General features: G+C 71.3%; 51 protein-coding genes and 10 pseudogenes (1 of these 61 running past the window's edge). 36 read left to right on the top strand and 25 right to left on the bottom strand.

Features of this window, described 5'->3' with window-relative positions; translation table 11 throughout:
* The 4 genes from ACIRBY_RS32080 to ACIRBY_RS32065 form a co-directional block, all read left to right on the top strand.
* Window positions 1-1,028 carry the 3' portion of a prenyltransferase/squalene oxidase repeat-containing protein gene (locus tag ACIRBY_RS32080; protein WP_403907301.1) on the top strand. 490 nt of this gene lie to the left of the window's left edge, so 1,028 of the gene's 1,518 nt are visible here — the last part of the coding sequence; its start codon lies off the left edge, out of view; the stop codon is at window positions 1,026-1,028.
* Window positions 1,025-1,816: an HAD family hydrolase gene (locus ACIRBY_RS32075; protein ID WP_403907298.1), complete on the top strand. Its 792-nt coding sequence runs from the start codon at window positions 1,025-1,027 to the stop codon at window positions 1,814-1,816. Before ACIRBY_RS32080 ends, ACIRBY_RS32075 begins: the two co-directional genes overlap by 4 nt.
* Entirely contained in the window at window positions 1,788-3,368 is a 1,581-nt protein-coding gene (locus ACIRBY_RS32070; RefSeq protein WP_403907295.1) for an SDR family NAD(P)-dependent oxidoreductase, read from the top strand. The genes ACIRBY_RS32075 and ACIRBY_RS32070 overlap by 29 nt, the downstream gene beginning before the upstream one ends.
* A 455-nt stretch (window positions 3,369-3,823) precedes the next feature.
* Window positions 3,824-4,819 carry a hypothetical protein gene (locus ACIRBY_RS32065; protein WP_403907293.1) on the top strand — a complete coding sequence of 332 codons (996 nt, stop codon included), beginning with the start codon at window positions 3,824-3,826 and terminating at the stop codon, window positions 4,817-4,819.
* A 455-nt stretch (window positions 4,820-5,274) separates the two neighbouring features.
* On the opposite strand, the gene ACIRBY_RS32060 is transcribed toward ACIRBY_RS32065, so the two are convergent.
* From ACIRBY_RS32060 to ACIRBY_RS32050, 3 genes are all read right to left on the bottom strand, one after another.
* Complete coding sequence (locus ACIRBY_RS32060) at window positions 5,275-5,982, bottom strand: family 16 glycosylhydrolase (RefSeq protein WP_403907291.1); 708 nt, start codon at window positions 5,980-5,982, stop codon at window positions 5,275-5,277.
* 599 nt (window positions 5,983-6,581) lie between these two features.
* Entirely contained in the window at window positions 6,582-7,583 is a 1,002-nt protein-coding gene (gene denD, locus ACIRBY_RS32055) for a D-erythronate dehydrogenase (protein WP_403907289.1), read from the bottom strand.
* A 79-nt stretch (window positions 7,584-7,662) separates the two neighbouring features.
* A complete protein-coding gene (locus ACIRBY_RS32050) occupies window positions 7,663-8,520 on the bottom strand; it encodes a 4-phosphopantoate--beta-alanine ligase (RefSeq protein WP_403907287.1) in 858 nt (285 codons plus the stop codon).
* Window positions 8,521-8,602: 82 nt separating this feature from the next.
* Here ACIRBY_RS32050 and ACIRBY_RS32045 point away from each other — a divergent pair, with 82 nt between their 5' ends.
* Window positions 8,603-8,854, top strand: coding sequence for a hypothetical protein (locus tag ACIRBY_RS32045; RefSeq protein ID WP_403907284.1), 252 nt, complete (start codon window positions 8,603-8,605; stop codon window positions 8,852-8,854).
* Between the two features lie 250 nt (window positions 8,855-9,104).
* Here ACIRBY_RS32045 and ACIRBY_RS32040 read toward each other — a convergent pair whose 3' ends face one another.
* From ACIRBY_RS32040 to ACIRBY_RS32025, 4 genes and pseudogenes are all read right to left on the bottom strand, one after another.
* On the bottom strand, window positions 9,105-9,497 hold the full coding sequence (locus tag ACIRBY_RS32040) for a hypothetical protein (RefSeq protein ID WP_403907282.1): 393 nt from the start codon (window positions 9,495-9,497) through the stop codon (window positions 9,105-9,107).
* 645 nt (window positions 9,498-10,142) lie between these two features.
* Window positions 10,143-10,621, bottom strand: a pseudogene (locus ACIRBY_RS32035) (helicase); the annotation flags it as partial.
* 171 nt (window positions 10,622-10,792) lie between these two features.
* A complete protein-coding gene (locus tag ACIRBY_RS32030; RefSeq protein WP_403907280.1) occupies window positions 10,793-12,895 on the bottom strand; it encodes a bifunctional polysaccharide deacetylase/glycosyltransferase family 2 protein in 2,103 nt (700 codons plus the stop codon).
* A complete protein-coding gene (locus ACIRBY_RS32025) occupies window positions 12,892-13,110 on the bottom strand; it encodes a hypothetical protein (RefSeq protein ID WP_403907277.1) in 219 nt (72 codons plus the stop codon). Before ACIRBY_RS32025 ends, ACIRBY_RS32030 begins: the two co-directional genes overlap by 4 nt.
* A 232-nt stretch (window positions 13,111-13,342) precedes the next feature.
* Between ACIRBY_RS32025 and ACIRBY_RS32020 the strand changes: the two genes are divergently transcribed.
* Window positions 13,343-14,056, top strand: a complete 714-nt coding sequence (locus tag ACIRBY_RS32020; RefSeq protein ID WP_403907275.1) for a hypothetical protein — start codon at window positions 13,343-13,345, stop codon at window positions 14,054-14,056.
* A gap of 144 nt (window positions 14,057-14,200) precedes the next feature.
* Window positions 14,201-14,659, top strand: a complete 459-nt coding sequence (locus ACIRBY_RS32015; protein ID WP_403907272.1) for a hypothetical protein — start codon at window positions 14,201-14,203, stop codon at window positions 14,657-14,659.
* Between the two features lie 120 nt (window positions 14,660-14,779).
* Here ACIRBY_RS32015 and ACIRBY_RS32010 read toward each other — a convergent pair whose 3' ends face one another.
* Window positions 14,780-16,321, bottom strand: a complete 1,542-nt coding sequence (locus ACIRBY_RS32010; protein WP_403907269.1) for an acyltransferase family protein — start codon at window positions 16,319-16,321, stop codon at window positions 14,780-14,782.
* 395 nt (window positions 16,322-16,716) lie between these two features.
* On the opposite strand from ACIRBY_RS32010, the gene ACIRBY_RS32005 reads away from it, so the two are divergent.
* Window positions 16,717-17,103, top strand: a complete 387-nt coding sequence (locus ACIRBY_RS32005; RefSeq protein WP_403907266.1) for a hypothetical protein — start codon at window positions 16,717-16,719, stop codon at window positions 17,101-17,103.
* 314 nt (window positions 17,104-17,417) lie between these two features.
* On the top strand, window positions 17,418-17,648 hold the full coding sequence (locus ACIRBY_RS32000; RefSeq protein ID WP_403907467.1) for a Tn3 family transposase: 231 nt from the start codon (window positions 17,418-17,420) through the stop codon (window positions 17,646-17,648).
* Between the two features lie 170 nt (window positions 17,649-17,818).
* On the opposite strand, the gene ACIRBY_RS31995 is transcribed toward ACIRBY_RS32000, so the two are convergent.
* Window positions 17,819-18,214 carry a cupin gene (locus ACIRBY_RS31995; RefSeq protein WP_403907465.1) on the bottom strand — a complete coding sequence of 132 codons (396 nt, stop codon included), beginning with the start codon at window positions 18,212-18,214 and terminating at the stop codon, window positions 17,819-17,821.
* On the bottom strand, window positions 18,214-19,662 hold the full coding sequence (locus tag ACIRBY_RS31990) for an MFS transporter (protein WP_403907263.1): 1,449 nt from the start codon (window positions 19,660-19,662) through the stop codon (window positions 18,214-18,216). Before ACIRBY_RS31990 ends, ACIRBY_RS31995 begins: the two co-directional genes overlap by 1 nt.
* 57 nt (window positions 19,663-19,719) lie before the next feature.
* Between ACIRBY_RS31990 and ACIRBY_RS31985 the strand changes: the two genes are divergently transcribed.
* Window positions 19,720-20,388: a TetR/AcrR family transcriptional regulator gene (locus ACIRBY_RS31985; RefSeq protein ID WP_403907260.1), complete on the top strand. Its 669-nt coding sequence runs from the start codon at window positions 19,720-19,722 to the stop codon at window positions 20,386-20,388.
* A 266-nt stretch (window positions 20,389-20,654) separates the two neighbouring features.
* Here ACIRBY_RS31985 and ACIRBY_RS31980 read toward each other — a convergent pair whose 3' ends face one another.
* Complete coding sequence (locus tag ACIRBY_RS31980; protein ID WP_403907258.1) at window positions 20,655-21,161, bottom strand: hypothetical protein; 507 nt, start codon at window positions 21,159-21,161, stop codon at window positions 20,655-20,657.
* 235 nt (window positions 21,162-21,396) lie between these two features.
* Window positions 21,397-21,528 (bottom strand): annotated as a pseudogene (locus tag ACIRBY_RS31975) (IS481 family transposase); the annotation flags it as partial.
* 20 nt (window positions 21,529-21,548) lie between these two features.
* Here ACIRBY_RS31975 and ACIRBY_RS31970 point away from each other — a divergent pair.
* Window positions 21,549-21,665: pseudogene (locus ACIRBY_RS31970) on the top strand (XRE family transcriptional regulator); the annotation flags it as partial.
* 67 nt (window positions 21,666-21,732) lie between these two features.
* On the opposite strand, the gene ACIRBY_RS31965 reads toward ACIRBY_RS31970, so the two are convergent.
* Complete coding sequence (locus ACIRBY_RS31965; RefSeq protein WP_403907255.1) at window positions 21,733-22,026, bottom strand: hypothetical protein; 294 nt, start codon at window positions 22,024-22,026, stop codon at window positions 21,733-21,735.
* Window positions 22,027-22,181: 155 nt separating this feature from the next.
* On the opposite strand from ACIRBY_RS31965, the pseudogene ACIRBY_RS31960 reads away from it, so the two are divergent.
* Window positions 22,182-22,427 (top strand): annotated as a pseudogene (locus ACIRBY_RS31960) (TOBE domain-containing protein); the annotation flags it as partial.
* A gap of 16 nt (window positions 22,428-22,443) precedes the next feature.
* On the opposite strand, the pseudogene ACIRBY_RS31955 reads toward ACIRBY_RS31960, so the two are convergent.
* Window positions 22,444-22,899: pseudogene (locus ACIRBY_RS31955) on the bottom strand (reductase); the annotation flags it as partial.
* Here ACIRBY_RS31955 and ACIRBY_RS31950 point away from each other — a divergent pair.
* On the top strand, window positions 22,841-23,419 hold the full coding sequence (locus ACIRBY_RS31950; protein WP_403907253.1) for a M24 family metallopeptidase: 579 nt from the start codon (window positions 22,841-22,843) through the stop codon (window positions 23,417-23,419). The pseudogene ACIRBY_RS31955 and the gene ACIRBY_RS31950 sit on opposite strands and share 59 nt — an antisense overlap.
* A gap of 96 nt (window positions 23,420-23,515) precedes the next feature.
* Here ACIRBY_RS31950 and ACIRBY_RS31945 read toward each other — a convergent pair whose 3' ends face one another.
* Together ACIRBY_RS31945 and ACIRBY_RS31940 are read right to left on the bottom strand one after the other, a co-directional pair.
* Entirely contained in the window at window positions 23,516-24,124 is a 609-nt protein-coding gene (locus ACIRBY_RS31945) for a molybdopterin-dependent oxidoreductase (protein ID WP_403907250.1), read from the bottom strand.
* 620 nt (window positions 24,125-24,744) lie between these two features.
* On the bottom strand, window positions 24,745-25,287 hold the full coding sequence (locus ACIRBY_RS31940; protein WP_403907248.1) for a hypothetical protein: 543 nt from the start codon (window positions 25,285-25,287) through the stop codon (window positions 24,745-24,747).
* Window positions 25,288-25,501: 214 nt separating this feature from the next.
* Between ACIRBY_RS31940 and ACIRBY_RS31935 the strand changes: the two genes are divergently transcribed.
* The 10 genes and pseudogenes from ACIRBY_RS31935 to ACIRBY_RS31890 all read left to right on the top strand — a co-directional run.
* The gene (locus tag ACIRBY_RS31935) at window positions 25,502-25,780 is read left to right on the top strand and encodes a hypothetical protein (protein WP_403907245.1); all 279 of its coding nucleotides are present in this window, start codon (window positions 25,502-25,504) and stop codon (window positions 25,778-25,780) included.
* Between the two features lie 312 nt (window positions 25,781-26,092).
* A complete protein-coding gene (locus tag ACIRBY_RS31930) occupies window positions 26,093-28,024 on the top strand; it encodes an ATP-binding cassette domain-containing protein (protein ID WP_403907464.1) in 1,932 nt (643 codons plus the stop codon).
* A 73-nt stretch (window positions 28,025-28,097) separates the two neighbouring features.
* Window positions 28,098-29,324 carry an NUDIX domain-containing protein gene (locus ACIRBY_RS31925; protein WP_403907242.1) on the top strand — a complete coding sequence of 409 codons (1,227 nt, stop codon included), beginning with the start codon at window positions 28,098-28,100 and terminating at the stop codon, window positions 29,322-29,324.
* On the top strand, window positions 29,315-30,616 hold the full coding sequence (locus ACIRBY_RS31920; protein WP_403907239.1) for a protein-L-isoaspartate O-methyltransferase: 1,302 nt from the start codon (window positions 29,315-29,317) through the stop codon (window positions 30,614-30,616). Before ACIRBY_RS31925 ends, ACIRBY_RS31920 begins: the two co-directional genes overlap by 10 nt.
* Before the next feature lie 134 nt (window positions 30,617-30,750).
* A complete protein-coding gene (locus ACIRBY_RS31915; protein WP_403907237.1) occupies window positions 30,751-31,308 on the top strand; it encodes a hypothetical protein in 558 nt (185 codons plus the stop codon).
* On the top strand, window positions 31,305-31,535 hold the full coding sequence (locus ACIRBY_RS31910; RefSeq protein WP_403907234.1) for a hypothetical protein: 231 nt from the start codon (window positions 31,305-31,307) through the stop codon (window positions 31,533-31,535). Before ACIRBY_RS31915 ends, ACIRBY_RS31910 begins: the two co-directional genes overlap by 4 nt.
* A gap of 32 nt (window positions 31,536-31,567) precedes the next feature.
* Window positions 31,568-32,380 carry a class I SAM-dependent methyltransferase gene (locus ACIRBY_RS31905; RefSeq protein ID WP_403907231.1) on the top strand — a complete coding sequence of 271 codons (813 nt, stop codon included), beginning with the start codon at window positions 31,568-31,570 and terminating at the stop codon, window positions 32,378-32,380.
* Complete coding sequence (locus tag ACIRBY_RS31900) at window positions 32,320-32,895, top strand: hypothetical protein (RefSeq protein WP_403907228.1); 576 nt, start codon at window positions 32,320-32,322, stop codon at window positions 32,893-32,895. Before ACIRBY_RS31905 ends, ACIRBY_RS31900 begins: the two co-directional genes overlap by 61 nt.
* Window positions 32,896-34,368: 1,473 nt before the next feature.
* Window positions 34,369-35,148, top strand: a complete 780-nt coding sequence (locus ACIRBY_RS31895) for a PIG-L deacetylase family protein (RefSeq protein WP_403907225.1) — start codon at window positions 34,369-34,371, stop codon at window positions 35,146-35,148.
* Window positions 35,149-35,201: 53 nt separating this feature from the next.
* A pseudogene (locus ACIRBY_RS31890) lies at window positions 35,202-35,396 on the top strand (transcriptional regulator); the annotation flags it as partial.
* Here ACIRBY_RS31890 and ACIRBY_RS31885 read toward each other — a convergent pair.
* Window positions 35,318-35,566: a hypothetical protein gene (locus tag ACIRBY_RS31885; RefSeq protein WP_403907462.1), complete on the bottom strand. Its 249-nt coding sequence runs from the start codon at window positions 35,564-35,566 to the stop codon at window positions 35,318-35,320. The pseudogene ACIRBY_RS31890 and the gene ACIRBY_RS31885 overlap by 79 nt on opposite strands.
* Before the next feature lie 154 nt (window positions 35,567-35,720).
* On the opposite strand from ACIRBY_RS31885, the gene ACIRBY_RS31880 reads away from it, so the two are divergent.
* From ACIRBY_RS31880 to ACIRBY_RS31865, 4 genes are all read left to right on the top strand, one after another.
* Window positions 35,721-36,716: a magnesium and cobalt transport protein CorA gene (locus tag ACIRBY_RS31880; protein WP_403907222.1), complete on the top strand. Its 996-nt coding sequence runs from the start codon at window positions 35,721-35,723 to the stop codon at window positions 36,714-36,716.
* A gap of 157 nt (window positions 36,717-36,873) precedes the next feature.
* Window positions 36,874-37,917: a YihY/virulence factor BrkB family protein gene (locus tag ACIRBY_RS31875; protein WP_403907220.1), complete on the top strand. Its 1,044-nt coding sequence runs from the start codon at window positions 36,874-36,876 to the stop codon at window positions 37,915-37,917.
* A 274-nt stretch (window positions 37,918-38,191) separates the two neighbouring features.
* Window positions 38,192-39,187, top strand: a complete 996-nt coding sequence (ppk2, locus tag ACIRBY_RS31870; protein ID WP_403907218.1) for a polyphosphate kinase 2 — start codon at window positions 38,192-38,194, stop codon at window positions 39,185-39,187.
* A gap of 295 nt (window positions 39,188-39,482) precedes the next feature.
* The gene (locus ACIRBY_RS31865; RefSeq protein ID WP_403907215.1) at window positions 39,483-39,890 is read left to right on the top strand and encodes an STAS domain-containing protein; all 408 of its coding nucleotides are present in this window, start codon (window positions 39,483-39,485) and stop codon (window positions 39,888-39,890) included.
* A gap of 23 nt (window positions 39,891-39,913) precedes the next feature.
* On the opposite strand, the gene ACIRBY_RS31860 is transcribed toward ACIRBY_RS31865, so the two are convergent.
* Together ACIRBY_RS31860 and ACIRBY_RS31855 are read right to left on the bottom strand one after the other, a co-directional pair.
* Window positions 39,914-40,108: a hypothetical protein gene (locus tag ACIRBY_RS31860; protein ID WP_403907213.1), complete on the bottom strand. Its 195-nt coding sequence runs from the start codon at window positions 40,106-40,108 to the stop codon at window positions 39,914-39,916.
* Between the two features lie 529 nt (window positions 40,109-40,637).
* A pseudogene (locus tag ACIRBY_RS31855) lies at window positions 40,638-41,025 on the bottom strand (cation diffusion facilitator family transporter); the annotation flags it as partial.
* 158 nt (window positions 41,026-41,183) lie between these two features.
* Here ACIRBY_RS31855 and ACIRBY_RS31850 point away from each other — a divergent pair.
* Both ACIRBY_RS31850 and ACIRBY_RS31845 read left to right on the top strand, forming a co-directional pair.
* On the top strand, window positions 41,184-41,633 hold the full coding sequence (locus ACIRBY_RS31850; RefSeq protein ID WP_403907210.1) for a hypothetical protein: 450 nt from the start codon (window positions 41,184-41,186) through the stop codon (window positions 41,631-41,633).
* Window positions 41,634-42,469: 836 nt separating this feature from the next.
* Window positions 42,470-42,673 (top strand): hypothetical protein, encoded by a 204-nt coding sequence (locus ACIRBY_RS31845; protein ID WP_403907208.1) that lies wholly within the window; start codon window positions 42,470-42,472, stop codon window positions 42,671-42,673.
* A 445-nt stretch (window positions 42,674-43,118) separates the two neighbouring features.
* On the opposite strand, the pseudogene ACIRBY_RS31840 reads toward ACIRBY_RS31845, so the two are convergent.
* Window positions 43,119-43,300 (bottom strand): annotated as a pseudogene (locus tag ACIRBY_RS31840) (ATP-binding protein); the annotation flags it as partial.
* Between the two features lie 84 nt (window positions 43,301-43,384).
* Complete coding sequence (locus ACIRBY_RS31835; RefSeq protein ID WP_403907206.1) at window positions 43,385-43,687, bottom strand: hypothetical protein; 303 nt, start codon at window positions 43,685-43,687, stop codon at window positions 43,385-43,387.
* Between the two features lie 444 nt (window positions 43,688-44,131).
* On the opposite strand from ACIRBY_RS31835, the pseudogene ACIRBY_RS31830 reads away from it, so the two are divergent.
* The 3 genes and pseudogenes from ACIRBY_RS31830 to ACIRBY_RS31820 form a co-directional block, all read left to right on the top strand.
* Window positions 44,132-44,518 (top strand): annotated as a pseudogene (locus ACIRBY_RS31830) (IS5/IS1182 family transposase); the annotation flags it as partial.
* A gap of 1,151 nt (window positions 44,519-45,669) precedes the next feature.
* Window positions 45,670-46,941, top strand: a complete 1,272-nt coding sequence (locus tag ACIRBY_RS31825; protein ID WP_403907204.1) for a helix-turn-helix domain-containing protein — start codon at window positions 45,670-45,672, stop codon at window positions 46,939-46,941.
* An 82-nt stretch (window positions 46,942-47,023) separates the two neighbouring features.
* Complete coding sequence (locus tag ACIRBY_RS31820) at window positions 47,024-47,389, top strand: hypothetical protein (protein WP_403907201.1); 366 nt, start codon at window positions 47,024-47,026, stop codon at window positions 47,387-47,389.
* 193 nt (window positions 47,390-47,582) lie between these two features.
* Here the strand turns inward: ACIRBY_RS31820 and ACIRBY_RS31815 are convergent, their stop codons facing one another.
* Window positions 47,583-48,551, bottom strand: a complete 969-nt coding sequence (locus tag ACIRBY_RS31815) for a TIGR03620 family F420-dependent LLM class oxidoreductase (protein ID WP_403907199.1) — start codon at window positions 48,549-48,551, stop codon at window positions 47,583-47,585.
* 104 nt (window positions 48,552-48,655) lie between these two features.
* Between ACIRBY_RS31815 and ACIRBY_RS31810 the strand changes: the two genes are divergently transcribed.
* On the top strand, window positions 48,656-49,279 hold the full coding sequence (locus tag ACIRBY_RS31810; protein WP_403907196.1) for a TetR/AcrR family transcriptional regulator: 624 nt from the start codon (window positions 48,656-48,658) through the stop codon (window positions 49,277-49,279).
* Window positions 49,280-49,565: 286 nt separating this feature from the next.
* Here ACIRBY_RS31810 and ACIRBY_RS31805 read toward each other — a convergent pair whose 3' ends face one another.
* On the bottom strand, window positions 49,566-50,711 hold the full coding sequence (locus ACIRBY_RS31805) for an MFS transporter (protein WP_403907193.1): 1,146 nt from the start codon (window positions 50,709-50,711) through the stop codon (window positions 49,566-49,568).
* Between ACIRBY_RS31805 and ACIRBY_RS31800 the strand changes: the two genes are divergently transcribed.
* Window positions 50,710-51,570, top strand: coding sequence for a DUF5937 family protein (locus ACIRBY_RS31800; RefSeq protein ID WP_403907190.1), 861 nt, complete (start codon window positions 50,710-50,712; stop codon window positions 51,568-51,570). The genes ACIRBY_RS31805 and ACIRBY_RS31800 overlap by 2 nt on opposite strands.
* 124 nt (window positions 51,571-51,694) lie before the next feature.
* Here the strand turns inward: ACIRBY_RS31800 and ACIRBY_RS31795 are convergent, their stop codons facing one another.
* Entirely contained in the window at window positions 51,695-52,618 is a 924-nt protein-coding gene (locus ACIRBY_RS31795; RefSeq protein ID WP_403907187.1) for an aldo/keto reductase, read from the bottom strand.
* A gap of 339 nt (window positions 52,619-52,957) precedes the next feature.
* On the opposite strand from ACIRBY_RS31795, the pseudogene ACIRBY_RS31790 reads away from it, so the two are divergent.
* Together ACIRBY_RS31790 and ACIRBY_RS31785 are read left to right on the top strand one after the other, a co-directional pair.
* Window positions 52,958-53,146: pseudogene (locus tag ACIRBY_RS31790) on the top strand (Tn3 family transposase); the annotation flags it as partial.
* A 573-nt stretch (window positions 53,147-53,719) separates the two neighbouring features.
* Window positions 53,720-53,974: a hypothetical protein gene (locus ACIRBY_RS31785; RefSeq protein WP_403907186.1), complete on the top strand. Its 255-nt coding sequence runs from the start codon at window positions 53,720-53,722 to the stop codon at window positions 53,972-53,974.
* Between the two features lie 92 nt (window positions 53,975-54,066).
* Here the strand turns inward: ACIRBY_RS31785 and ACIRBY_RS31780 are convergent, their stop codons facing one another.
* Window positions 54,067-54,747, bottom strand: coding sequence for a hypothetical protein (locus ACIRBY_RS31780; protein ID WP_403907183.1), 681 nt, complete (start codon window positions 54,745-54,747; stop codon window positions 54,067-54,069).
* Between the last annotated feature and the right edge of the window lie 1,415 nt (window positions 54,748-56,162).

Raw genomic sequence — 56,162 nt, 5'->3', positions numbered from 1 at the left:
CCGCGCGCGTGTGGGAAGGCAATGTGCTGATCCACCTGTTCGTCCTGCACGCCCTGGCCCGCCTGCCCGGTTCCGGCCCCGTGGTCGCGGCGGGAGTGCGCAAAGCCTTGATGGTCCAGCGGCCGGATGGTGGGTGGCCGTTCGTGACCGATACCGACACCTGGTGCACCGTCACCGCTGGCGTCGCCCTGGCCGCCAACCGGGCCCCGCAGGAGGTGGTGCACCGGGTCGCTGGGCATCTCGAGCGCTGTCAGCAGCCCGCAGGGGGCTGGTCGTACACCGATTGGGCCTGCCAGACCGATGTCGACGACACCTCCGTCGCCGTGCAGTTCCTGCACCAGGCCGGCGCTGTCCGCTATCAGGCGGCCATCCACCGCGGTCTGCGGTCGCTGCGGTCCGTGGTCGGGCCCGACGGCGGCTTCCCCACCTACCTGGCCGGTGGCCCCTCCGAGGCCTGCATGACCGCTGCCGCCGTCGACGCACTCAACCTGCAGCCTGAACGCGACGAGCGGCTCATAGCCGACGCACTGCGCTACCTGGCCGCTCAGCAGGCCGCCGACGGCTCGTTCCCGCCCGACTGGAGCACCAGCCGCCTGCACACCCTCTTCCGCGCCCTGCTGGCAGCCGGCCGCTATCCGGCCCCGCATCCCCCGCACCTGGAGCGCCTGGTCGCACACGGCCGTCGCCTGCTGCGCGAAACGCAGAATGCCGACGGCGGGTTCGGGCAGCAGCCCGCCCACGGCAGCGACCCGATCAGCACGGCCTACGGCTTGACAGCACTGTGCGCCACGGACGACGGCGACCCCGCCGCAGCCGCCCGTGCCGCCGCCTACCTGACGACCGCCGTCCGCGACGACGGCTCCGTCCTCTCGGAACCCGACTCCATAGGCCCGCGCCCGTTCACCTTCACGGTCCCCGCACTCGCGGAAACGTTCACCCTCCTGGCCTTCGGACACCTCACCGAACGTCTCACGACAGCCCCGGCGTACCCGCAGTCACCCCTCCCCGCGCCAGGCGGCCGCCGGTGAGCGCCAACGCGACGACGCCCAACGCGACCAAGCCCTCGGCGGCCGGTGTGCGGATCGCCGCGCTGGACGTCGACGGCACCCTCGTCGACGGCACCCTGGGATGGGCACTGCCCCACAACCTCGTCGCCGACAAGGTGGTCACCACCGACCGCCTCCGGCCCTTCCTCACCTACCTCGACCGCGTCGGCCGGGAAAACCTGGAGCACCCGCCGGTCGCGGCACGTGCCTGGCAGATCTACGCCACCGTCATGACCGGTGTCAGTGCGTCAGCCGCCACGGCGGTCGCCCACCGCACCTGGCTCGAGAAGCGAGCCGACATCCATCCCTTCGCCCCCGCCCTCGTCTCACTGCTGCGCCAGAGTGGATTCGAACCCGTCCTCGTCTCGGTCGGCCCCCACGACCTGGTGGGCCACATCGCCCGTCACCTGGGCATCTCCCGCTACACCGGCACCGTCATGGCCCAGCACCAGGGCACCTATACCGGCACCCTGGCCAGCGCGCCCCTGCGCGACAAGCCCGCCGCCGTGACCGCCACGGCCCTCCCCCACCGCATCGACTGGACGGGCTCCCTGGCCCTGGGCAACTCGCTGCTCGACCTCGAACTCCTCCAGCACGCCGGCACACCCCTCGCCTTCGAACCCAGCCCCGCCCTCCACACCCACGCAGCCCGGCACACCTGGACCATCACGGACCGCCACACCATCCTCGACGTCATCGACCGCTACCTGACACCCGCCGCCCGGAAGCAACACGGCCACGGTGAAGGGCAGATCAGCCGGCCCGAGTGAGTACCGGCGCCCACGGGCCCCAACTCTTGACCGGCCCCGCGCCAAGCAGCGGCACCGGGACCAGAAACTCCAAGACCTCCAAGACCTCGAGGACCTCCAGGACCTCCAGGACCTCCAGGACCTCCAGGACCTCCAGGACCTCCAGGACCTCCAGGACCTCCAGGACCTCCAGAAAGGATGCATCTCCATGGCCTCAGCAGGTTCCCGCCCACGGTCACAGCGTCTTGCCGGGCGCGTCTGCCTCGTCACCGGCGGAGCCGGCGGCATCGGCTGGGCCATCACCCACGCCCTCGCCCGCTCCGGCGCCCACGTCCACGCCTGCGACCTCTCCCCCGCACACCTGGAACGGGCCCGCACCGAACTCGAGACCGCCCGCCTGAGCAGCGACGTCACCCTGACCCAGCTCGACGTCACCGACCACGACGCCCTACGCCACTGGATCAGCAACGCGTACACCACGCACGGCCGGATCGACGTGCTGATCCACAACGCGGCCTTCATCCGCTGGACCGACGTCGAACAGATGACGCCCCAAGAAGCCGAACTGACCATGCGCACCGGCTACGACGCCCTGGTCCACGCCGTCAACGCCGTACTGCCCCTGATGCGCGCCACCGGCGGCGGCCACATCGTCGCCCTCGGATCCGCCGCCGGACGGATCTTCGTCAAAGGCCCCTCAGCCGCCTACGCCGCCACCAAGGCCGCGATCGAGGGATACACCGAGATGCTGGGCCTCGAACTGGCCGGCACCACCATCGGCGTCACCCTCGTACGCCCGGGCGCCGTCAGCGGCACCGACTTCTTCCGCCACCACGTCCCGCCCTCCCGCATGCCGCGCCTAGCCGACTTCCTCCCCAGCACCACCCCCGAACAGGTCGCCCAAGCCATCGCCGACACCCTCGGCACCCGGCGCCGGCACCTCGACATCCCCCGCTACCTCCCGGCGATGTACCGCCTCTACGCCATGGCACCCGGCCTCATGCAGAACCTCACCGCCAAAGGCGGCAACGGCCGCCGCACCTACGCCGGACCCGGAACCGCCACGCCAGCGCAAGACACGCGCGCCCCCCGGCTCCTGCACCGACTAGGCCCCCGCCTCATCGGCCCTCGCCTCTTCGCCTCCCGCCCCGTACGCGTACCGATGACCCGCCTCGACACCCTCCTCCAGCACCACAGCCACGGCCGGATCAGCCTCGGCCGCTACCTCGGCTTCGGATCCCTCCTCCTGACCACTACAGGACACAAAACCGGCCTGCCCCGCGTCACACCGCTGTTCTACTTCCCCCACCAGCAGGGCTACGCGATCGTCGCAACCAACTTCGGCCAGGCCCACCACCCCGCCTGGTCAGCCAACCTCCTCACCCACCCCCAAGCCACCATCACCATCGACGCGGACACCTTCCCCGTCACCGCACGCCTGCTCCACGGCGAGGAACGCACCGAAGCCTGGAAGGCCTTCACCCACGCCGCCCCCGGCTACCAGACCTACGCCGACCGCAGCAACCGCCACATCCGCATCTTCGCCCTCGACAACCCCACCCCATCACCCTGAGAACAAACCCCTCACACCCGGCCGTCGATCGACCTGATGCGTAGCGAGATCGTCTATGGGCAGTACCTGGACGTGATGGCCACCGGACAGCCCACCGCCAGCGTGGAGCCGGCACTGCGCGATGACCTGGCAGGAGCCTTCGGCGACCCGGCCCGGACCGCGAGACCGGTCCGTGGACGACCTGCGCGAGGGCAAGGGCACCGTGCCGGTCGGGTGCCCCAGACCGGCTGCGGGCCCGGGCTTCGCAGAGGGCGTGCAGAACAGTAAGAGCGGCCAGCGTGATCGACGAACGGCAGGCCAGCACGGAGCGACCCCGGCGACCGAGCCGGTTGCCACCCGATGCCGACTGAAGGCGGCCCATGATGGGTTCTGCGACATCGCACGACCACGGCTACGACACCTACCTCAGCCCGGAGGCTTCGCCACGCCTGTGGGATGGCACACTGCTGAGCCGGTTGAAGACTCCGTGGCACGACCTCTCCGAACGAACGAGGCCCTTCCCGGTCCAGTGCAACTACTTCCACTCCGCGGCCAGTGAGGAGAGCGGCCGGTGGCTGCGGCAGGCGGTGGCGCTGGAGCCCGAGGTGTACGACCGGCTCCTGCGCGAGGACATCGGGGGCTTCTCCTCCTGGGTCTATCCCGACGCCACCGCAGGACAGGTCCGGGCCGTGAGCGACTTCCACCAGTGGGTGGTCGGGTTGGACGACCTGATGGACCGCCGCTCCACCCTCGACACCAGCCTGTCGGCCTGCACGACGCTGGAATCCCTCGGCACCGTCGAACTGGCCCCCTTCGACGACATCTTCACCCGGATGCGCGCCCTGGACATGACCGACCGCTGCGCCGAACAGTTCCTCAAGGCGATGCACCTGTACGGGGAGTCGTCACGCCACGAGGTCAAGGCATACGCGGGCCAGACCGGGTTCGCCTCGCTACGCGACTACGTGGACAACCGCCGCTCATCGGCAGCGATGCCCGTCTACTTCGCCCTGATCAAGTGGATCTCCCGGATCGACCTGCCCGACGACGTCTACCAGCACCCCGTCGTAAAAAGGCTGGAGAATGCCTGCAGCGACTACGCGATGCTCTACAACGACGCCGGATCCTTCATCAAGGAATACCTGGCCGGCCGCAGCGAGGGAACGTTCGTGCGATTGCTGTCCGAGCAGCACGGCCTCTCCGTGCAGGACACCTTGTACGAGATCGCCGACATGGCCGCGGCCGCGGCCGACGACCTCGAAGCGGCCAGCGACCGGATCGAAGCCTGTGATCTGCCCGCACACCAGCGCGAGCACATCCACCGCTACGCCGACGGGCTGCGCAAGTACACCGGCGGCGTCAACCATTGGAGCAACCACACCTGCCGCTACCTCGTCGGACAGCCCCTGGCCAAAATGCCCCCCACCTCCGACAAGGGCGACATTCACCACCTGCGGGACCATGCCGGGTAAGGCCAACACTCTGCTTCCGGCACGGCTGCTCCAAGCTCATGCCTGTCCCAGCCGCTCGCGCACTCACGGCGCCGTGGACGGTGTCCGTCGTCGAGCAGCGGCCTGGCAGCACCCTCGAAGGAGGTCGAGCGGCGCTCTCACCAGGAGCGGGCCGGCTGGAGGCTGCCCCGACGCGAGGTCGAGCCCGTCGTAGCCGCCCTCGGCCGGTCGCGCACGGCAACACCAGCGCGACAACCTGCGCACCACCGCACGTACCCGCACCACCCGCCTACCCGGCCCATGACACCCCCGCATCCAAGCAGGGCCCGCGGCACCGACCGAGAAGAGTGCGCGTCCCCCTGGTCCGTGGGCACGTCGGGGAACTCGACGCCGCCGCTGAGGTGGACCAGTGGGCCGGCCTTCCCCACATGGCCGCCGGGCGCAGGCGGTCACCCGCGCCCGGCGGCTCCCCGGAACTACGAAGTGGGGGTGTATCTGACCGATTTGACGTAGGTGATGAAGGGTCCGCGCGCGGGATCCGGGTCGCCGCCAGCCCACTCCAGGCTGGCCCTGTCATGGCCGCACCAGGATCCGATCCTCACGCGGAACGGACCGCTCGGAAACCTGTCACCACGAACGGACTTCTTCTCGATACGGATCGGGTTCCCGTCCACCTGCCACATGATTTCCTGCTCGGTGACGCTGATCGAGTAGGTGTGATATCCGGCGCTCGCGGCGTGATCCGTCGGACAATAGGCACCTGAATTGTATTCGATTTCACCCCTGTTGCAGAATTCTGTGAAAACGCTGCGGTCATTCTTGCCGACAAGGTGGAAGTCGATCTCACTCCTGTCTTCCGAATACAGGACGAAGGAGTTGACGATGCCGGGCTCCCAGGTTGCCGTCTTCATGACCACATCGACGCGGCCGTACATTTGGCAGTGCTTGCCCTTGGAATCCACCAAAGCGCCCAGCATGGCCGAACCGCCAGCGGGATTGCCGGACCCTCCGGGCGTGGGAGTCAGCGTGAGGACCCCGCCGCTGATCTCTGCGTTCCCCTGCACCTCCGCGAAGTGCGGGGAAGCAGTGAACGGTCCGTCGGGCAGGGTCGAGAAGTCTTCGGTCCACGCCGACGCGCCGGGCGTCTTGATGGTCGCGCTGGTCGTGTCTGGGGACGAACTCATCAGGCTCTGACCTCACATCGATGGGAAGATACAGGCCGCTCCTGGCGCAGGCCCGCCAAGGTGCGCAGACTCAGGCAACGGTGCAGCCACCTCGGCCCACTGCGATTCCGACGAACCGGCACCGCTCACCCGGAACGATAGAAAACGACTGCCGAGTCAGGCCGCACACCAACCCGTGCGGCACAAACACAGTGGCGCACCACGCACAGTTGTAACCACACCACTCATCCAGAGCGAAGCCGGCATGACCACCGCTCACCCGATCGAGAGCAGGTTTCACCAGGAAGAACGATCAACCCCACAACCTGACCGCCCACACGTGGCGGACGCGGCGGGCACACCGGCAGGGCACGGTCGCGGTGACCCGCGTAGTAGGCGTCGGTCGCGGCGGCCAGAGCGTCGATATCGTCGTCGCTGAACATCCGCCCTGTCAGATACCAGCCGTGTTCGGCGTACCCGTCCGCTTCAGCGTCGGAGGGCAGCGCTGCCCGCTCACCATCGTTCAGTGAAACGACTGGAATCCCACGGCTCCTCGCCTTCTGCACATCCGAACTGCATCACGGCCACAGAGTCCCAAGCCTCGCCCGGTCGAGCGATACTCAAACATCTGCCGATGGTTGACCTGCAAGGTAGTCCTGCAGGACCGCCAGGAAGTCCGGATCGGGCCGCAGGCCCAGTGCGGCGGCCCGATGGTTGTCGAACGCGGCGGGCCAGGACGCCACGATCGACTCGATGGCCGGGTCGGGTGCGATGGCCACCAGGTCGGCAGCGTCGCCGGCCACCTGGCGCAGCGTGCGGAGCATGTCGGCCACCGACACGGTGAGCGCGGGAAGGTTGACGGGCAACAGCCCGTCAAGGCGTCCCGGTGCGCTGCCTCGTTCGGCTTCGGCGACGCGGAGAATGCCCTGGACGGTACGCCGTGGGGATGCCAGGGCCACGCGCTGGCCGGGGCGCACCGGGCAGGTGGCGGGGAGTCCCGCGAGGGGTTCACGGATGATGGAGGACACGAAGGCGGAGGCGGCGGCGTTCGGTGTGCCCGGCCGTACCGCGACGGTCATCAGGCGGGCAATGCGGCCGTCGAGGAAGCCGCGGCGGGTGTAGTCGCCGATCAGGTGTTCGCAGATGAGTTTCTGTGTCCCGTAACTCGACCGCGGTTGCGGCGGCGTCGAATCGCTGACGACCGGCGGCAGTGGCACGGGCGGGGTCGCGCCGTAGACGGCGAGGCTGCTGGAGAACAACACCCGGCAGACCACCCCCCGGGTGGCCGCCTGTGTGCGGGCGGATTCCAGGAGAGCGCGGGTGGCGTCCACGTTGTCACGCATGCCGAGGTCGAAGTCCGCCTCGCATGCGGCGGAGACCGCGGCCGCGAGATGGAACAGCACATCGACCGGCTGGGCGAAAAGGTCGCAGGCGTCGTCGATGAGATCGCCGTGCACCACATCCACGAGCGGGTCGGCCGCAGCAGGCGAGCCGTGCGCTGCGACGCGGTCGGCGAGCACCAGGCGGGTGATGGGCTGGCCGTTGAAGGTGCGCCTTTGCGTGAGCACTTCGGCCAGGAGCCGGCCCAGGAATCCGGAGGCGCCGGTGATCACGACCCTCATGTGTCTGCTCCTCGCAGCCGTGGGCAGTCGGCGCGTTCTGCGCGGGCGCGCCTGGGGGCGCGGTCCGGTGCCGGGTGTGTCACGGCGCTGCCTGCGAGGGCTCGGCCAAGCGCAGCGGCATTCCGTCGATGAGCCGGGTGGCCCCCACCTGCACCGCGGCCAGCAGCCAGGCCTCCCCCGCCCCGGGTGCCGGTCCCAGGCCGGGGTCGGTCAGTTCCAGATAGAGGGGGTACACGGGCACCTCGCCCTGACCGGCGTCCCGCAGGAGCTTTTCCGCTGCGCCCATGACGTCCGCCGCCTGCCCGCCCAGCGCTGCCGCTTCCGCCCCGGCCGTCAGGGCGCGGGGCAGGGCCAGTGCCGCGGTGCGCTCGGCCGGGGAGAGCCGGGCGTTGCGGCTGGACAGGGCCAGGCCGTCGCGCTCCCGTACCGTGGGTACCCCGACCACCTCCACCGGTACGTCCAGGTCGAACACCATCCGCCTGAACAAAGCCAGTTGCTGGAAGTCCTTCTCCCCCAGGAACACGGCGTCCGGCCGCACAAGATTGGTCATCTTCAGCATCACGGTGAGCACACCGTCGAAGTAGCCCGGCCTGCCGTCCGCCTCCAGCCCCTCGCCCTGTGCTCCCGGCACGACGCGCACCAGGGGGCCTCCGTCGCGGTACACCTCCGCCGTCTCGGGCAGGTACACCACGTCCGCGCCTTCGGCCTGGCACAGCGCGCAGTCGGCTTCCGGGGTCCGGGGATAGACCGCGGGGTCCTCGTACTGCAGCGGATTGACGTACACCGTCACCACCACATGATCGGTGTGCTCCCGTGCCGCACGGATCAAGGCCGCATGTCCCGCGTGCAGTGCCCCCATGGTGATAACCAACCCCACCGACCCGCGCAACCCGGCGCGCGCCTGTGCCAGTCCCGTCCGGTCCGTCGTCACGATCATGCGACTCCCCGCATCCTCACAGCCACCGGCAGGACAGCGAGGGCTGCCTACCCGGACCACGACGCCGCTCAAACCGCTTTGGGTGCGCACCGACGACGACAACGAGGCGTGCCTGGAGGACTTCCCGAAGGACGGCTGCCAGTCATCACCGCCTGGGCATGGCCGAACGAACCCCGCGCCACGTTCACGACCGCGAGCCGCCGCAGCCGAGGAGCACACCCGCGCCAACTACCAGGCCAAGCGGGAACGGCGGTGGCAGCAGCTACGCGACGCCGACCCCGCCTTCGCCACCCGGATCGAGGAAATGGGGCATCTGGGGCGGGCCCTGCCGTAACCGATGGGTGCGCCCCTCGCCGAGTGCGCTGACCGACGCCTGCCGTCACTTTGGTGACGGCAGGCCGGCCTCGATCAGCCGGCCCGCTCGACCTCCGCCTCGGCGCGGGCTGCCCGCACCCCCAGACCGGGCTGTTGACCGTGCCGTATGCCGACACCGGGTCGACGGGGCGCCGCCGACTCCGCGCGCGGTCAGCCAGTGCGGTGACGGGTGCAGCGGCCGAGGCTTCCGCACCCGTCCCCGGGCCCGGTCAGTGGATGACGATGGAGAACCAGGCGTCGGCCGGCTCCCCGTCCGTGTTCGTCACCGACACCGCCGCCGAACGCCGCGCCACACAGCCACCCGACCACGTCCAGCTGACGATCCGGCCCCGCGACAGCGACGACGCCGTCGTCAGCGTCCGCGACACATCGGTCTGCGCGTCCGTGAAGACCACGCAGTACTCGCCCAGACCCGTACGCCGGACCTCGTCGACGCCCTTCGCGTTACGGATCGCCCCCGACGCCTCCACCACCGCCCCCGCCTGCGCGTAGGGGGCCTTGACGTTGTCCGCCACGGCCACGGCCACACCCGCGCCCGCCGCGACGACCGCCAGACCCACCACACCGACCGCCAACGACCGGGACTTCTTGCTCTCGAACACCACGACTCCTCCAGCAACCGGATATCCAACCCGGCGCCCACGCCCCGCTTCGCGGCCGCACAAGAGCAGCAACCGGCCGGAGCAGGCAAGCGAGCACCGCACACACCGATGGTTGCGGCCCCCCACACCCCACCCCAACAGCACCGGGCCAGAAGATCGTTTCCCCCTCACCCGAACAGCCGCACACCCCACCGGCCCGGCCGTCGGGCGAGGCAAGGAGAACAGGCATCGGCCCGGTCGGGCCCGGAAGGAACCCGGCCCGGCCTCAGCACGCCGAACGCCTGCCCTCGCCTCTATCGCCCCGGACCGGAACCCCGCGGCGTCGGGATTGAGGGTGGATGGGTCGACCAGCCGGACAGCACGACTTCGCCCTCGGTATCGCGACATCCGCCGGGCAAGCCCCAGGGAAGCCTGGGCAAGCCACCCCGCGCACCGGCTCGCCCACCCATCGGAGTGGGCCGGGCGGTCGTCGGACACCGTCAGCCCCCGGCTTCCCGGCGAGGCTGCTGGGCCGGTGATCGATAACCGGTCACCGGTGTGGCGGGAGTTGCACGGACCCGTTACGCCTCTGACGCGCTGATCGACCGATCGCAGGATCTGGGCCGGCCACGAGGGGCCCGCTGACCGGTCAAGGGTCCGGACGCCTTCCAAGGTCGCGGCCTGCGGCAGCGGCAGGCGCCGGCCCCGCTGAGCCTCCTCGGACTCGCCGAGGACGGGAGAGGGGTCGCGGATCTCCAGGACGTCGATCTCGAACCCGGCGAGGATCCCCCGCTTGATGCTCTCGCTAAGCCCCAGCTCGGCCAGCCACGCCCCGTAGGTGCCGTCGGGGTCGTCGGCCATGCTCGCAATCTCCGCCTCCTGCCCTTCTACGGGCGGGCCGCGGCGAGGATGCGCGTGGTTGCGGTGAGGTAGAGGCGGGAGTCCGCCGGGATGCGGGTGTTGTCGTGGATGGCGGCCCAGGGGCGGCCGAGGTCGCCTACGGTTCCGTGGGCTTCATCGACGATGGCGAGGTCGAAGCCCGCCATCTGCCGGTGAAACCGGTGCCTGACTGCTCTGGCGAGGTGGAGAGCGGGGCTTACCGTGACATGGCCGTCCTCCGGTGGGCGATCGAACGAGAGCCTGTCGAACGGCAGACCGATATCGCCCCGCGGACGGTCTCCGCCCGCCGTCTCGCCCTTGCGGTCTTCAAACCGCCCCCGCCAAGCCGCGAGTGACTCCCGTTCTCATGCACGAAGCCACACTGCTCGACCGACGGGCCCCGCATCGCCGAGTTCAATCGCGAGGAGGGTAGAACTTCATGCCGTTGCCGGATGCACTGCCGGTGTCTCTGCAGGGGCCGGGGCGGGATGCCGCCATCTGGGGCTGGCGCCGAGTGCTGCGGTGGCGAGGGCGTGGATGGTGACCAGGCACAGTGCCGTGCGGTAGGCGATCTGCTGGAGTGGGAGCAGCCACAGGTGGCGCAGGGTCTCGTCGTCGGTGCGCAGGGCGTAGGCGGCGAGGGCGAGTTGGGCGAGGCTGAAGGCGGTCCAGGTGAGCGCGGGGACGGGCGTGGTGCCGGAGGCGAGGCCGTAGAGGGCGGCGGCGTCCATGAGGGGTGCCGCGAGGGGCAGGGCGAGTTGGAACAGCAGCAGGTAGGGGACGGTGCGGCGGCCGAGGTGGCCGGCGGTGCCGGTTTCCTTGACGGCGTGGCGGTGTTTCCAGAGGGACTGGAGGGTGCCGTAGGCCCAGCGGTGGCGTTGGTGCCACAGGCCGCGGACGGTGGTGGGGACGTGGGTGTGGGCGTGGGCGTCGCCGCGGTAGACGACGCGCCAGCCCCGGCGGCACAGGGCCATGGCGATGTCGGTGTCCTCGGCGAGGGTGTCGGCGCTGATGCCGCCGCAGGAGGCGAGGGCGGAGCGGCGGAAGGCGCCGATGGCTCCGGGGACGGTGGGGCTGGCCCCGGCCAGGTCGAAGAGGCGGCGTTCCAGGCCGAAGCTCATGACGTATTCGAGGTGCTGCCACAGGGGCAGCAAGCCCGCACGATTGGCGACCTTGGTGTTCCCGGCCACGGCGCCGACCGTGGGGTCGGCCATGGCGGCGGCCAGACGTGCCGCTGCTCCCGGGGCGATGACGGTGTCCGCGTCGACCATGAGGATCACGTCGTGCGCGGCGTGCGCGACGCCGGTGTTCAGGGCGGCGGGCTTGCCCCGGTTGGGACGGGTCACCACCCGTACCCTGGGGTCCGCCACGGCGAGGGCCGCTGCCGCGGTGCCGTCGGTGGAGCCGTCGTCGACCACGACCACGTCGATGTTCGGGCAGCCGCCCTCCAGCAGCGCCCGTACGCAGGAGGCGATGGTCGCCTCCTCGTTGTGGGCGGGGACGACGGCAGAGACACGGGGCAAGGGGACGGGTACCGTCTGTGGGCGGGTGCGCCTGCGGTGCGCGGCGGCGGCTGCGGCGAGCAGGAGCAGGCGGGCGGTGGTGAGCAGCGCGACCGCGTACAGCAGCCCCGCGGCAGCGGGCGGCACGGCGACGGCCGCCTGGATCAGGCCGATCAGGGCGGTGCCGAACCAGTAGTCGAACGCGGGGGCCTGGGCGGTCGGGGGCGGTAGTCCGACCGCCTCGCTCAGGGTGGTGAAGCGGTATCCGCGTGCCTTGAGGGTGTCGATGAGCGGGCCCAGGGCGGCGACGGTCCGGGAGCGGTCGCCGCCGCCGTCGTGCAGGAGGACGACGGCTCCACGGCCGTCCTTCGGTGTGGCACCGTCGACGATGTCCTGGGGCGTGTGTGCTTCCCAGTCGAGTCCGTCGTGGGTGGACAGGACCGTGAGGTAGCCGAGCGCCCCGGTGCGCAGGGCCGCGTGCCAGTCGCGGTCGCCGACCGCGTCGGGCATGGACGAGTACGGCGGCCGCAGCAGGGTTGTGTTCTCCCCGGTGGCTCCGGCCAGCACTGCGCGGCTGGCGGCGAGTTCCAGGCGGGTCTGCCAGACCGGCGCGGTGGCCAGGTCGGCGTGGGTGAAGGTGTGCAGGCCCACCTCGTGTCCGGCTGCCGTCTGAGCCCGGACGACCTCGGGGTGCTCGGCCACATGCCGGCCGACGACGAAGAACGTCGCCGGCACCCGCTTTTCGTGCAGGACCCGAAGGATCTGCGGAGTCCAGGCGGGGTCGGGCCCGTCGTCGAAGGTGAGCGCCACCGTACCCGGATGCACGCCCAGGCTGACCGGGGGGCCGCCACGCGTGTCGATCACGGGCCCGCCGCCGGACACCGAACGCGGGACGAGCCCGTCTGGTTCCTGCTCCTGCACCGTGCCGGGGCCACCCGTGCCGCGCAGGACGGAGGTCGCCAGGAACAACGCCGCCATGAACACCACGAGGACGCCGGTCAGGAGCCACCAGTGCCCGCGGGGCGAGACCGCCCTCATCGCCGGGAGGTCGTGTGAACGGCCCCGGCGGGGACCGGTGCCTGCGTCTCGGCGGCGACGTACAGCACTCCGACGCCCATCGCGAGGACGTACAGGCACAGGAGGCCGACCATCACCCCGACGGCGGTCACGATCCTGCGGCGGCGCCCGCGCGGGTCGTCGAACACGGGCGGCGAAGGCCGGGGGCGCGGCGGGGCGAGAAGATCATCGATCACTCACCGAATGCTAGGAAGATCGTCTTTGAATGTTCCCATCGCCGCGCGGGAGTTCCCCCGCAGGAAGGGCCAGTGCACACGCGGCTTGACGGCGGCGACGCACGAACGGGGCGACTTCGGCGACTCGGACGCCTTCGACACCCGAGGCTACGCGCGGCCGTGCCAGGGTGGCGGAGCAGCACGCGCTCCAGCACCTTCACCCCGCACCCCCCGTACGGAGTAGACGCCGTCCATGGCCGCACCCCCGGACACCGCCCCGCCCCCCGCCGCCACGCCCGCTCCGGGCAGACGCCGCCCGCGCGCCGGGACCGCCGCAGGGCTGTTGTGCGGCGTGCTGGTGCTCGCCGCCCTCGGCTACGCCGGCCTGAGGTTGCACCACCGGCTCACCACCATCGACCTGCCCCAGGCCGACACCGCACCCCAGAGCGGCTACACCCTCACCGTCTACTTCACTCCCGGTGAGGCGTATTACCACGGCCCCCGGCGCAGCATTCGAGGCCAGGCCTGCGCCGGCCAGAGCCCGCCGGACACGTTCCCCGCCGACTACCTGGAGCGCGTCGACCTGGAAGGCTTCGGCAAGACGGCGCGCGGGGACTACCTCGGCCGGGACTTCGACCGGAAGTGCTACTTCACGACCGGCACTCCCCCGCTGGGCTCCAACGACAACCCGCTGGTGCCCTGGCGGTCAGTGGCGGCCAACCACCTGTCACCGGGCACCGAGATCCGCGTCACCGACTGCGGTCCGGGGCTGACCGCCGAGATCTGCAAGCGGGTGAAAGCAGCGCACTGGCGCGTCGACGACCTGTGCAGCATCGGCTGCGACGACCCCAAGCACCTCGACCTGTACATCGGCGAACAGACCAGGGCAGCCATCGAAGACGAGGACTCCTATTTCGTCACCACCGGCGCCACCGTCCGAACCGGCGCACCCAAGGCCCTGCGCTGAACCTCATCCACGCAGGTCACAGGCTGTGCGGCGAACGGGGCAACTCCGGCCGACGCACCCCTGACGCATGATCAACAGCTCAGAGCGCGTGTCACGGTGACGGCGGGGCACCGGCCCCGATCTCCCAGGAGCAAAGGAACCGCCGTGCACATCCGGACCTACCTCACCGTCGCGGCGCTGGCCGCAGGAACAGCGCTGGGCGCCACCGCCGGCTCGGCGAACGCCGCGATCACGGACGTCTGCGGCGCCGTCCCGTCGGACTACCTGCACACGTTGGGTCTCAGCCGCACCTATACCGGCACCCTGAAGAGCGGCTCGGTCTCCTACAAGGCCGACGTGACCTTCAATGCGATCGGCAATCCGGCCGCGCAGCTCGGCTACGTCGCGGAAACGGCCGATGACGGCGTTGCCGAGGTGAGGCGCGGGATCACCAAGCTCTCTTCGGACAGCAACGGCATCGGGCAGATCGATTTCGACTTCGCCCACCTCCAGACCGTCAGTATCGTTCCCGTCTGCACGGCTGGATCCCCCAAGGTGAGGAGCATTCAGATCAAGGCACAGGACATGGAAGACAAGAGCGCTTTCAAGGGCTCACTGGCCTGACGTCCCGGCGGCGGGGCCGTGCACGCACGCCAGGGCCCCGCCGCACTCTGCCGCTGTTCCCGCCGCCCCCCCGGACCGCCCGGGCCCCTTCCCCGCATGGCGCGGTGCACACGGCCGTCGTCACACCCGCACGTACCATCCGCGCGCGACGAGCAGCCGTCCGAGCGGTACGTAGAACAGCAGGAGCCACACCAAGGCCCACACCATGCTCGCCAGTGGCGCGGGCATCCACGGGACCAGGAAGACCTCAGCACCCAGGCTCCACATCGACTCATTCCGGCCGTGATACCGGACGGGAATGTAGTCCAACGTGGTGATGACGAGCTCGGACAGGACGTAGAAGAACAGCGGGTTGCGACCCAGGGCGATGAGCGTGTCGCCCACGGGCACGAGTCCCCGTCGAACGGCGCCGCTCACACGCACGGCGGCCGACGGCAACCAGCGCCTGGAACCGCTGCCCGAGCCAGGCCCAAGGGCATGTGCCGCGCAGCCGGACATCGGCCACAGCCCGCCGTCGAAGGCCAGGAGCACAAAGCCGAAGGCGGCGGTCATGATCCCGACGGTGACGAGGGCGTACGACGGGGTCCACAGCGGCTTGCCGACCGGGATGACCAAACCCAGCGCGAGGCCGGCCCCGACGCACACGGCACCGGCGGAGATCAGCAGGGACACACGCCTGCGAACACCTCCGATCGCACTGTAGCGGGGCTTGTTCCGGACGATGTCCGCGCCGATGAGGAGACCCGCCCAGCAGTTGACGACGGCCACCAGCGTCGACATGAGCCCTTCGGGGTCGAATGCTCCCCCCTCGAAGTTGTGGCGGACACCCCAGATGTTCGTGTCAACGTAGGCCTCCAACGAACAGGCCGGCACCAGGCCGTGGATGCCGGCACATTCGGGCCAAGGGTTGTGGAAGGTGTACGTCGTCACGATCCAGAGTCCCGCGCACAGGAGCGGGAACCCGCCCAGCAGGAACGCCCTGACCAGTAGACGGACAGCGCGCGGGCGCGCAGCGACGAGGGGCGCAGCCGCGCCCTCGGCGGTCGCCCCGCTGCTGAAGGGCAGCAGCGACCAGGCACATGTGACGTACAGGATCGACACGATCAGGTACACGACGCCCAGGCGCTGCAGCACGCCGACGAACCGCAGGTGCTCCAGGTTCTCGGGCAGGAACGGATACGCGTTCAGGAACATGCCGATCGCGTACAGCAGTGCTGCTCGCCGCACGATGCGAAGGATGTGGGGGCGCCGGTCCGGGCCGCCCGGACCGTGTGCAGTCTCAGGCCGGAGGAAGGCCGACATGGACACCGGGATTGCCATCCCCATGATGAACAAAAACCCGGGGAAGACCAGATCTGCAAATGTCAGCCCGAAAGGTTCCGCATGCTGCATGACCGATCCCGCGAGCCCCGCCACCTGGCTGCCGACGAGGATGCGCAGGACGACCAGGCAGCCGCGGAACGCGTCCAACCCGTCGAGACGCCGTCGGCCGGGTGAGGCTCGAACCACCTCCGCTACAGGCTGCGCCGAAGGTGCATCAGCAGCGACCGGCGCGGCGAGCGCAAGGGCGGCCGGGCCCAGACCCGGCACGACACCCTCGCCCTCGCCCATACGGGCGAGGTGGGTTCGCGAAGACATGCGGCTGACCAGGGCCGCGCTCATCCATCCCATACACACCTCGAACGCTTGCCGGGCTTCCACCCAGAGCTCAGCACCGCCCCGGCCGGTAGGCGGGGGCGTCATCGCCCCTCCAACGACTGGACGTGGTTCCCGGCACCGGCCCGGCAGCGGGAAAGAGATCGCGGGGCAGTGGGCGAGAGCGTCGGGGACCTGGTCACCGCCCACTGCTGGAGAGGGCGAACGCCGCCAACGAAGTCGACGTGAAACGGACGACGGTTCCACGGTCTGCCAGGCGCTGACGCGGTCGAGACCGCGAGCAACGTGGCCGTCGAAGTCGCTCCACGGCCGGCCTCGGCGCATCTCGGGCCGGAATTCGAGTTGTTCGGCCATCTGCCCCGTAGGGCCCGTTGTCGACGGCCCCGCGAAGGACGTCTCCGGTGCCGTCCAGGCCGTCGGCCGGCGGTGTCGACCAGCCGCCCGGCATGGCTGCGACCACCAAACGACCACCACACCTACCAGGTCCGCAATGCTCTCCGGCAACTCCGCGCCGCCCGCCGGGCGCGGAGTTCGTCGCCGCCGCCGCGGCTGCGGCCGGGCCGGTCGACGTCACTGTCATCACCCCCGGCGGCACCAGCACCGCGCTGCCCGCAGGCCGGTACACCTACGCCAAGGACACCACCAAGCTCACGGCCGACCCGCTACTGGTGACTCACCCCGGCCAGCTGAGCATCAGCCTCGACCTGTCGGCCACGCCCACCGACACCGGCAAGCCATGCTCCGGCGCCACGATCAAGTCCACCGCCGGCCTCATCCGCATCGGCTGACCTTGCGCACGACAAAGGAGGCAGCCGTCGAGGCTCCTCGACGGCTGCCTCCCGCCATTCCTGCCCGCGGGACCAGCACGCGGGGCCCCATCACACCTTCAAACCCTAAAAGAAGAAGACGTCCAGGGCGGCAGCTCCCGACCTCTCCGATCGCAGCCGCAGGAGGACCGAACCGGCAGCAGCAAACCAAGATCCGGACCATTTCCGGACCAGCCTCCGTCAGAGGACCGCGCCAACTGCCGTTTTGCCTGGTCAGCGTAGGGATGACCGCTGTACCACCATGAGACGAAGAAGGTCTCCGCCCACATAGCGCCCTGGACATCGCCGAGATCGTCCGCCAGCTGCTGGAGGAGGGATGGGAGATCGACCCTGAGGACCTGGCCCAGGTCTCGCCGTACCTGACCGAGCACATCAAGCGGTTCGGCGAGTACTCCCCCCACGAACTCGGCGTCCAGCCCGCGGCATACGACCCGAAACTCGACGTCGACTTCACCCAGCTCCGAGAACAGGAGCCGGCCGCCCCCGGCTTCGGCACAACCGCCTGATCCCCGGCACACACGATGACCGCGATGCCCCGCTGAACAACCGGACGCTGGACCCACATGGACGGCATCGACTTCGCGCGGGACGGCAGCCGGACGCCGCGCTGACGTGCAGCCTGCGTGCTCTGAACTTCGTGGTGGCCCGGCAGCACGTCTGCCGGGCCACCCTACGGTCAGTGGGTGTCGGTGCGCTGTTCGAGGCGGGTGCCGTTGCGAAGGGTGATCGACATCAGGTCGCTGGGCGCCTCCAGCTCCAGGCGGTGCCAGCGGCCGCGGGGCACGATCACGGCGGCGCCTGCCCGCAACCGCACCATGTCCTCGGCGCCGCCGGGCCTGTCGGGACGGAAGTAGAGGCGGATACCGCCGGTCAGGCAGCACACCGCTTCTTCCGCTTCCGGGTGCATCTCCCAGTGATCGGCGTGCACGTCGGCGTCGCTCTCGACATGGAACGTGGCGATCTGCCAGGCGCCGGAGCCGCTGCCCGTCATCTGCCGTTCGACGGCTCGGACGTCGCCGTCGGGGTGGAAATGCAGCGCCGAGGCGAACAGATCGACGGTGGTGGTCGTCATCATGACGGTGTTCCTTCCAACCGGTTCTGGGTGGGGGCGGTGGATTGCGGGAGAGGTGTGACGGCCCGGCGGCGCGGCAGCACGCCGATCGCCACGACCGTCGCGAGCACGAAAACGGCGGCGGCGATGGCCAGGCCCAGGGCGTAGCCGTCGTTGAGCGCAGCGGGGTCGGTGGACCTGCCGGTGTGGTGCGCGGCGATGGTGGCCAGCGCTGCCAGGCCGATGGAGCCGCCGAGTTGGCGGGAGCTGTTCATGAGGCCGGAGGCCATGCCGGCCTCGTGCGGGGCGACGCCGGTGGTCGCGGCGGCGGCGACCGGGGCCAGGACCAGTCCGGCGCCGACGCTGGTGACGAGGGACGGGCCGAGCACGTCGGTGAGGAAGCTGCCGTCGGGGCTGATGAGGGCGAACCAGGCCAGGCCCGCGGCGGCCAGCAGGGCACCGGGCACCAGGGACACACGGGGGGTGCGTGCGGCGGTGATGCGGGTCGCCACGATGGTTCCCGCGACCAGGCCGGCGGAGAACGGCAGGAATGCGATGCCGGTCGCCGCGGCGCCCATGCCCAGGACCTGCTGCATGTACAGGGACACGAAGTAGAACGCGGTGAACTGCCCGGCCGCGGCCAGGAACACCAGCACGTTCGCGCCGGCGACCCAGCGGCTGCGCAGCAGGCCGAGGCGCAGCAACGGTGCGGCGGTCCTCGACTCGGCGAGGACGAACATGCCCAGGAGCACAGCCGCTGCGGCGAGGGTCATCCACGTGGCCGGGGAGCCCCAGCCGAGGGTGTCGGTGCGGACGACACCGAGCACCAGCAGCCCGACTCCGCTTGTCGCCAGGACGGCGCCCAGCGCATCCAGCCTCTCGCGCCGGGCCGGTGATGCCCCGACAGGCACCCCTGCGGGGATGAGCGCGAGGGCCACTACGACGATGGGCAGGTTGATCAGCATGACCCAGCGCCAGCCCGCGTACTGGGTCAGCAGTCCACCTGCCAGCACGCCCAGCGCGCCGCCTGCGGCGTTCACCGCGCTCCACACCCCGAGCGCGCGGACGCGCCGGGGGCCTTCGTCGAAGGTGGTGGTGAGCATCGCCAGCGCGGCCGGCGCGGCTGCGGCGGCGCCCAGGCCCTGCCCGGCGCGGGCGGCGATCAGTTGCCAGGGAGCCTGGGCCAGCCCGCCCGCCAGCGAGCACAGCCCGAAGACGGCCAGCCCCAGCGCGAACGTCCGACGCCGGCCGTACAGGTCGCACGCGCGGCCTCCCAGCAGCAGGAATCCGCCGAACGTGAGCGCGTACACGTGGACGACCCACGACAGGTCGAGCGGCGCGAATCCCAAGTCGGCGCGGATCGCGGGTAATGCGACGTTGACCACGGACATGTCCAGGGCGACGACGAACTGGGCGACGGCGGCTGCCGCCAGCACCACTCCAGGTCTCCCACGAGAGTTTCTATACATGTAAGAAAAGTTAGCCCAGGGGGTGGCCCGTGTCGACACCTGGGGGATGATGGGGGCATGCCGCAACCGTCCGCACCACGCAAAGCCCTGGGCCGACCTCCCCGTATCTCCCGCGAGGAGATCATCGAGACGGCCCGCCGGATCGTGGCCGAGCAAGGAGTGGACCGGCTGACCATGCGGCGGCTGGCCACGGAGATCGGCAGTACGCCGATGGCGCTCTACCACCACGTCCGCGACAAGGAAGAACTGCTCGTCCTGCTGCTGGACGACCACGCCGCACGGACCCTGCGTCGACCCGAACCGCCCGCCCACCCCCGCGAGCGGGTCATCGCCGCCACCACCGCCATCCACGAGGCGCTCGCCGCCTGCCCCTGGATCGTGGAGGTACTGACCGCCGACGACCTGATGTCCACATCCGCGCTGTGGTTCGTCGAGCAGATCGTCGACGGCCTGGTCGAATGCGGCCTCTCCCCCGACCGGGCCGTGCACGGCTACCGCGCGATCTGGTACTACACCGCCGGAGAGATCGTGGTCAGGACGACAGCGGCCCGACGGCGCGCGGACGATGACCGTGCGACCTACCGCGAACACGTCTTCGCCGAACTCGACCCGAGCGAGCTACCCCGCTTGGCACAGGTCGCGGACCGCTGGGCACCGCTGACCGCCGAGGACACCTACCTGGACGGGCTCCGGGCCCTGCTGAACGGCCTTCTCGCCAGCCGCTGACGACGTGCCGCCGGGCCACCGGCCGGACACCACGGCTCTCCTCCGTGCCGCCGAACTGAACGACGTCGCACGGTCCGCGCTCGACCACGGCGTGACCGTGCGACGCGGCCAGGGCTACACCTTGCGCGTCAGCGTGCTCATGACTGGCACCCGGCACTGAGCGGAAGCCGGTTGCCACACCAAGATTGACTATTGGCGGCCTTCGGGCTCACCCGGCGATACCCCTTCGCCTCCCCCCTCAGCCAAGATCGGCAATCGATCGGGCATCACCCACCGGCGGCAAGCACCTCTTTGGCCCGGGCCACGAAAGCCTCGCAGGCCTGTTCGGCAACCTCGCCTCGGGTGAGCATGTCCTCCCGATCAGAGGTGAAGATGATCTCGCGTGTCTTCACCTGGATCTCCGTAGCCTGCTCTGCGAGGCGCTGCGCGTGCGGGCCGACAGCTACGAGGCGGAGCCGGTAGAGGCTGCTACGGACCTCGACGTGGAGTCGGTACGACTCAGCCCGGGCGGCGAGAGCCGCCTCGGAGTCGGGCACCGCCTGATGGCTTGTCCATCGGTCGTACTGCGCCCGCCGGTAGTCCTCCGCCAGTGCGATGAAGTCAGCACATGCGTCAAGGAGACGTTGGTGGCTTCGCTCTTGGTCAGCGCGGGCCGCAGCCCGAGCTGCCGTCTTCTCCTGGTAGCGATGCGCGACGACAGCACCGAGCAATGTCCCTAGAACGGCGATAGCGGCCGCGATAATCCCCGACACAGCGACCAGCTCAGCACTCATCAGTCCTTGCCGGACAGAGCGCGAATCAGCCACCACCATCCGGGCGTGGAGCTCGAGGCTGTGGTCTCGCCCGGACCGCTTGTCGGTTCGCGGCGAGATGGCCCAGCCAAGCAAGTCGGAACCCTTGGCGGATGCCTCCGCGACACCCACCCCACCAGCGAACCCACGCTGCGACTCTCCCTCGAGCAGTTCGCCTTCCACCCCGCCGACCAGCGGTCGGAAGGAACAGCGTGCGGTAGCGGGCGGCGGCGGTGTGGCTGACCTGGAAACGTTCCGCTGCCCGTCGCACGGGCCAGCCGTCGTCCACGACACAGCGGGCCAGCCGCAGTCGTCCGGTCTCGGTCAGCGGGGCATTACGGTGGACCACGGGGGCGCCACCGAACAGCACTCCTCGACATCGCCGCCGAAGGGCTTCAGGAGGTCTACTTCAAGGACCGCGGCCGCCGAGCTGGCGGTCTCCCGGTGGAGTTCACCGACGTCGAACACATCAAGTTCAAGCCTTAGAACAATGGTCGACGCGGACGGGCCGACAACCCAAGGGTCGTCGGCCCGTTAGGCACTCTCCGGCGGATCAAGCTTCGGGGTCGAGGGTCCGGAGGTCGTAGAGGTAGGAGCGGTCGTCTTTGAAGCTGCGCCAGACGGTGGCCGGGGGTTCGGGTTCGTCAGCGTGGTCATTGAGGGGATGAGCGGTGACGAGGCCGTCGGCGATCTCGCAATGCCAGCCGTCGGTCGGCGACCAGACACACCACACGTGCCCGTCCGTTCGGCGGTAGGCAGGGCGGCCGTTGTGCTCGCCGTCGCGTTCGAAGTGGTAGCGGAGCCCGTCCATGTGGCGAACGAAGGTGAACGATGCGAGTGCCGTCATACTTTCGGCACTGTATGGGACGACGCTGCTGGCGGCGAAGCAGTTCTGGGCGTCACCAGATGCAGGACGTTTCTCACGGACGGAGCCAGAGCCGGGCTGCGGCGACGGCCAACACCGCGTTCGGACTGCGTGCCCAGGGCACACCCAAGAAGTTCGTCACGTCTGAGGCCGTTTCCCTGCACACCGAGCGACCCGCCGGCAGCCCCCGCAACGTCTGGGCGGGAACCGTGCGCGAGATCACCGCCACCGGCAGCCGCCTGCGCGTCCTCATCGCCTCGGAGACCACAGCGGACACCGTCGCCGAGGTCACCCCGCAGGCCGCCGCCGAACTCGGGCTCGCCGACGGCACACCGGTCTGGTGCAGCGTCAAGGCCACGGAGATCACCCTCGTCGCCCTGTGACGGCACCGGGCAGCCGTCAGTAGACGTCTCGTACGTACCGCTTGTCGGCGGCCAGGCGCCTCACGAAGGCGTCCGCCTCGTCGGCGGCCATGGCTCCGTGCGTACCGACGACCTCTTTGAGGGCCTGGTCGACGTCCTTGGCCATGCGTGCCGCGTCCCCGCAGACGTAGAAGTGGGCACCGTTCCGCAGCCACTGCCACAGGCAGGCTCCGTTCTCGCGCATCCGGTCCTGGACGTAGATCTTGTTCCGCTGGTCCCGGGAGAAAGCGAGGTCCAGCCGGTCGAGGTGGCCGGACTCCGTGAAGCCTTCGAGGTCGTGGCGGTAGTAGAAGTCGGTGGCTTGGCGCTGTTCGCCGAAGAAGAGCCAGTTGGGCCCGGTGTGGCCGCGGGCCCGGCGGTCTTCGAGGAATCCGATGAACGGGGCCACGCCGGTGCCGGGTCCCACCATGATCATGGGGGTGGCGGGGTCGGCCAGTCTCGTCGAGCGGCGCTTCGCGCGCTCGGGGCCGAACACCGTGGTCGCAGGCCAGTGGCCGGACCGGGTGATCGGCGCACAGGACGTGGTCGTGCTCGACTTCGAGTCGCTGTTGGCCCCGTACGAGACGGGCTTCGCCCGGACCGTGGCCGTCGGCGACCATCCAGCACGTCTACGGCTCATCCACGACCTTGCGGTCGTGGCCACCGCCGCGCGTGACGTCTTCCGCGCCGACACGGCCATCACCGGCCGCGCTCTCCACACGGAGGTCCAGGCCATGGCCGCCAAAGCCGACCGGGCCCTGGGAGCCTGGCACGTCGGCCGACTGACCAGCACCGCACCCGCCACGCACGCGGAGACGACCCGGCTGGAGGCGTTCATCAGCCCGGAGAACACCCGCCCGCTGCGCCGGACAGTGGAGGAGGGGTGGCGAGCGCACTGGATCCTGGAGATACGCCTCGTCGACGAGTGCATGGGCCACGCCGCCGTACATACCGAGCTGCTCGACCTCGTCTGACGCGCGGGAGGCGGCCGGCCGTACAGAGGACACTCGGCCTCCGTAGGCTGCCAGACCTGGTCGCGGATCGCTCCGGGGGCGAGCCAGCGCGTCGGCCTACTCGTCATCGTCCTCCTGGTACGAATGGCGTCTCCCCGTCCACGGGTCGGCGATGTTGTGGTAGCCCCGCTCCTCCCAGAAGCCACGCCGGTCCTGGGTCATGTACTCGATCGCGCGCAGCCACTTCGGCCCCTTGTAGCCATACAGGTGCGGGACGACCAGGCGGAGCGGAAAGCCGTGTTCGGCCGTGAGCGGCTCGCCGCCATGGTGGGTGGCCATCAGGGTCCGAGCGGCGGTGAAGTCCGCCAGACGGAGGTTCGCGCTGTACCCGTACTCCGCCCATGCCATGACGTGGGTGACCTCCGGGGCCGGCGGCGCCAGCTCCAGCAGGACTGTCGCCGGCACGCCGAAGAACTCGTGGCCCGTGGTCGTCGTACCCGATGCGCAGTGGAGATCCGCGGTGATCGTCGTCGAAGGAAGGGCCATGACCTCGTCGAACGTCCAGGAGTACTTCTCACCTGTCGCCGTGGCCCCGAACACCTGCAGGCTCCACCGGTCGGCCCGGAACCGCGGTACGGGCCCGTAGTGGGATACCGGCCAGCCCCTGACCGTGCGCTGCCCCGGAGGAAGAAGTTCGCCCTGCACAAACACCCCAGCTTCACCCATCAACAAACTTGCATCAGCAAGCCTAAGCCGACTTCAAGCTCGCATATGCAAGCCATTGTGGCACCTGCACTTCTCGAGGCATCGAACTGACCCACCGGACCGCGGTCGACATCGGCGAACCGCTCCCCCGCGACCCGATGCCGCGGCCCCAGGCCCACTGCCGTCGGAGCTTGAAGCCCGAAACCGGTAAGCACCGCCGGCAGGACAGCAGGTCTGCCGACTCCTCTACCGGGTCCGCGCACACCGAGCGGATCTCCTTCAGTAGCCGGGGGCAGTGCCCGCCGTACGTGCCCAGGGCGTGCCACACCGCGTCCAGCGCCGCCTTCAGGGGGTCGGGGTCGGCTGCGGCGAGCACGGCGGGCAGGGCGAAGTGCGGCTGTGAGATCCGCTCGGGGCCGCGGGGAGTGCCGGAGGCGTACAACGCCACCGGGGCGTGCGCCACGCCCTCGGCCGATACCGGCCTGTCGCCAACGGGCGCCGTCGGCAGGAGCGCGCCCAGTCCCCGGCCGAGGCCCCGCCGCCCCCGCCCGTCGCCCCCGGGATTCGCGGCCGGGAAACGCGGCCACCCCGCCAGGGCCTACCAAAGGGAGATCGACAGCCTCCGCCGTGCACTCGAAGACTCAGGCCGCGCTCTTGCGCCGCGGGCGCGGCTCGGCGTCGAGGAGGACGGACAGGCGCCGGCCGTCGGAGGCGGCGTCGGTGGAGCACGACTCGACGGTCCGCAGGGCCGCGACGTCGGCGAGGACGGACAGGTCCTCGTCGAGGCCGGGCATGTGTGAGAGGACGACGACCAGGATCTTCTGGTCTTGGTCGGCCAGGTGCACGCTGATCCTCTTCCCGCGGTCGGCGACCGCAGCGGCGACGAGGGCGCGCACGGCGGCCTCGAGGTCGCCTTCGTCGAGGAGCGGGTAGCCCCAGGCGCGCACGGTCACCACCGCCTGGGCGGCGGCCTTGCTGGGGGCCCACTGATCGGAGCGGAACGTGAGGCCGGCGGTGCGCCGGTTGCGGACCGTCATCCGGGGTGAGGGGAGCCCGACGGCGGTCTTCGGTTTCGTGTCGGGCTGCGGCCGGGGCGCCTCGACGGGCTTCTTCGAGGGAGTCGGTGTCTTCGGCGGATAGGTGGGCGGCAACTTCGGTCCCCGGGACTGCACTTCGCTGCTCATACGGCCACGCTACGCCTGACGACCCCAGCCTCGCAGGAGGGCCTGAGAAGACATGCCGGCTTCCCGGGGGGCCGGCGCGATGGATTGCCACGTCCCGCCTCGCAGCACGGCTCCCCCGACGTGAGCCGACGGATCTCCGCCGGGGTGGCGTGCGCGTCACCGGCAAGGGCGGCGAGCACCCGGCGGATCCTCGATCACCGCGGGGGAGGTGTGCGTGAGCGAGGAATCGGTGGGGATCTTGGGGCGCGAGAAGCGGCTGGCACGTTGGGAGGCGATGCTGTCCGGCTACCCCGCGGGGCCGGGACGGAGGCATGCCGAGGCGATTCTGCCGCCGGGTGTGTTCCTGCACGCGGCGTCGCGGGCGGAGCAGGGCCTGGAGCCGACCGATCTGGAGCGGGCGGCTCTGGGGCCGCTGCTGGAGGTGCTGGGGGACGAGGACCACGTGCGTCGTACGGAGCATCCCCGTGAGCGCCAGGCCGCAGAAGGTCACTAGTCCAGACAACCGCAGCTGCTGAGCGTCGGCGATTCGGCCAACCGGGTCCTGGACGTGCGCTCTTGCCTGGCAAGGGTCGGTGCACCACACACCTTCGAGAATCCGCTCAACTCCAGGGTGCGCGATCCGTCCGAAAGCGCAGGTGTTCGAAATCGGTGCCGCGTCGTTGAGCAAGGCAGCACCACCACCACGGCCACGAGGGGGAACACATTGACGTCACTCAAACCGGCAAGCGATGGGGTCGTAAGCCCGCCGCAGGCCGGAGCCGCGGACGGCATCTCCGATGCGGAGCGCGAGTTGTACGGCGGCCGGCTGCGCTACGACCAGTCCTTCGTCCGGCATGAAGGCCCGCTGACCAGGCTGAAGTTCGGGCACATGGCGGCCGCGCTGCCGCGCATGGTGGGCATGGTTCTGCGCACCGGCTGGAAGGCGGATCGGCGCGCGCTGATGGGGGTCGTGGCCGCCGAGCTCGGGCAAGGTGTGGCGGCCGGGTGGGGGCTGGTGGCGGTCAACGGCGCGCTCGCGCAGTTGTTCGCCGATGGTCCGACCGTGGACAAGCTCCGTGATGCATTGCCGTCCCTGATGGTGCTCGCGGTCGCCGCGGTGGCCACCGCGGTGCTGTCGGCGTGGTCGACCGCCATGTCGGGCCGGCTGGAGCCCCAGGTGGAGCGGGCGGTGTCCGCGCGGTACTACACGGCCGTCACCGGTGTGGAGGTGGAGGCGACCGAACGGCCGGAGGTCCAGCGGGTTCTGGAGGCGGGGAAGTTCGGCACCGATTCGGCCCGCAGCATGCTGCGGCTGTCGGTCGGCGTGGGCAACGTGGTCATCGGCATGGCCGCGGCCGCGGTCGTGCTCGCGGCGCTGCACTGGGCGCTGTTGCCGATGCTGCTGGCGATCGCTCTGCCCAAGGGCTGGGGCGCGGTCCGTTCCGCGCGTCGTGACTACCTCTCCCGGATGGCCTGGGTCGATCACCGCCGGGCGATCGCGTCCCTGCTGGCCTACCTGACCCGCCCGCACGCCGCCGGTGAGATCCGCGTGCACGCCGCCGGTACCAAGCTGCTGTCCAGCTACGAGGAGATGTCGAGGCAGACGGAGGCCGAACAGCGGCGCCTGGCCCGGGCCCAGGCGTCCACGGACTTGGTCGCGGGCGGGTTCGCCGGCGTGGCGTCGCTGGCCTGCTACGGGGTGCTGTGGTGGCTGCTGTCGACAGGCGGTCTGCCGCTCGCCGTCGGCGGGACCGCGGTGATCGCCATCCGTACGTCGACGGCGCGCCTCACCTCGCTGGTGCAGCAGGTCAACCGGCTGTACGAGGAGCTGCTGTTCCTCACCGACACCGAGGACGCGATCAAGGTGGCGGGCGAGAACGCGATCCCGCGCACCGGTGCGCCGCTGCCCGCGCCGGTGCGTGAGGTGAGGACGGAGGCCGTCTCGTTCACCTATCCGGGCGCCGACGGCCCTTCCCTGAAAGGCGTGAGCGTGAGCGTGCCGCGGGGAAAGGTCACGGCCCTGGTGGGTGCGAACGGCTCGGGGAAGACCACGCTCACGAAGGTGCTAGCCGGGCTGCTGCTCCCGGCCGAGGGGGACGTGTGGTGGGTGGGCGAGTCGGGCGAACGGGTCGAGCTGCGTGAGGCGGACCGCACCCAGGTCTTCGCCGAAGTCGGTTTGCTGGCGCAGGACTTTCCGCGCTGGGAGATGACGGCGGCCGCGAACGTGGCCATCGGCGCCGGCGACCGTCCCCGGGACATGGACCGTGTCCGCCGAGCCGCCGGAGAGGCCGGTGTGCTCGAGCTGGTCGAGGGGCTGCCGCACGGCTGGGACTCGATCGTGTTCAAGGGCTATGAGCGGGGTGTCCAGCTCTCGGGGGGTCAGTGGCAGAAGTTGGGGTCCGCTCGAAGTCGCTATAGGCAGGCGCCGTTCCTGCTGGTAGACGAGCCGACCAGCGCCCTGGATCCCCATGCGGAGATCGCCGCGTTCGAGGGGCTGTGGTCCCTGGCCGAGGAGGGGCACGCGGTCGTGCTCGTCACCCATCGGCTCGCCGCGACCATGCACGCCGACCACATCTACGTCCTCGATCAGGGGTGCGTCGTCGAGGACGGCACCCACGAGGAACTCATGGCCCGCAAGGACGGCCTCTACCAGGGCATGTTCACCGCCCAGGCCGCCCAGTACGGGATCGCGCCGGCACCCGACGGCGTTCCCGGCCCCCGCGACGCCCAGCCGTCCGGCCAGGAGTCGCCGAGCTGATCCACCATCCACCCGCGCGCCCCTCCGTCAGCCTGTCCGCCACCCCGCTGTCCCACCGACCTGTGAGGTCCTCTTGCCGCCCTCCCGCGCACACATCCGCGATCTCGTCACCGCCTACCTGGAACGGAACCCGGCTGAAGCGCTGCTGCTGGAACCCCTGCTGCGGCTGCTGGACGATGACGCCGAGCCCACGAGCCGCTCGACCGTGCCGGGGCACATCACGTGCAGTGCGGTCGTCGTCGACCACGACCGCCGGGTCCTGCTCGTCCACCACAACACCTTCGGGCTGCTGCTGGCACCCGGCGGGCACGTCGAGGCAGGTGATCGCTCGCTGCTGGAGACGGCGCTGCGCGAGGTCCACGAGGAGGCCGGCATTCCGTCCGGCGCCCTGTGTACCACCGCCGCCTACGGGGACCTGCCCATCGACATCGACGTCTTCGACATCGACGCCAACCCGGCCAAGGGCGAAGGCGCACACCAGCACTGGGACTTCCGCTTCGTCTTCCATCTGGTCGACCGGGACGTCGAGGTCACGGTGCAGCCGGAGGAGGTCTCGGCCCCGCAATGGGTCACCTTCGACAAGGTCACGGCCCCGAAGCTGCGGGCGAAGCTCACCGCGTCCGGGCTCGAAGGCCGCATCGAGCCGGTCAACGCCTCGGCGCTGTTCGGCGACGGGCTCGGCCGCTACCTGCTGCACCTGCGCGATGACCTCCCCGGCATCCGGGAGCCCGGAGCCTGGGCGCTGCCCGACGGAGACCGCGAGCAGGACGTCGTGGAGCCGTTCGCCGTCGAGCTCGCCGCCCGCGGTACGACGGCGCCCCAGGGCGGAGCCGCCGGGCCGGACGGGCCGAAGGCGGGCGGCACCAGCGTTCCGCACATCGTCGGCGTCCACCTCTACCTGGAACACGAAGGGCAGGTGCTGCTCGGCCTGCGCCACCCCGACTCCGCGTACGCCGGCGGCACCCACCACTTCCTGGCCGGCCATTGCGAGCAGGAGTCCGCGGTGGCCTGCCTGGTCCGCGAGGCGCAGGAAGAGGCCGGGCTGGTCATCGACCCGGCCGACGTCGAGCTCGCGCACGTGGTCCACATGGTCGACAAGCCCGGAGACCAGCCCAGAGTCGGGTTCGTCTTCCGCGCCCGGCACTGGACCGGGACGCCCGAGGTCCGAGAGCCGGACCGTTGCGTCTCCTGGGGTTGGTGGCCCGCCGACGCCCTTCCGGAGCCGATCGTCCCCTACACCCGAGCGGCGATCGAAGGCATCCGAGCCGGACGTCCCTACACCGAGCTCGGATGGACCTGACCGCCCCGCGCTTCCCGCCCGCAGTCCCGGTCTCCCTGCCGAAGGAGTCGTTCGTGGCCGATCCCCTCGTACCGCCCGCCCATGCCGGGGTCGTCCTTGAGGAGAGGGGGGCGGCCGCGAGGGCGGAGATGGTCGCCGGGCTGGAGGCCGCCGGCCATCTCCAGGCGGGCCCGGTCCGGGACGCGTTCCTCGCGGTGCGGCGGGAGGTGCTGATGCCGCAGGCGTACGTGAGGCGCAGCGCCCCCGAGGAGAGCCCGCCGTGCTGGGATCTGCTGGACCTATTCCGTCCGGCCGACCGGGAGGAGTTGCTGGAGCGGCTGCACAGCGGGAACAGCGTCGCGATCCAGCACGACGGCGAGCCGATCCTCGGCCGCGTTCCCGGGCCGCGCCGCGGGGGCGTGATGACCGCCATGTCGAGCACGATGAGCCTGACCGCGCACCTGCTGCAGCACCTGGACCTGCGGCCCGGGCAGCGAGTGTTGGACGTGGGGACCGGCGCCGGGGTGACCGCGTCGGTGGCCTGCTTCGTGTGCGGCGACGAGGGCGTCGTCACCCTCGACATCGACCCGCACGTCACCGCGGCCGCCCGCGAGCGGCTGTCCGCCCTCGGCTACCGACCGGCCGCGGTGACCGGGGACGGCACCACCGGGTGGGCCGGTGCGGGACCGTACGACCGGATCTTCGTATCCTTCGCCGTCCGCCACGTGCCGCAGGCCCTGGTGGAGCAGCTGGCACCGCGCGGGCGCGCCCTGATGACGCTCGGGACGTCCTCGCCATCGTGGCCGGGCTTGGCCGTGGTCGAAAGACGGCCGGACGGGACGGTGGAGGCCCAGTTGCGCGCGGTCGAGTTCGGTCACCGTGCCGGGGCCGGCTTCGACCGGCTGTTCCTGTCCGCCTCGTTCCGCTCAACGATCACCACGGCGGACGGGTGGACGCAGCGCAGCCGGCTTGCGCCGCCGCCCGACATGGCGCGTGGCCTGTGGCTGGCCCTGGATCACCTGTACCCGGGGCTGGTACGCGACTTCGGTGCCGAGGACCTGACGATCGGCGCGCCCGAGTGCCGGTCGTGGATGCGCGTGCAGCCTGTTGGCCATCGCCGGTGGGACGTGACGGCCTCGGGGCCCCGGGACATCTGGGCGGAGATCCAGGACGTCGCAGGCCGGTGGCGGACGGCCGGTGAACCGGACGTCTTCCGGCTCCACTTCGACGGCGACCGCATCCAGCGGGCCACCAGCCCGAACGGCACCCTGACCTGGCACCTTTCCCCTGGTGAGACTGGAGATGCACGATGACCCGCCCCGCCCAACCGGCCTCTGCGACGGCTTCGGACGAGGCCCTGTTCGGGCCTGAGGCCGCTGACCACGCTCGCTACCGTCCCGGGCTTCCGGACGCCGCGGTCCACCTCCTGGCCGCCACCCAGCACGGTGTGCCCGCCCCCGTCCTCCTGGACCTGGGGACCGGCACCGGCCAGGTGCCGCGCTCGCTGCTGCCCGTCCTGCCCCGACTGGTTCACATCGACCTGGTCGACGTGAACGGGGCGATGCTGGAGGCGGCCCGCGCCGCACTCGAACCGGTCCGCGGAGGGCGCACGGTCGACGTCTTCACCGGCGCCGCCCACAAGGAGGCCGACTGGACGACCGCCCTTCGGGAACTGATCCAGAGCTACCTCGGCAAAGACCGGCGCGCGGGCACCGGCGGCACGTACGCCGGGCCGGGCCGCTCCTACGAGGACGACCTGGCCGACTCGGCGTTCAGCGAGGTGACCGAGCACCGCTTCCCCGTCTCCCGTGCCTGGGCGCCCGAGGACGTCCTCGGCTACCTGCGCACCACCAGCTTCGCCCGCCCCGCCCTGTTCGCCGGACGCCATCACACGTTCGAGGCCGCGGCGCTCCGGCTGCTCCAGGACCACGCCGCCGGCGGCGTCCTGGAGGAGGACACGGTGTTCACCGTGCTGCTCGCGCGCCGCCCCGGCGGTGACGCGTGAGCAGCACCCAGCGGCACACCGAGCCGCTCGACGTCCACCTGATCGCCGCCGACCCACGCTGCGGGCTGTCGTGCTCACCGCGGTGGGCGGCCGAACCCTGCACGGCACCGCTCACCCGCCCGAGCAGCAGCGCCGCATCCTCCACCGCATCGGGAAACTCGCGGCGGCTGTCTACCGAGCGCGGCCTGAGCACCCTGGCCCGGCTGCGCACCGAACAGCACCCCTGACCCGCATCCCGCCCGCCATGAGGAGCAGCACGTTGACGTACACAGCCCGCGAGGAGTGGGAGCAGCCCTACGGCGAGGGGAAGGGGTGGCGTCGGCTCGGTGAGCGCGAACAGCAACTCCTTGCCGAGCACGCCCCGGTGCCCGAGGGCGGGGGCCGGGCCCTGGACGTGGGCTGCGGGACCGGGGAATTGGCCGTCCACCTGACCAGTGCGGGCTACGCCGTGGACGCCGTCGACCTCACGGACAGCGCGATCGCCCGAGCCCGCGACGAGCACGCCGACGTCAAGGGGGTGTGCTGGCTGCAGTTGGACATCGAGCACGACGACCCGGACCCGCTGCACGAGGCGGGGTACGACCTGATCACGCTGCGGCTCGTGTACCCGTTCCTGAGGGATCGCGGCCGAACCGTTCACGGGCTGGGCGAACGGCTGCGTGACGGCGGCGCCCTCGTCGTCATCACCCCGATCGTCGAGAACACCCCTGCGGAGCGGCGCGGGATCGCCCTGGACGAGGACGAGATCACGCTGCTCCGTGCCGGTTGGGAAACGGTGGAGCGGCTGGACGCGGACGGTCTGGCCCTTCTGGTCCTGCGCGGGCCGTGCCACCTCGCGACCCGGGCCTTGGAGAAGAGGCCGACCACCGGCCACGCCCTGACCGGCACGCTTGCCGTCGTCACCGACGCCACCGGCCGGGTCCTGCCGGGCCGCTCTCGGCGCGGCATGCTCGAGCTGCCCGGCGGCAAGAGCACCGGCCCGCCGGCTTGGAGGGCTTCGCCGCCGCCGCAGTGCGCGAACTCATCGAGGAGACTGGGCTGGTCGCCGATCCGGCCGACGCGCATGTGGTGACGATGCTGGTCGACGACAGCCACGGTGTCCCGCGGCTCACGGCCGTCGTCCGCATCACCGCTTGGACGGGCACCCTGGCCAACCCCGTGCCGGACAAGTTCGACCGCTGGGAGTTCTTCGACCTCCACGCCCTCGCCTGCGTCGGGGACGTGTTCGTCCCGGCCGCTCTCGCGCTCGATGCCGTGTGGCCCGGCGTCATCCCCGGCCTGGTGCCGGCGACCTCCTACTCCATCGCCGCCGACCAGCCGCCCGTGCCGGGGGAGCCGGCCGAGGCGGCCAGGCTGCGCGCGGAGATGGCCCAGATGGTCATCGACGGCGGCTGGGCGCCCTGCGCGCCGGTGCAGGAGGCGCTGCGGACCGTGCCCCGGCACCGCTTCGCACCGGAGGCGAACCTCCTGGCCGCGTACGACGGCGGCGACCGGGCCGTCATCACCCGCTACCACGATGCCGGAACGGCGATCAGCGCGGCGTCAGCGGCCCTCTCGTGCGGCGCGGCGGCTTCGACGCCGCCGTGATCACCTACAACTGCTGGGACATCGCCCGGCCTGGCGGGAGCAGCCGGCCGAGGACGGCCGCCCGGTCCTGCCGCTGGAGATGGGCGGATACACCGGAGCAGTCACCTTCGAACGCCACGGCGAGGTGCTGCGCGCACGCCACTTCACGTACTGCGGATTCGTCCGCGACCGAGGGCAACAGGCACGCGCCATCCCGGTCCTCTCCCTCCTCGACGGCGGGCTGACGCTCCGCTTCGAGCCCGGCACCGCCGCCGCCGATACGACGGGCTTGGGGGAGGCGCTACGCGGGCCGCGGCACGAGGTGGCCACAGGCGTGACCATGGGAGCGAACGCCTACTCCGGTTCCCTGCAGCTGTACGCGGCCACCACCCTGTCCGGATTCCGTCGCCTGGCCGCCCACCAGGAACCGGACGAGGGTGTGACCGCAATCGCGAAGGACCGCGACGCCACCGCGATCGTCGGCTACGACTCCCTCGCCTACCTGATCCACGTGAAGAGCAAGGACGGCGACAGCCCGCAGGACAAGGAGTACTGCCGCCTGGTGCTCCGCTGGCCCGGGCGTGACGTGCCGCAGCCCCGACCTGTTGAGCACTCCGGGGCCGACATCGTGACGGAGGGGACGGTGGAACGGGCAGCACCCGAGGCGGTGTTCGTCGCACCGACAGAACCTGATGATCGAGAACGGATGCGGCGCGCGCACGCGGCAGCCGCCCGGCAGTTCCAGGTGGCCGCGACGGGCCGCGAGGGGTGGGGGTGGCAGGGCCGCACCCTGGGGCGCCGAGCCGGAGACTGCCGGCTGCGCGTCGTCTCCGCCGAGGTGGACAAGGCGGGCGGACGGCCCTGGGAGGGGACGGCGGCCGCGGACACGCACGTGGCCCGGTCGGTACCGCGGCCGCGGCTTCGCGGCGTCCTCGACTGGACCTCGCGTGACGTCGCCCACCGGGCCGAGCTCACCGAGTACGTGTCCGTCCCACCGGTCACCCGGGCACTCCCGCTCATGGTGGACGGAGCTGAAGTGCGCGCTCGGCACCCTCACGACGGTGCCCACCGACCGGAAGTCCGTACGGCAGAACTGGGTCGACCGGAACTTCCGCCGCTTCCTCGGCACCGCCCCCCATCCGGATCCGTGAGACGACGATCGGGCACGCCGACCCGCACTGGGCGAACCTCACCCGCGCACCCCTGGTTCTGTTGGACCGGGAGAGCTGGGGCCGCCTGCCCGCCGGCTACGACCTGGGGCTGCTCCACGCGTACTCGCTCGCCGCACCCGCGACCGCCGCCCGGATCCGGAGCGAGTTCGCCCACGTCCTGGACACGAACGCCGGCCTGAGCGGCGAACTCGTCGCGCTCGCCCCAGCTCCTCCGGGCATGCTCCCGCGGCGTCCACCCCGGCCTCGCCCCGCTCATCGCCCGCCGGGCCCAAGAGCTCACCCACACCCCTGTCCCCACGCCCTGACCGGCCCGGAGGCCGCCATGACGCAACCGACCGCCGCTCCCTCCCTGCTCGGAGTCTTCGCCCACCCGGACGACGAGTCCCTCCTCGCCGGCGGTGTGCTCGCCCAGCACACCGCCGCCGGTGCCCGCACCGCGGTCGTCACCGCCACCTGGACGGCCGACAGCCACCGAGCGCCCGAACTCGCCGACGCCCTGAACATCTTGGGCGCCGGAGCCCCGCGGCTGCTCGGCTACGCCGATGCCCGCAACCCCGCCTCGGCGCCCGGCGGCGCGGCACGCCTCGTCGACGCGCCCCTCGACGAGGCCGTCGGCCGCCTCGTCGGACACATCCGGGAGGTCCGGCCCGACATCGTCGTCGGCCACGACGCCCTGGGCCAACTCACCGGGCACCCGGACCACCGGCGTACCCACCAAATCACGCTTCTCGCTGTCGGGGCCGCCGGTCTGCCGCATCTGTACCCGGAAGCCGGGGAGCCCTGGCAGCCTGCCGCGCTGTACGCGGCCACGCACTCGGAATCCGGTGTGGGCCGCCTCGGCCCGCTCCTCCAGAGCGTGGGCAAGACGCTCCTCGCCATGCCGGACGCGTACGTGACCACGACCGTCGACGTCTCACCATGGGCCGCGGTGAAGTGGGCCGCGATCCGCGCCCACCGCAGCGAGGTCGCCCGCCCGCGGCCCCTGCCCGGCCTTCTCGCCCGCCTACCCGAACCGGAACGCACCGAGATCGTCGGCACCGAGCAGTTCACCCGGCTCCCCCTCGGCCCCGCCCCGTGCGCCCCGCACAAGCTCGTCGCCTGACCGGCCCAGCACCCGTCAGGTCCCGCCCACACGATCGGAGACCGTAGGAGCGGACCGTGTGCGGCAAGACCCGCGCGGACAAGCACTTCCTCCACCCGGACGTCGGCAGCCTCCACTTGACCCGCCACGCCTTCGACGTGCGCGAAGCCCCCGGCCAGCAGCTGATCGTCTACCACGCCGACCCCGGCAGCCCGAGCTCCGAGGCCCTCCGCCTGCTCGGCTCCATGCACGCCACGTCGAAACCAGCGGGACATCCGGGGACTTCCGGTTGCGTCCGGCGGGGTTTGGGGCGAGGCGACCTCCTGCTCGGCGGGCGATGAAGCGCGGCATGCGCGTTGCCCCGCCCGGTCAGCAGGCACAGGGTGTGGGCGGCTTCGTCCAGTTGGGCCCGGCCGCCCGGGTCGTCCGGAGCTGCCAGGGGGCGTCGCCGGGCCGCGCGGAGCGCCCCGAGGGACCCGCGCAGCCTCCTGGAGGCCTACGGGAGAAGCGCCGGACGACCGCGGGCTTCGGCGGAACCGGACGGACTTCGGCCTCGGACGCATGAAGTGCGGGCGATGAAGCATGTGCGGAGGATGGAATGCGTCATTTACGAGCTGGAATCGGGCCGGTCGGAGCATGTGGAATGCGAGCTGCCGGAGGACGCCTGTCGCGCGGCCCTCAAACGGTTGCGGAACCTGGGCGACGGCACGTTCGCCTGGGTCCGGCTGGCAGACCCCTCGGAGGACGAACTGGTCCAGCTGGCCGGGGAACTCGCCCTGCACCCCCTGGCCGTCGAAGACGCGCTCAACGGACGGCAGCGCCCCAAGCGCGAGCGGTTCGGCGACGTCCTGGCCGTGGCGCTGAAGCCCCTGCAGTACGTAGAGGGGGACGCATCCGTGGAAACCGGGGACATCATGATCTTCGTTGGCCCGCGCAGCGTTCTCACCGTGAGCCACGGAACGATCGACCCGTGCGCCGAGGCAGCGCGCCGGCTCGACGCCGATCCGCGGATGCTCCACCTGGGGCCCTGGGCCGTGCTGCACGCCGTGCTGGACGTCGCGGTCGATGCGTACGGCGACGCCGCCCGGAGGGTGCGCGCCACGCTCGACCGACTGGAGGACGAGGTGTTCTCTACTTCCCGCGTCGACCACACCCAGAGGATCTACTCCCTCAAGCGCGAAGTCCGCGAGTTCCGTGATGCCGTGCAGCCGCTCGTCCCGGTCCTCCAGAGCCTCCTCGGCAGCCCAGGGGCAGAAGGCCACCTGCCGGAGATCGCCCCGTACATCCGTGACGTCGCCGATCACCTGCACCGCACCGACATCGAGGTCCGTACCCTGGACGAACTTCTGGACTCCGTTCTCGGTGCACAGCAGGCCCGCGTGGGCACCTGGCAGAACGACGACATGCGGCGCATCTCCGCCTGGGCGGCGATCTTCGCGATCCCCACGATGGTCGCCGGCGTGTACGGGATGAACTTCGAGCACATGCCGGAACTCGGCTGGACCTACGGCTACCCCCTGGCCCTGGCCCTCATGGCCCTCGCCTCGGGCGCCCTCTACCGTGCCTTCCGCCGCAACGGCTGGCTGTAGGGCCCGGCGCAGGATGCCGACCTCAGCCTCAGCACCTCAGCCCACGCCCTGTGCCGAGGCCGGTGGCGTCGGCCCGGCCGCGGCCACAGCCGTGCGGAAGGGAGGACAGGATCGTGCGCGCGGACATGAGGAGCGATCCACTGGAAAGCCGCCAGGTATGACACACATACCGACGCCGGGCCCCGACAGGGACGACACGCAGGAGCACACCGGCCGCGAGGTCACGGCCGGCCCGGACCCACAGGTGGAGGAGCGCGCGCCCGACCGGCTCACCGACCTGCCCAGGCGGTCCTGGGAGGCCGTGCTGCGCGGCACCGTGCAGGAGTTCAAGGACGACGAGCTCGCCGACCGGGCCGCGGCGCTGACCTACTACGGGATCCTCGCGCTCTTCCCCGGCCTGCTCGTGCTGGTATCGATGCTGGGCATCGCCGGAAGGTCCGCAACCCAGCAGGTCCTGGACAGCCTGCAGGAACTCGCCCCCGGCTCGGCCCGGGACGTGATCAGCAACGCCGTACAGCAGCTGCAGGGCCACTCCGGAGCCGGGTCGCTGCTGGCGGTCGTCGGCCTCCTCGTCGCCGTGTGGTCGGCATCCGGTTACATCGCCGCCTTCATCCGCGCCTCGAACGCCGTCTACGACATGCCGGAGGGCCGTCCCGTGTGGAGAGTCCTCCCGCTGCGTCTGGCCCTCACCGTCACGCTGATGGTCCTGGCCTGCGCCAGCGCGCTCATCGTCGTCTTCTCCGGCTCCCTGGCCCGTCAGGCGGGCACCGCCCTGGGCATCGGCGACACCGCCCTGAGGGTGTGGTCCATCGCGAAGTGGCCGGTGCTGGTCCTCTTCGTCACGATCATGATCGCGCTCCTGTACTGGGCCGCACCGAACGCCAAGGGCCGCGGCTTCAAGTGGGTGACGCCCGGCAGCTTCCTGGCACTTCTGATCTGGATGATCGCTTCGGCCGGCTTCGCGTTCTACGTGGCGAACTTCGGCTCCTACAACAAGACCTACGGCACCCTCGCCGGCGTGATCGTCTTCCTGGTGTGGTTGTGGATCACCAACCTCGCGATTCTCCTCGGGCTGGAGTTCGACGCGGAGCTGGTCCGGCAGCGCGCCATCGCCGGCGGACTGCCCCGGGGCGAGGAGCCGTACGTCGAACCCCGCGACACTCGTCAGTGGAGCGATGAGGACCGCCGCCGGCTGGGGTGACCATGGCGCCGTGACCGGGTCGGGCACCGGGTCGCCGCCGCAAGCGTGGCGCTCGCAGCCGCAGGCCGGGGCCCCGCGTGCGGCACCCCGTGGGCCCGGGTGCGGCCCCCGTGCCGCAAACACCCGCCGGCGCCAGGTGGTACCTCACACACGGGCGGCCGGCCACGCCGGCACTGCCGGCAGGCCCAGGACGACGGCGCCGGTCGTATGGAGCGCCTGCCGGCCGGCCGGCGGTCGAGGCCATGAAGATGCCGGACCCGGGTAGGGGCACGACGTGAGTGACAAGCAGCAGGACCGGTCGGAGGCCGCGCGACTGCTGTCCGGGCTGAGTGTGGATGCCCGTCGGCCCGAGCAGCCGGTCCTGCTGGACTCCTCCGGCGCTCCCCTGCGCACCTGGCGGGAGAACTACCCCTACAGCCGCAAGATGCGGCGGCGGGAGTACGAGCGGACCAAGCGGGTCCTGCAGATCGAGCTGCTGAAGTTGCAGCGCTGGGCCAAGGACACCGGTGTCCGCCTGGTGGTGATCTGCGAGGGCAGGGACGCGGCGGGCAAGGGCGGCACGATCCAGCGGTTCACCGAGCGGCTCAACCCCCGGGGCGCGCGGATCGTGGCTCTGGACAAGCCGGGCGAGCGGGAGACGGGGCAGTGGTACTTCCAGCGGTACGTCGCCCATCTGCCGGCACCCGGCGAGATCGTCTTCTTCGACAGGTCCTGGTACAACCGGGCCGGCGTCGAGAAGGTGATGGGGTTCTGCACTCCGCAGCAGTACGGGCTGTTCCTGCGGCAGTGCCCCGTCTTCGAGGAGATGCTGACGCAGGACGGGATGGTGCTGGTGAAGTTCTGGTTCTCGGTGTCCCGCGCCGAGCAGCGTACCCGTTTCGCGATCCGGCAGGTCGATCCGGTGCGGCAGTGGAAACTGTCGCCCACCGACCTGGCGTCCCTGGACCGCTGGGACGCGTACACCGAGGCGAAAGTCGCCATGTTCCGTGCGACCGACACCCCCCACGCGCCGTGGACGGTGGTCAAGAGCAACGACAAACGGCGAGGCCGGCTCGAGGCCATGCGCAGCCTGCTGTGGCGCATCGACTACGACCGCAAGGACCGGAAGGCGGTCGGACGGCCCGACCCGCTCATCGTCGGCGCCGCCGACACCCTCCTCGAAGCGGGTGAGGCACCCACAGACCTCTCCCCCACCCCCTTGGCCGGACCACCGCTGGGCCCCGGCCTCCACCCCCCGCCACAGCCACCCCACCCACCCGACCGCACCTGACCAGGCCCGCACCCGCACCCGCACCCGCACCCGCACCCGCACCCGACGACGGTGCCCTACCGACCCGCACGACGCAGGACGCCCAGCCCGCCCGACTCCACCGGCCCTGGCACACCCCGACCGGTGTGTTCACCGTGCAGCGGCGGACGGCCGGCGGCTTCGTGGGCTTCGGCCTTCGCCGCCTCCAGGGCCCTTACCCCGGCACCGCTCTGCGTGCCTACGCCCATTCGGGCGGATGCCCGGCCAGGATGGAGGCCCCGAAGCGCCCGGGCCTGCGGGCGGAAGGAGAAGCACATTGACCACCCTGGGCATCCAGCGCTGCGGCGCCACGGTCCTGGCCTGCATCAGCGGGCACCTCGACGATGAGACGGGCACACAGCTCCAGCGCGCTCTGGAAGGCGTCACCGGCGACGAGCGGGACCTCATGGTGGACGTCCACTTCATGACGTCCATGGACGCGGACGGCCTGCTGCACCTGCTGGACCTGCACCGGCGCGCAGAGCTCCTGGGCCTGCGCGTCCTGGTGGTGGGCTGGCAGCCCCGTCCCCAGTACTTCATGGCCGACGTCGCCGGCATCCCCGGCCCCGGCACCGCCACCGGGGAACGCTTCGCGCTGGCGGGCTTCCGCCGCCTGATCGAACAGCGGGCCCAGCGCGCACGGAACCTGGACGATTTCACGGCCGGATGGCTGCCGCGTTCGTAGGGGCCGCGGCTGTTTCCCCGTTCCTAGTCGTCCCCGCTGCTGGTGCCGTTCAGACCCCGGCGCCGCTTCTTCCGGGAGCGGCGCACCTGCTCGCCCGCGGCAAGCGTCACGGCGGCCACGGCACGGGCCCACCGGGGCCCGCCGCGCTCCGCCCACACCACACATGCGCACCCGCCGACGGCGAGTGCCACAGCACCGAGCAGCACCAGAACGATCATGTGTTTCCCACCTCTGCCTTCAGGCGTACGATCCGGCAGATCATCTCAGGCCGCAAGGAGCGTTCAGGCCGGTGTCTTTTCGACATCACCGCCGACGTACGCCACGGGGTCCGGTCATTGGCCGGCGTTCTCGACGAGGCCGGCCAGGCGCCGGTTCGACGGCCGGTATCCGGGAGGGACCCGCGCACAGGGTGCCCGGTGCGCTGCTGGGTCCGGGACGGCGCGGTGGACCCGCAGCGACCGTGTGACGCGTCTGCCGATCAGGCTTCCGGTGTTCGTCCTGCCCGCCGGGCGGCATGGGCGGACCGGGCTGCCGCGGCATCCGTGACGTCCAGGAAGACCTGGTCCAGCTCGGGCCAACGCCGCTTCAGCTCGGTGCGGACGCGGAGCATCGCGTCCTCGACGGCCTCGCTGTCGTACCCGGGGTTCAGGTCGATGCCGGCGGAGAGGACCCGCACCTCCTCGGCCAGCCCGTGGCAGGCGCTACGTGCGGCCCGCCGTACCTGGAGGACGGCACGCAGCAGTGAGAACCGCTTGCCGTAGCCGAAGGGGTGCCGCTCGTCGGCCGGGCGCCTGCTGCGGCGGACCGACGCGAGGAGGAACACCTCGTTGAGGCTGTCGGCCACCGAATGGGCGGCCTCCGAGAGCAGGGCCGGCGACCCGGCGACGAACCCTCCCACGGCCTTGGCCCCGCAGATCACGAGGTTCGCCTCAAGGGCAACCCGGACCGTGACCCGCGTCTCGCCGCCTCGTCCGGCACTCGTTCTCGCGGGCGGCGCCTGCCGCTGCGGGCCGTCGGTACGGCCGCCTGCGGAGTCCGGACGTGCGACGGCAATCCGCTCCTCACCCCGACCGCGGTGCTCGGCCGCTCCCGCGCGTCCCTCTCGCAGGTGCTCGCTGCGCCGCGGTTCAAACATCGCTCCCGCTGCGCCGGGGTCGGAGCGTCGCGTCGTGCAGCCGCCGCCGGGCGGAAGGAGGAGGTGGCGACACCGGACCTTGCGGGTCCGCTTCTTGCGGCCGGGTGTGGGTAGCCGGGCGGTGACAGCAGCGCGCGGCAGGTGGACGAGGAGGAGCGGTGATCAAGCAGGAGCAGCTGGCGGCCATGGCGGGGTGTGCGGCGTATGCGAAGGAGGGCCAGCGGGTCGGTGGAGTGGAGTACGTCCTGGTGGACGACACCACCGGCAGGCCCGAGTGGGTGCGGATCACCGACCGGGCATCCGGCCTGGGCGGGGTGTTCGCCCCGTTGCGGCACGCGCTGCTGGAGCAGGAGCGGCTGGTGCTGCCGTACGCCGTCTCGCTCATCGAGCGGGCTCCGTGTGCGGCGCTCGACTGCGGGAGCGTGCTGACCGTGGCGGAGGAGCAGCGGTTGTTCGCACACTACGGGCTGGTGGACGTACGGCAGGAGGTGAACGCCGAGCAGGGTTCGGGCTGGAGCGGGATGGACCGGGCAGGCACCATCCGCGAGGGGACCGAGGGCCGGGAGCCTCGCGTGTCGCGGCTGCGGACGGCGCAGCCCGGTCGTTGAGCGGCTGAGCCGGGGCGGGGCGGCGTATCCCGGCCCGCCGCTCCGCCGCCGGCGGGCGGACGGGGCCCGGGACGCCGTCGGCCGGGAGCCCCGGGCCGCGCCGTAGCCGTGGCGGAAGGCACCTCCGCGGGCTGCGGAAACCGGCGTGCGTCGCTCCGCCGATCGGGGGCAGGCGAGCCGCATGGCGACCGATCCCCTGGGCGCAAGCCGCCCGCGCTACCCGTCCGGATCCGGAACGATCCTGCGGCGACTGCGCCGCCTCCTGCCCGAGTCGCCCCGGTCGACCGACCCGGCACTCAGCGGGCCCGCGGCGGTCGCCCCGCATGCGGCGCGGCCGAAACCCGGGCCGGCCGCCCGCGGGTCCGGCCCCCGCCGCCCCGCCCTGTCGGCCGTCGCGGCCGGCCTGCTCGCACTGGGCGTCCGCGTATTGACCCAGCGCCGAGAAGGGAACCCGCACCCGTGAACGACCGCGTCCGGGCCGACCGCCCGACCGTCCCCCGCTTCGAGGACGGGGACCTCACCGGGGCTTCCGTCGGTGTGCCGTGGGCGCAGGGCGCGGCCGGTCGGGGCTCCGGCCGGGCCCTGCGTGCGTGGGGCAGCCCGTCGTCAGGTCTTCCCCACCTGGACCGTCACACACGGGGTGCCTCGGGGCGTGCCGAGTGTGGCGGGCGGGTGGCCGGGCGGCCGGCACGGCGGTGTGGGAGGGCCCAGCCCGGTGCGCGACGTCGAGCACCGTTCATCCAGCTGCGTCGGCTACGGTCCGCGGTGTCTCCCAGGGTGGCTGGTAGCGTCGCACACGGCCTTGATCGACATCGACGACGAAGGGACGCAGCCCCATGTCCGAAGACCTGGCCGCCGACACCATCCGGCAACTGTCCGACGTGGTGGCGTCCAACGCGCTGCCGGAGCATGTCGTCGAACTGCTCCGTGTCGCTCTCAGCCAGGCTGAGACGGCAAAGGCAGCGGGCCACGCAGAAGAGGCCCTCACCATCGCCAGCCAGGCGCTGCAAACGGCCGAGAACTCGGCCGGGGAGCAGTAGCCCGGACCGGCCTGGAGGTCGGGCACCCAGGGGAGCCTTCGAACGAAGGGTCTCTGACGGCGATCACCCGACTGGTCAGCGGTGAAGCCGAGACACGTGCCCAGTTCGAGGCAGAGCCCACCGCTTTCCGGTGGATCTTCTACCGCGCGGGCAACGACGTGTGGATCCGCCTCCTTCAACTACCCGACGGCGCCGAGCACGACAACGCCGGCACCGAGATCTGGTCGACCCAGCAGAGCGTCGACGCCGTGGCACGAGCGGTGATCCGCTGCTTCGACGAAGTCGCCACGCAGTACGGCGAGAGCGCATATCGCGGCAAGTGGGGCGAACACTTCCCCCGCACCGAGCTCGAAGCCCTGAGGTCTCTCTGGCGCACGCACCGGTCCGACCCTGCAGCCTGCCCCCCCCGAACCTGTTGACCATAGACGCTGCCTCGCACAGGTGGGGGCTGGTAGCCGACTTCGTCGACCACGAGAAGCCGGGCCGCAGGTAGGTGCCGAGCTTGTTCGTCAGACGGCCGGCGGTCTCGGCGGCTTTGAGGTTGCGGACCATGTCGTCGAGGCTGGTGAAGTCCTTGACCTTCCGGGGGTCGAGCTCGGGCTGGAAGGAGAAGTCGTACTCGTCGAGCTTCTCTCCGGCCCCCACTCCCCCGCCCGTCGGCGGGGCGACAACGACGTGCACGACCGGCAGGCCCGCAGCGCGCCGTCCGGGTCAGTGCCCCTCGCTGACCCCGAAGGCGCCGCTGCCCCAGTACACGGACGCCTCCTCGGCACCGCTCGGCCAGTCGCTCTGCAGATGGCGGCGGCCGTGTCCCAGGGCCCCTACCTGGTGCGGGCTCAACCGCCCCGCCACCAGGTCGTCCGCCTCGGCGTCCGTGATCGGCAGCACGGTGCGGTACTGCGCGTCCTGCGAGGCGACCCAGTCGACGTACTCGGTGAACACGCTCACGAAGGCCTGCGAGCACAGGCCGCACCGCTGAACAGAGACGATGAAATGCGAGTCGTCCCGAATCATCTTCTCGAGCCGAACCCCGTCGCGGCTGTGGTGGTGCGCCTCCGCCACCGCAGCGTCCTCGGCGCAGCACGCCACGCACCCGAAACCCGCACGGTCACTACCGTCTTGCGAACCCATGGATCCCCCACCCCTCAGCCGTCCCTGACCGGCCCCCACCCTAACAACCCACAGTGAGGCCCGGCCGCTGAACCAACGAGCATGCGCCGCCCGACCTGCGGGCAGGCAAGCCGTCTGGCGAGGCCGGACAAGTTCGCCGGCGGAAGCTGGACTTCTTCGAGAGCCCGCGGCCCGGCAGCGCTTCCACGGAGAGCTGCTCCTGGTCGGATGCACAGCGGCGGCCGCGCGTGGCGATACGCGCGGCCGCCGTGTCGCCCTGTTCGGCCATCCATCCGGAGGATGCGCCCTCGACGCCTCGTACGGTGATCACTGTGCCGTCGTCTGGGTGTGATCGGACTCGAAGTCGACCGCCTGAGCGCCGGCGGCTGCATCTCCAAGGGGCCTGCCGGTGGCGAGTGCGCGGGCAGGAGCCCGGTTGATCGGGCCAGACTCGACCTGAAGCGCTCGCAATTGACCGACGGGGCAGGCATGCCGCTGATCACCGAATCCGCGCCGGCCAACACTCGCGACCACACCCTGCTACCCGCCGCCCTCGACCGATACGACGCACGGGAGTCGGCCCTTGGACCGCTGCCGGAGCACCCGAGCCTGGCCCTGGACGCCGGATACGGATACGGATACGGATACCGCATGGTCCACGACGACCTGGCCGCCCGCGGGGTCAAGGCCCGCATCGCCCCACACGGCGTGAAAACTCCGATCCAGACCGCAGGCGGGCGAAGGGCGAGCCTCAGCCGTCCGGGGCCCGTCCGTCGGCGGGGCGGGCCGTCCGCAGGGGCTGCTGCGGGACGGTTCGGCCCAGGCGGAGGAGAGGCGGTCGACCAGTTCCGCCGAGGTCTGCGCGGCGAAGGAGCAGGGGGGCGGATGTGGTAGCGCGGCTCGCCGACGTTCTCTCGGTCAGCCGGGCCGCGGCGGTCGCCGCGTTCGACGTACTGCGCGGGTCGGGCCTGATCGAAACGCGTAGGGGCGGCGGCACGCGGGTGTCGGCGGGGGCGGACGGGCGCCGGGCCCGGACGAACGCCTCGGTGAGCCGCCGGAAGAGCGGTCCCTCGCCCGCACTCCAGTCGCCCAGCAGGTCGATCAGCCCGTCCGGCTCAAACGCTTCACGGTTCCGGTCCACTTTCCCTCCCATTGGCACGGGAGCACGGATTCCCGTGCCGCGAGGCTAACGGCATGACCTCCACATACGCCTCACCCCTCGGTCCCCGGCTGGCAGCCGTCTGCGACCTCTCCGTCCCCGCGGCGCGCGACGGTGCGGGACGGCACGAGTACGTCTGACGTGCGGAGCGCGCCTGCCGACCGGCGTAGCCGCAGGGCCGTTCCCCCGTACGGGGGAGGTGGACCGTGCCCGCGGCTGATGACCGCCGGCCGCTGCGGATGCGATCTTCAACCCAGCGAGAACCCGTGGATGCCGGGCGCCGATCCCGGCCGCTGTGATCCCCGGGCGAAGGCGACGCTCCGACCCGGTCGAGGCCGGCTTGCGCCGGGCCCCGCGTGAGCCCCGCTCCGGCTGGTATCCGGCACACCCGCGAGAGCTTGATCACCTGCACCGAGGCCGGTGGATGCTCCGGCCGCACTCCGACTGATTCCTTGGGGGAAAGGCACACAGCATGGGCTTATCGAAGCCGATACACGGTACGACACCACAGACCCTGCGGCTGACGGAACTCCTGCGGCACGCGCGCGTGGGCCCGGACGGCGCGGAGGCCGCGGCACGCCGGACCGAGCGGTGGCTGGCCCGAACGCTCGGGGGAACCGCCGAGGTCCTCCGTCCCGGAACGGCCGACCACAGGGCGGAAGCGGCGGCCGTGGGCCGGGGCGAACTGGGCTCCGCCGTCCTCTCCGAAGACGGAAGCCACACCCGGATGCTTCCCCTGGGCGACGAGCCACCGTTCCACGTCCTTGTCGTCACCCGTGAACACCCCTTCGACGGGGACAGTGCAGCGCTGACCGGCTCTGCCGCCACAGTCCTCGGGCTCCTGCTGCGTGTGGCGGGGGCCGAGACCGACCGCCGGGAACGGGAGGCGAGTCTGCTCCATCTGCGTCTCGCCGTAATGCAGTTGCTGATGGTGGGGGACGTCTCCCTGGCCCAGCGTACGGCGGCCGGGATGAAACCCCGCCTGCTGGAAGCGGACCGGGCCTGGACGGCTCTGCTGGAGATGCCGGTGGAGGAACGTGCCCAGGTGGCGCGGGACTGCGAGGAACTGGCCGCCGGCCGGGCCTTGGTCGTCCCCTGCCCCACCTACGACAACCATGTGATCACCCTTGTGCCCGTTGCCGACGCCCGAGCCGCCGACGACATCGGGCGCGCTCTGGCCGACTACGTCGCGCGCCGTCCGAGAGTGCTCCAGGGGCGCAGCCGCCTCCACCCGCTGGCACATGCCCGTGCAGCCTACGAGGATGCGTACCGCAACCTGGTGGCGGCTCGATACGTGCCCGGTCGCCGTAGCCGGCATCCCGATCGTATGGACCCGGTGGAGCTGCTGCCCGGTGCAGAGGCGGCCCGCTGGGCATCGAACCTGCTGCGGCCGTTGTACGCGCTACCGGCCAGGACCCGGGACCAGTTGCTGTCGACGGTGTCCCTGGCTCTGAGGTTCACCGCCGTGCGGACGGCGAAGATCATGGGAGTCAGCCGCAACACCGTTCGGTCGCGGATGGAGCGGGCGGGCGAACTGCTGGGCGCGGACCTCGACGAGGTGAGAACACGGACCGCCCTCCACCTGGCCCTGCAACTACGGGACCGGCCGACCGCACCGGGCCGCCACGACCCCGGCCTGCCCGCCCTGATCGGCACTGACGCCGGCCGGGCCTGGGCCCGGGACGTGCTGGGTCCGCTCGACACCGACGCCCGCGACCTGCACCGCACGCTGCGGGTCTGGATCCTGGCCGACTGCTCGGCCGGGGCGGCGGCACAACGGCTGGGTCTGCATCCCCGGACGGTTCGGGAGCACCTGCGAAGCTCCGAGGCGCTGCTGGCACGGGAGCTGACGGCCGGAGGGGTGGACGTGTACGAGCTCGCGCTGGCCTTCCTCGCGCTCCACGGCACGCAGCCTCCCTTCACCGAACCTGTGTTCCGCGACGGTGTGTCCGACCGTGCAGGCGTGACTGTTGCCTGCCCGGCAACGGTGCACGGGTGACATACCGGCCGACAGGTGGCCGCTCATAGCTTTGAGCGCATCGGGGCCGGAAGCATCCGGCCCGCCCAGTGGAGGAACTGACATGAAGAAGAATCGATTCTCCCGCCTCGGTCTCATGGCCACGACCATGGCCGCCGTGGCCGTCGGAATCGTCGCCTCGCCCGCAAGCGCGGCGAGCGCGACCTGCGAGAGCTGGGGCGGCAACGTGTGCACCAGCGGCAGCATCCCGGCCAACGGCAACCACCAGGTCTGCTTCGGCGGCCAGCACAAGGCCCTCAGCTACTGGGGCCGGGCCGAGCTGTGGGACGCCGACTCCGGGCAGAGGGTCGGCTCGATCGCCACCAACGCCTACCGTTACCAGCAGACCTGCGTGGGCGGCCTGTACGGGCAGCACTACTACGAGCGCGGCACCGGCGGCGACTTCAAGGGCGACGTCTGGAACGACTGACCCCGCACCGGCTACGAGGGCCCGTACCGGGCGCACTTCCCCCGGTACCGGTACGGGCCGTCGCGGCGCTCCCCGGCCCGCTCACGAAGCGGGCGAGCCCCCCTCCCGGGTGGCCCGCCCAGGCCGCCCGGCCCCGTACGGCACCGGTCGACCAGGGGCTGATCCCCCGCGGACGCGCACACGCCAGGCGCGCTCATGGGTGGTCGCGGGGCTCAGGAGCGGGGCGGCCGGGGTGGTCGAGGTCGCCCAGCGGGACCAGCGCGGGTGCCAGTTCGCGCCATTCGTGTTCCGGGAGAGCGGCCGGGTCAGCGGTCAGTACCTGGAGGCATACGTGGTCGGCGCCCGCGTCGAAGTGCTGACGGACGCGCCGGAGGATGGTGTCGACGTCCCCGTGAGCGACGATCGCGTCGACCAGCCGCCGGCTCGGACCGCCGACGAGGTCCTCGTCCCCGAAGCCGAGCCGGCGCAGGTTGGCCTGCTGGTGCGGGGCACCGGAGACGTATCCGGCGACGTGCGCGGTGGCGACCTCACGGGCCCTGGCGGGGTCGGGGTCGAGTACGACGGCCTGTTCGACGCCGAGGAAGGCGTCGGGACCCATGGTGCCGCGGGCTCGTGCCGTGTGCTCGACGGGGACGAAGTAGGTGTGGGCGCCCCAGGTCCGCGCGGCGGCCAGTTCCAGCATCTTGGGCCCGAGGGCCGCGAGGAGCCGCCGGGGCGCGGGGTCGGGGACGGGGCCATGGGCGGGTGAGGCGTCCATGGCGTCGAGGTAGGAGCGCATGGTGGTGACGGGGCGGGAGCGGGTCGGCGCGGGGTAGCCGTCGACGTGGTGGACCGTGTCGTCGACGCGGTGGCCGCCGAGGCCGAGGACGTACCGGCCGGGGAACGCCTCGCCGAGTGTGCGCTCGGCGGCGGCGAGGGTGTTCGGTTCACGGAAGGCGATGTTGGCGATGCCTGAGGCGACCGGGATGCGGCGGGTCGCCGTCAGGAGCAACCATGCCTGGCCGACCGTGTCGCGGCCGAACGCCTCGCCGTACCAGAGCGCGCCGTAGCCCAACTCCTCGATCTCGGCGGCTGATTCCCTCACCCGTCCCGCGGGCTGCTTCTCGTAGGCGAAGGTCCAGATCCCGATGCGTCCGAGTCCGCCGCGTGCAGTGCCGGTCATGCCGCCCCCTTCAAGACGTACCGGAGAGGCTCTCCGGATACGGGCGCTAGAATACGGAGAAGCTCTCCGCTTGACCAGCCACCCCCCGACCGAAGGGACCGTTGATGCCCACGCACCAGAGCCGCGGCGCCGCTCCGGAGCCGCGGCGCACCGACGCGCGCCTCAACCGCGACCGTCTCGTCGAAGCGGCCCACGAGGAGTTCGCCGCATCCGGTCCGGGAGCCTCCCTCAACCGGATCGCCCAGCGCGCCGGAGTCGGGCCGGGCACCCTCTACCGCCACTTCCCGAACCGCCAAGCGCTCATCGCGGCCGTGCTCACCGACCGCATCGAACGACTCACGGCACAGGCGGATCTGCTGATCGGCTCGGAGGGGCCCGACGAGGCCCTGGCCCGGTGGCTGGGCGCGCTTCTCGCGCACGCGCGGCTCCACCACGGCATGGGCAGCGCCTTGATGATCGAGGGAGCGCACGGCGCGGGAACCGACTGCCGCCAGGTCGTCCTGGACGCGGCCGAACGGGTGCTCGCCCGGGCCCGGACGCACGGCTCGGCACGCCCGGATCTCGACGCCGGCGACCTGGTGCAGCTCGTCGTCGGTATCGCGCTCGCCACGGCACACGGGAGCGGCGCCGACCAGCCGGACCGCCTCCTGGCCCTCGTCCTCGACGCGGCGGCCGCCCGCCCGGACACGTCGCCGACCCGCCCGGGCTCCCGCCGAAAGCGCGTCTGACGTGATCTGAGCAAGCAGCCGGGCGGGGCCCGCCGGGCGACCCTGCTGCGGGGGACACGGAGCCGGGGGCGGCCGCCTCTCGGTTCCGACCCCCGGGGAGCCGGTCAGGCGCCGGGCGCGGACCACGACCGGCGGGTCCGCCGGCATACCCGCAAGCACCCCGACCGCGCCCGGTACTCCGTCCCCGTACAGAGGGCCGCGGACAAGACGGCACCGTGCCGCACCGCACGCCCCGTCTCCGGCGCCGCCGCGGCCCTGCCTCTTCGAGGGCCGGCCCCCACCCGGACTATGCGCGGGCTCGCAGGACGGTCATGCGCCTCACCGGCGACAGCGCGATCGGGATCCACACGCAGGCCAGACAGGCGGCCGAGGCTGCCAGGGCCCACCGAACCCCGCCGACCGCGGCCAGGGCACCGGCCGTTGCGGAGCCGAGCGCGACGGCGCCGGTGAAGAGCACGCGCACGGTGCCGTTGACCCGGGCGAGCAGTCCGGCAGGGGTGACCTGCTGCCGGAAGGTGGTCATCAGGACGGAGTCGGAGCCGACCTTGAGCATGACCAGCGCCCACCCCAAGGCCGCAAGGGGGCCGGGCACGGGCCGGCCGAGCAGAGGGAGCGCGCCGGCCAGCGGCGCAACGGCGATCCCGACGAACAGCACGGCCCGTCCCGCCCCGATCCGGTCGGCCAGTCTGACGGCCGTCACGGCGCCCACGAGGCCGCCGACGCCTCCGGCGCCCAGGAACAACCCGAGGGTCCCCTCACTCCACCCGAGCTCGCCCAGTGCGAGTACGGGGAGCAGGGTCATGACGCCGGCGCTGCCGATGTTGACCATCGAGCCGGCGATCACCATGGTACGCAGGACGGGCTGGCGGGCGACGAAGGCCATGCCTTCGCCGATCTCGTGCAGCAGGCGCCGTCCGGGAGCTCTGCCCGCCGGACGCTCGCGCGTGGTGCAGCGGGACAGCCACCCTGCGGACCACAGGTATCCCGCGGCCATGACGAGCAGCACCGTGGGCGGGCTAAGGAGTCCGGCCGCCCACCCGGCCAGCGGCGGACCCGCGATGACGGCCGCCTGGGTGATGGTGGCCAGTCGCGCATTGGTGCGTGCGAGCAGGGCGCCGGGGGCCAGGTCCTTGACCAGGCTCTGGGAACCCAGGTCGAAGAACACCGTGGCCACGCCCTGAACCGCCACCACGACCACGAGGTGGGCCATCGTCAGCCGCCCGCACCATGCGGCGGCGGGCACGGTGGCCAGTGCGGCCGCCCGCACCAGGTCCGCGCCGATCATGACCGGACGGCGCCTGACCCGGTCCAGCCACGCCCCGACCGGCAACCCGAGGACCACGAAGGGCAGGGCCAACGCGGCCTTCAGCAGCGACACCCCTCCGGCCCCGGCGTGCAGAACGGTGACCGCCGTCAACGGAACGGCCCACATGCCGTGGCTGTCCCGGCACCGTCACGACCCGCTCCTGACCGGACCGGGGAGGGCTGCGGCCCACGAACTCACCACCGGTCCCCGCAGCCACCTGCCCGGGTTCCTCGCGCCCACCCCGCGGTCGCCCCTGACCGCGCTCGACGACGAGCTGGAGGAGGTACGCCGCACCCCGGCCGCCATAGTCCGGCGCGACCTGACCGCAGTGTGCGGAGACGAACCGCCGCCAGGGCTGGCACCGATGCTCCGGGCCCCTCGACGAGAACTGGACAGGCTCGTCGGCGACCTGCGCCGATACTGGGAGCGCACTCTGGCACCGGACTGGCCGCGGATCCGGGCCCTGCTGGAATCCGACATCCACTTCCGGGCGCGCTCCCTGACCGAACGCGGCCCCGCGGCGATGTTCGCGGGCATCCACCCGGACCTGACCTTCGACCAGGCCGGCGGACTGCTGCGGATCACCAGCCGGCAGACGGCACTTCCCGATCCGAACCGCTCCCTGGAGGGACGCGGACTGGTCCTGGTCCCGTCGGCGTTCGCGTGGCCGAGCCTCTACTTCAAGACGTCTGCGCCCTGGGTACCCGTGATCCGCTATCCCGTCCGCGGGATCGGCACCCTGTGGGAATCACCCACCGGGCCCACCGACTTGGCGTCAGCGCTCGGCACCACCCGTGCCACGCTCCTGCACCTCCTCACAACCCCGGCCAGCACCCTGGAGCTCGCGAACAGGACCGGGCTGGCTCCAGGCGGTGTGTCCGGCCAGCTGCACAAACTGACGCGCGCCGGCCGCATCGCACCCCACCGGACAGGGCGGATCGTGCTCTACGCCAGAACCGCCCGCGGCGAAGCCCTCTGCCACTGAGCCGGGACCGATGAGGCACCACGCCGAGCAGGACGTGCCGTGCACCGTGCCGGGCCGGCCCCACGGCCGGCGGACGGCGGACTTCGGGACGGCGCCGGTCACGCAGTGGGGGGAGCGGGGAGTTTCACCGGGCGTCGTCGGCGGGGGTCCGGGCCGTGTCCTCGCCCGGCCCGTCGAGGACGGCCAACTGCTCCTCGGTCAGACGCAGAGTTCCTGCGGCGATGTTCTCTGCGAGGTGCGCCGGGTTCGTGGTGCCGGGAATGGCCAGCACGTGCGGACCGCGCTGGAGGGTCCATGCGAGCCGCACCTGGGCCGGCGTCGCATGGAGGGCGCGTGCGACGGAGCGGACGCGCGCGTCGGGCTCCGGGCCCGCGGCGCCCTCGCGCCGCAGGCCGGAGACCGCGAAGAACGGGACGAAGGCGATGCCCCGCTCCCGGCACAGATCCACCAGTCCGCTCTCATCGGCGCGGCGCCAATCCAGGCCGTAGGGGTTCTGCACGCAGACCACGGGTGCGATCGCCTGGGCTTCGGCCACGTGTTCCGGGCGGACGGCCGAGAGGCCGAGGTGCCGGATCAGACCCGCCTGGCGCAGCTCGGCGAGGGCGCCGAAGTGCTCGCTGATCGAGGTCGTTCGGGGGTCGCCCCAGCGCAGGTTCACCACGTCCAGATGGTCGCGGCCGAGCTGGCGCAGGTTCTCCTCGACCTGGCCGCGCAGCTGGTCGGGGCGGGCCGTGTCGATCCACTCGCCGGAGGGCTCGCGCGCCGGGCCGACCTTGGTCGCCACCACCACGTCGCCGGACCAGGTCGAGAGGGCGCGGTTGACGAGCTCGTTCGCGGAGCGCAGCGGCGAGAAGTAGAAGGCGGCCGTGTCGATGTGGTTGACGCCCTGCGCGAACGCGTGGTGCAGCAGGCCGACGGCGACATCCCGGTCGATCGGCCTGCCATCGGAGTTCCCCCTCATGCCGTTGCCCGTCAACCGCATCGCGCCGTAGCCGATGCGGTTCACCTCCAGGTCCCCGAGCTTCCAAGTCCCTGCCGCTGCGCTCACCGTGCTCCTTCGTCCGTCGGCTTGTCAGGTCCTGGAGTATGGAGCGGGGAAGGCGTGCCGCGACAGGTCCACGGACAGGGCGAATCGTCACATCTCCCTGGGGAACCAACGTCCGGCACTCAGCCGTTGGACCTGCCGAGGGAGCTTCGGTGAGGACGAGGTCCGCCGACACCGAGCCGCCGCCCCGGCGAAGCGGCGAAGTCCTGGTGCCGTGCCTCTGCGCCGGCCACGTCGGCGACCTGTCCGGGGCGCACCCTGGGGTCGACCGAGCGCCGACGCGGACAGCCGGTGGGGGCCGGGCGCTCCCCGCTCGCCACCCTCCGGGCACAGGCGTGGAAATGGCGCATCGACCGCGCCGCCGGCTACGGCGCCTCCCAGGACGCGGCCCGCGGCCGGGTCGACCTCGCTCGAATGGAGCGTCACCGAGAGGACTTTCTGCGGATCATCGGCTCCCTCCACACCAGAGCCGTCTGCGTCGACGACGTGATCCGGATGCTCTCGCGCGACGGCCGTCCCACCCCGCTCGGGGGCTCAGGACGCTGTTCGGTACACACGCCGCGCGGGCGGATCCACCACGTGGCAGTCGCCTTCCGGTGATCCGTACACGCCAGGCCGACAACCAGGAGCCGCTCTTGCCTCTGCGGCCTGTCAGGCACGTAGGGTGGTGATCATGTTCCGGCCGGCGAAGTGGAGTCGATCAGCCATGACGCCCCCGTACTGCACGATGTGCCACGCGTCCGCCAGAAACGACTACGACTACGAGACCTTCACGCTCGCGTACTTCCGCGCGATCGCCCCGCCGCTCACGCATGCGGGCCATCCGGAGAACGCGTCTGGTTCTGCAGGGACCATGTCCGGTACACCGAGGGCAAGACCCACATGAGCGCCATCGAGGCTGTGGTTCACATAGGCGCGGCGATCCGCCGCAATGCCCCGAACCCCCGGCCACTCCCGAGCATGCCGTGAGTCGCAGGCACCCAGCTGTCGGCGGAGGACCCGTGCGGTTCGGTGTGTGCCCGTCTGAGATCCGGCGTATGCACACCGACGGCGTCGAGGAGCCCGTCGGCTTCTTCGACGAGCACGAAGGACTGTGGAAACACCATGACTGACGTTGCGGGCCACCCCGTCCCGGTCAAGGGCGAGATCGCGGTCTTCCGCGGCGTCTTCCCGCGTAACGAGGCCACGGCACTGGAGGAGCACCGCGAGGACCTGCTCCAGCCGCTGCACGCCAAGGTGCGGCGCCTGTCCGAGGTCGGACATTTCCGCCCCAAGGCCTACGCGGTCCCACGGTCGGACGTATCCGGCTGCCACCGAGGCCGACGCCTCGGGCCTCGTCGCACTGACCGCCGGGCATGACCCTGTCGAAGGGTTCGCCGGGCCGGTCGAAGTTCGGCGAAGCCCAGGTCGTGAAACTCGAGCGGGAGTTGGAGCGCGGCCCGTCAAAGGGCTCAGCCGCATTCCAGCACCGGGCAGAGTTCGACCTCGCGGACGCCGGGCAGGTGGGCGATCTCCTTCTTGAGCCCCTCGCGCTCCGATGCGGAGAGCCCTTCGGGAAAGCGGACCTGCAGGTAGGCACCCTTGTCGGACTCCGACCCCCTCACCTGCGTCGCACCGAACGGCTTGAGACGGTCCTGAGCGTCTCCGAGGCCGGCGCGGAACCATCCGGCGTCGACCTCGGCCCGGTAGGTGTGCGGTTCGGCCAAGGCGGGACCGATGTAGAAGTGCCAGGCGAAGGCGCCACAGCCCGCGAGCGCCGCCGCTGTCAGCAGGGTGCCGAGCCCGGCGATCACCTTGGCGGTGACCGGCCGGCGGCGCGGGTCGGCGAACGCGGCGAACATCAGGAGCAGCGCCGACGGCCAGAACAGGAACATCTCCACCAGGGCGCCGACCACCCCCCATCCGAGAAGCGCGAACGCCACGACCAGAGAGGCGTTGCCGAAGCGCTGCGGGGTGAGCAGGAACAGCAGCGGGATCGCCACGACGAGGCCCGTCACCGCGAACGGCACACCGATCTCAAGGAAGAACCCCCAGACGACGACAGGCGCAGCGACAGTCAGCGCGGCCACGGCCAGGCTCTTCTGCAGCCAGTGGACGGGTACGGCGGCACCCTGGTCCTGGTCAGTCTTCACGATCCCCCCACAATCTGAACGCGTTCAGTTGAACGCGTTCAATGTAGCGGATCGACGGCGAGCCCTCCAGCGAAATCAGTCGGCGCATCCCCGCCGCGTTCGTCCACGTCGACACCGACGTCACCCAGACACCTCTGTTCACCGGCACCCGCGGCGTACAACTGGCGTACGGTCATGACGTTCCACCAGACGGCGGAGGAAGGGGGCGGCCGGGGCCAAGCTGCCGAAGCCGTCGAGCGAGGCGGAGTTCTACGCACTGAAGGACGGCGGGGCGGCCCGCCGGACCGGGGTATGGCCCGCATTGCTGCGCGGTGGTCACCTCGCCGTCGAGGACCAGGCCCGGGAGGCAGCTGCCCGACGGCGGACGCCAAAGGGTCCGGCCACCGGTCCTGGACCAGCGCCCCGCGGCGGGTCTGCACCACCGCCGTCCCGCCCGGGCCGGCCGGGGTGAACAACAGCGCCCGGTACCCGTCCAGCTTCCGCCCCTACGCCACCCCGGCCCGCACCGCGGCCGGACCCGGCACCGACTCCGCGGCCTTCGCCAGCATCGAGCCCATCGGCAGCCTGAGCACCATCCCTTCGTCTTCCAGGGGCGGCCAGACCGACCCGAGGCAGCCCGGACAGACGGCCCTCACCTCATCCACCCGACGGACAGCCCCCGGCGGGCGACTCACCGGCGGAGCGCCACCACGGCCACGACCCGCGTACTGCCTGAGTCTGGTCTTCGGGCTCAGGGGTGCGTATCCCCCAGACCGGCCATCAGCCATCGAGCCGGGCTACAGGACTGCGGCGGCGGCCTGCCCCGGGGCGAGGTCGCTGCAGGTGCCGCACACTGCCCAGTGTTCGAGCCCTCCTGCGGAGCGGGCTGCTGCCGCGATGCAGCCGGGCCCGGCAACGCTCGCCCGTCAACCTTCACGATCATTGAACAGCAGACGGATCCGCGCGAGTCCGATAGCTGACAACACGCCACCCGATTGAAAATTTAATATACCCCGAATTGCCGCTCTTCTGCGGCCACACGTAAACCAGTCACCGGGAACGATCGCTCCCATCCAGCACCCGGCCAGCGTTGGAAAAATTCCGGATTCACAATTTCCGCCATCCGGAGCCCCCAAGGTCGTGCGCGTCGTCATCGTGAGAACTCCTGGCTCTTCGACCGGCAGTGAAGGCCCGGGATCAATGCGAATACAGAGCTCCTCACTCCCTGCGCTGGCGCAGGCAACGGATACGCACGGGTAAAAGACCTAACGGTCAATGGGCACGGCTCGAACTTGTGACCGGGGCGCCAATCTGCCGCTCCCTGTGTGACCGACTCACCATCTAAGACCGTGTCCTATGTGGTGAGGCGTCGTTGAGTTCGGTATGGGGCGGGGTACGTGGAGTTGGATTGTTCCGGACGGGTTGTGGGAGATCGC

This window comes from Streptomyces sp. NPDC096136 (genome assembly GCF_044763325.1).
Classification (GTDB): Bacteria; Actinomycetota; Actinomycetes; order Streptomycetales; family Streptomycetaceae; genus Streptomyces.
Note: the sequence above shows the minus strand (reverse complement) of the source record. Positions and strands in the feature narration are given on the sequence as shown.

Coding starts and splice junctions, on each gene's coding strand:
- ACIRBY_RS32060 (WP_403907291.1), bottom strand. CDS start 5,982: ATGAGTTCGTCCCCAGACACGACCAGCGCGACCATCAAGACGCCCGGC.
- denD (WP_403907289.1), bottom strand. CDS start 7,583: ATGAGGGTCGTGATCACCGGCGCCTCCGGATTCCTGGGCCGGCTCCTG.
- ACIRBY_RS32050 (WP_403907287.1), bottom strand. CDS start 8,520: ATGATCGTGACGACGGACCGGACGGGACTGGCACAGGCGCGCGCCGGG.
- ACIRBY_RS32030 (WP_403907280.1), bottom strand. CDS start 12,895: ATGAGGGCGGTCTCGCCCCGCGGGCACTGGTGGCTCCTGACCGGCGTC.
- ACIRBY_RS32020 (WP_403907275.1), top strand. CDS start 13,343: ATGGCCGCACCCCCGGACACCGCCCCGCCCCCCGCCGCCACGCCCGCT.
- ACIRBY_RS32010 (WP_403907269.1), bottom strand. CDS start 16,321: ATGAGCGCGGCCCTGGTCAGCCGCATGTCTTCGCGAACCCACCTCGCC.
- ACIRBY_RS31995 (WP_403907465.1), bottom strand. CDS start 18,214: ATGACGACCACCACCGTCGATCTGTTCGCCTCGGCGCTGCATTTCCAC.
- ACIRBY_RS31990 (WP_403907263.1), bottom strand. CDS start 19,662: ATGTATAGAAACTCTCGTGGGAGACCTGGAGTGGTGCTGGCGGCAGCC.
- ACIRBY_RS31985 (WP_403907260.1), top strand. CDS start 19,720: ATGCCGCAACCGTCCGCACCACGCAAAGCCCTGGGCCGACCTCCCCGT.
- ACIRBY_RS31980 (WP_403907258.1), bottom strand. CDS start 21,161: ATGAGTGCTGAGCTGGTCGCTGTGTCGGGGATTATCGCGGCCGCTATC.
- ACIRBY_RS31965 (WP_403907255.1), bottom strand. CDS start 22,026: ATGACGGCACTCGCATCGTTCACCTTCGTTCGCCACATGGACGGGCTC.
- ACIRBY_RS31950 (WP_403907253.1), top strand. CDS start 22,841: ATGAACGGGGCCACGCCGGTGCCGGGTCCCACCATGATCATGGGGGTG.
- ACIRBY_RS31945 (WP_403907250.1), bottom strand. CDS start 24,124: ATGGGTGAAGCTGGGGTGTTTGTGCAGGGCGAACTTCTTCCTCCGGGG.
- ACIRBY_RS31940 (WP_403907248.1), bottom strand. CDS start 25,287: ATGAGCAGCGAAGTGCAGTCCCGGGGACCGAAGTTGCCGCCCACCTAT.
- ACIRBY_RS31920 (WP_403907239.1), top strand. CDS start 29,315: ATGGACCTGACCGCCCCGCGCTTCCCGCCCGCAGTCCCGGTCTCCCTG.
- ACIRBY_RS31895 (WP_403907225.1), top strand. CDS start 34,369: ATGACGCAACCGACCGCCGCTCCCTCCCTGCTCGGAGTCTTCGCCCAC.
- ACIRBY_RS31880 (WP_403907222.1), top strand. CDS start 35,721: ATGGAATGCGTCATTTACGAGCTGGAATCGGGCCGGTCGGAGCATGTG.
- ACIRBY_RS31875 (WP_403907220.1), top strand. CDS start 36,874: ATGACACACATACCGACGCCGGGCCCCGACAGGGACGACACGCAGGAG.
- ACIRBY_RS31860 (WP_403907213.1), bottom strand. CDS start 40,108: ATGATCGTTCTGGTGCTGCTCGGTGCTGTGGCACTCGCCGTCGGCGGG.
- ACIRBY_RS31845 (WP_403907208.1), top strand. CDS start 42,470: ATGTCCGAAGACCTGGCCGCCGACACCATCCGGCAACTGTCCGACGTG.
- ACIRBY_RS31835 (WP_403907206.1), bottom strand. CDS start 43,687: ATGATTCGGGACGACTCGCATTTCATCGTCTCTGTTCAGCGGTGCGGC.
- ACIRBY_RS31825 (WP_403907204.1), top strand. CDS start 45,670: ATGCTTCCCCTGGGCGACGAGCCACCGTTCCACGTCCTTGTCGTCACC.
- ACIRBY_RS31820 (WP_403907201.1), top strand. CDS start 47,024: ATGAAGAAGAATCGATTCTCCCGCCTCGGTCTCATGGCCACGACCATG.
- ACIRBY_RS31815 (WP_403907199.1), bottom strand. CDS start 48,551: ATGACCGGCACTGCACGCGGCGGACTCGGACGCATCGGGATCTGGACC.
- ACIRBY_RS31810 (WP_403907196.1), top strand. CDS start 48,656: ATGCCCACGCACCAGAGCCGCGGCGCCGCTCCGGAGCCGCGGCGCACC.
- ACIRBY_RS31800 (WP_403907190.1), top strand. CDS start 50,710: ATGCCGTGGCTGTCCCGGCACCGTCACGACCCGCTCCTGACCGGACCG.
- ACIRBY_RS31805 (WP_403907193.1), bottom strand. CDS start 50,711: ATGTGGGCCGTTCCGTTGACGGCGGTCACCGTTCTGCACGCCGGGGCC.
- ACIRBY_RS31785 (WP_403907186.1), top strand. CDS start 53,720: ATGACTGACGTTGCGGGCCACCCCGTCCCGGTCAAGGGCGAGATCGCG.